Below are 57671 nucleotides of genomic sequence, written 5' to 3' on the forward strand. Positions count from 1 at the left end.
CAGCTCCGGTTCATCGCTGCCCACCGGCGTCGAGGCCGGCGGCGCCGGAGCGGCTGGCGGCGGGGCCGCTGGAGCGCCCGACACCGGCGGCGTGCCGGTCGAATCGCCCGAGGCGCCACCGCCACCGCCGCAACCGGCCAGGGTGCCGGCAGCGCTGAGCGCGACGACGGCGGTGAACACGAGGCCCCACGGGCTCGTGGGCGACGGGCAAGCCGACTTCGGGTCAGCCTCTGAAACGGGGTGGCGCATGACGCTCCTGCAGATCCGGAAAACGAAATACCGGGAGCGGAACCCCGGTGGACTTCGCCTGGTTCATGCAGAGAACGTGCCGGTTTCAGATGGTCACAATCGACACCCAAAACCACGTCCATCACCACGTTCCAACCAAAAAGTTAATTCGAAAGAGGTAATCGGCGCTGCGCGTGTGGGGCGGTTGGGGTCAGGTTTTGTCAGGCGGGGGGACAAATAGTGTCACCCCGTGCGACCGCCGCCCCACTCGACCCTCAATCGCACGGCTTCCTGGAAGGTCGACGAGCCGGCGGACCGGTCGGTCCGTGGCTCGGAGCAACCCAGGCGACACGAGCATCCGTCCAGCTGCCGGCCCCCCCGGGGTACGGAAGTTGCCCTGGCGACCGTTATGCTGCGGACCGCGTCGCCGCCCGAGGCGGCATGCCCTGCCCGTGCCGGCCGCCGCCGGACGTTCCAGCCGGAGTCGGTTCCATGGTCATCGAGAGGCACTGGTTGCGCTGGTCTGCCGCTGCGCTCGTCTTCGTCGCGGCGACCTGGCTCAACCTGCAGTTGCAGCCCTACCTCAATGGCCGCGGTCCGCTGCTGCCCTATTTCCCGTCCCTGGTCGTGGTGGGCCTGGCGTGCGGCCTCGGGCCGGCACTGGCCTTCCTGGCCGCCTCCGCGCTGGCCGTCCTCTACTTCTGGATCGATCCCGTCGGCCAGGTCTTCCCCGTCGACTCGCCGCCCGACGCGGCGCTTGTCGTGCTGTTCATGTTCGCCGGCGCGCTGGTAGCCTCGGTCTCCGCCTGGGCCGGCCGGCTGATGCAGAAGGAGCGCAACAGCCGGCGCCGCCTCAACCTCGCGCTGGCCGCCGGCCGCATGGTCACCTGGGACTGGGACACGGTCACCGGCTTCGCCAACACCGCGGGCGGCGCCAAGCAGCTCTTCGGCCGCAACTGGTCGACGATGGAGGACATGCTCGCCGGCATGTCCGCCGAGGACGCGGCGCGCTTCCGCGAGCGCTACCGCTATGCCACCGAGAGCGGCGGCCGCTTCAGCCTGGCCTGCCCGATCACCCGTCCCGACAACGGCGAGGTCGTCTGGACGCAGTTCGACGGCTACGTCAGCCTCGACGCCAAGGGCCGCGCGGTGCATGCCTACGGCGTCGCGGTCGACGTGACGAGCCAGCAGGAGGCGCTGCGCGCCAGCCAGGCCGCCGAGGAGCGTTTCCACCTGGCGTTGCAGAGCGGCAAGGTGATGGCGTGGGAATGCGACCTGCAGGGTCGCTACACCTGGGCCTTCAACACGCCGATGGGTTTCTCGCGCGAGGCGCTGATCGGTGCCGAGGTCGGCAGCCTGGTCGGCGAGCCGCAGTTCGCCGAGATCGTCCGCGAGGCGGTGGCCACGGCCCGGCCGATGAACCTGGCCCAGCAGGTGTCGCATGGCGGCAGGACCTACCAGTTGCTCACCTCGCTGCGCCCGGTGATGGCCCATGACGGCCAGGTGCAGCGCGTGATCGGCGCGACGGTCGACGTCTCGGAGCTGTCCGCCGCGCAGGAGGAGCTGCGCCGCGAAAGCCAGCGCAAGGACTCCTTCCTGGCCACCCTCGCGCACGAGCTGCGCAACCCGATGGCGCCGATCCGCTATGCGGTCGCGATGCTGCGGCAGTCCGGCACCGACGCCACGCGCGCCCATGCGACCGACATCATCGCGCGCCAGTCGGCCCACATGGCCCGGCTGCTGGACGACCTGCTCGACATGAGCCGCATCACCCGCAACGTGGTCGAACTCAAGCGCCAGCTCATCGACCTGCGCACCGTGGTGCGCCAGGCGCTGGAGGCGGTGGAGCCGCTGTACAGCGAGATGAAGCACCGCGTCTCGCTGTCGCTGCCGCCGCAGCCGGTGCTGGTCGACGGCGATCCGACGCGGCTGCAGCAGGTGCTGGGGAACCTGCTGGACAACGCCGCCAAGTACAGCCCCGAGCCCGGCGAGGTGACGGTGCATGTGGCCGCCGAGGGCGACCGGGCGCGCATCACCGTGACCGACCGCGGCATCGGCATCGCGATGGAGATGCAGCCGCGCGTCTTCGAGCTGTTCACCCGGATCGATGCGCGCGGCGCCGCGCCGTCGGGCCTGGGCATCGGGCTGGCCGTATCGAAGCAGCTGGTGCAGTTGCATGACGGGACCATCACCGTGGAGAGCGAAGGCGTCGGCCATGGCAGCCGCTTCATCGTCGAGCTGCCGCTCGCCCCCGATGGGCAGGCCCGCGCCGAGGATCCGGTCGCGCCCGTCGTGGCCGTGGCGCCGCTGGCCGCCGAGGCGCCCTGCGTGATGGTGGTCGACGACAACGTGGACGGCGCCAACACGCTGGCCGAGGTGCTGCGCGGCGCCCACTACCGCGCGTCGGTCGCTTACAGCGGCGAGGACGCGTTGCGGAACTTCGAGCGCCTGCGCCCCCGGGTGATGCTGCTGGACATCGGACTGCCGGGCATCTCCGGCACCGAGGTCGCGCGGCGCCTGCGCACGATGGCGCCGCGGGACGAGCTGGCGCTGATCGCGATCACCGGCTGGGGCCAGCGCTCCGACCGCGAGGCGACGGCGGCCGCGGGCTTCGACGCCCACCTGGTCAAGCCGGTGGAGTTCAACGAACTCGAGCGGGTGATGCAGCAGTTGCTGGGCGCGCCGCGAGCGGTCTCCTGACAGCGGTCGCTGAGGCGCGACGCCTGCCCCTTTGGTTCAGGTAGACGCCGGATCGCTGGCGCCCAAGGCCTGCTTCCATTCGCGCGGCGGGCGCCCGACGCGCTGCGTGAACACGCGCGACAGCGCCGACGCATTGGCGTACCCGAGCCGATCGGCGATCTGCTTGATCGGCCGCCCCAGCCGCAGCTGCTCCTGCGCCAGGCTCAGCCGCCAGTCGGCGAGGTATCCCGCCGGCGCCTGCCCCACCAGGTCGCGAAAGCGCGCCGCGAACGCGCTGCGCGACATGCCTGCGCGCTCGGCCATCCGCGCCAGCGACCAGGCCTGTCCGGGCGCTTCATGCACCGCGGCCAGCGCCAGCGCGATGCGCGGGTCCGACAGTCCCGACACCAGTCCAGGCTGCACCCCCGCCTCGGCCGGGTGGTCGATGAGCCAGCGCAGCAGCTGGATCAGCACCACCTCGAAGAGCCGGTCCGCCAGCAGGCGCTGCCCGCAGCGCGCGCGCCCGGTCTCCGAGAACAGCAGCTGCAGCGACAGTTCCAGGCCCTGCACCTTCGCCAGCGGCAACAGCACCAGCGGCGGCAAGGCGCGCACCAGCGGGTTGAGCGCGCCTCCGTCGAACTCGAGCTCGGCGCAGGTGAAGTCCGAGCCGTCGCGCGGCGGATTGCGGAACTCATGCGCGACCGGCCGCGGATAGAAGAGCAGCGAGGGCTCATCCACCCGGAGCTTGCGCGGCAGGCCCGCGCCGGCCGGGTGGCGCAGCTCCATCTCGCCGCGCTGCATCACATGCAGGAAGCCTCGGCCCGGCAGCGGCTCGAAGGGATTGACGCCGCACAACGGCCCGACATGGAACAGCCGCGCGCGCACCCGGAAGTGCTCGAGCAGCGAGGAGAGCCGATCGACCGGCGCGGCGGTCGCCTTGGCGGCGGTACGGGTGGTGGCCGTCATGGACGTTCAGGTATGTTTTTCAGATGAAACGCGTCCGATGCTACTCCACGCCCACCCACACTGACGTCCAGCGGCACACGCTGCGAGATCCCCGGAAGGGCCGGACCGATCTCGCCAACGACCGTCTCTCCTCTTTCTGAAAGGACGTTTCCATGACTGCCACCTCCACCGTTTCCCGCGTCGCGCTCGTCGATCCCCAGCAGGCCCAAGGCGAGGTCAAGGTCGTGCTCGACCAGATCCAGGGCGCCTTCGGCGCGACGCCGGCGATGTTCCGCGCGGTCGCCAATTCCTCCGCCGCCCTCCGCAGCCTGTGGGGCAGCTTCGGCGCGCTGGGCGGCGGCGTGATCCCGGCCAAGCTCGGCGAGCAGATCGCGGTGGCGGTGGCCGACCGCAACGCCTGCGAGTACTGCCTGGCCGCGCACACGATGCTGGGCCGCAAGGCCGGTGCCAGCGCCGACGAGATGGCCGCGGCGCAGAGCGGCGAGTCCGCCGATCCCAAGGCCGCCGCCGCGCTGCGCTTCGCGCTGAAGGTCGTCAATGACCGTGCTCAGCTCACCGATGCCGACGTCCAGGCGCTGCGCGACGCGGGCTTCGATGACGGTGCCATCGTGGAGATCCTCGCCCACGTCGCGCTGAACCTGTTCACGAACTATGTGAACGTCGCCTTCGCCGTGCCGGTCGACTTTCCGGCAGTGAAGCTGCGCCGCGGCTGATCGACGGATGCCGCGCGCCGCGCGCGGCTCAGCCGCGCAGCGCCATCAAGGCGTTGCGCACGCCCTCGCCATAGGCAGGGTCGGCCTGGGTGCAGTGGTCGATGTGGCGCAATTGCACCTCCGCGCTGGCCCCGTGGATGGCCCGGGCGGTGTTGTCGAACAGCGCCTGCCGCTGCGCCGCGTCCATGAGACGGAACAGCATCCCCGGCTGGGTGAAGTAGTCGTCGTCGAGCCGGTGATCCCAATGCGCGGCGGCCCCGTCGATGGCCAGCGGCGGTTCATGCAGCTGCGGATGGTCGGCCCAGTCGCCCCGGCTGTTGGGCACGATGGCCGGTGCCGCGCCGGCGTTGCCGTCCACCCGCATCGCGCCATCGCGGTGATACAGGTGGTACGGGCACTTCGGCGCGTTGACCGGGATCTGATGATGATTCACGCCCAGCCGGTAGCGGTGCGCGTCGCCGTAGCTGAACAGCCGCGCCTGCAGCATCTTGTCGGGCGAGAAGCCGATCCCCGGCACCACGTTGGCCGGCGAGAAGGCGGCCTGCTCCACCTCGGCGAAGTAGTTCTCGGGATTGCGGTTGAGCTCGAGTTCGCCCACCTCGATCAGCGGCGCATCGGCATGCAGCCAGACCTTGGTCAGGTCGAACGGGTTGTAGGGCAGCGCGCGCGCTGCCGCCTCGCTCAGCACCTGCACGTAGAGCGTCCAGCGCGGGAACTCGCCGCGCTCGATGGCATCGAAGAGATCGCGCTGGGCGCTCTCGCGATCGCCGGCGATGACCTGGCCGGCCGCCTCGTCGGTCAGGTTGCGGATGCCCTGCCGGGACTTGAAGGTGAACTTGACCCAGTGGCGCTCGTTGTCCGCGTTGAGGAAGCTGAAGGTGTGGCTGCCGAAGCCGTGCATGTGGCGATAGCCGTCCGGCAGGCCGCGGTCGCTCATCACGATGGTGACCTGGTGCAGCGCTTCGGGCAGCAGCGTCCAGAAGTCCCAGTTGTTCTGCGCGCTGCGCAGGTTGGTCCTGGGATCGCGCTTGACGGCATGGTTGAGATCGGGGAAGCGCAGCGGGTCGCGCATGAAGAACACTGGCGTGTTGTTGCCCACCAGGTCCCAGTTGCCTTCCTCGGTATAGAACTTGACGGCGAAGCCGCGGATGTCGCGCTCGGCATCGGCCGCGCCGCGCTCGCCTGCCACCGTGGAGAAGCGCAGGAAGACATCGGTCTGCTTGCCGACCTCGGAGAACAGCCTGGCCCGCGTGTAGCGCGTGATGTCGTGGGTGACGGTGAAGCGCCCATAGGCCCCGGAGCCCTTGGCATGCATGCGACGCTCGGGGATGACCTCGCGGTCGAAATGGGCGAGCTTTTCCAGCAGCCAGACGTCCTGCAGCAGCGCGGGGCCGCGCGGCCCGGCGGTCTGGATGTTGAGGTTGTCGACCACGGGCGCGCCGTGGGCATGGCTGATCGGTCGGTTCATGGGCGGGGACTCCCTGGCGTGAAAGCATCCGCGAGCGCGGACGAAGGCCCGACGATGCGCCCGCTGCCTCCCCCTGTCTTCCCCCAGGTGGCCGAGTCCGGATCCCCCTCAGGGACTGCCCGTGCGTCGCGACGCCGGCGCCGCGTTCACTCCGCCATCCACGCGCTGTTGGCCAGGGTGCCGAGTTCATCGACGAGGCGCTCGAAGTCGCGGGCCTTGTCGTAGAAGCCGTCCGCCCCGCAGGACAGCACCCGCGGCTCGTAGGCCGCCCGGTCCTGCGCGCTCAGCACCAGGATGCGGCCGCGGAAGCGCGCCGCGCGCAGGCGCTCGATGACGCCCAGGCCCGAGCCGCCGTCGATGCCCAGGTCCACCAGCACCACGTCGGGCGCGCACAGCGCGATGGTGCTCAGCGCGGCGTTCTCGCTGCTGGCCTGGCCCACCACGGTGATCGAGGCCTCGGCCTGCAGGCGCGTGACCATCAGCCGGCGCAACAGCGCGTTGTCTTCGATCAGTGCGACTTTCATGGTGATCTCCCTGTTTGAACGAATCATGGGAGATCGGTCACGGCCTGGCGAGACGGGCGCGACGCCAGTCCGGGTGAGCCCGCGCGCCGATCGGCCGTCGGTCGAAGGACTACAGGCGTGGGCGGATGACGCGGGCGCCTCAGGCGCTGCCGGCCGCGGCATCCTCAAGATGGATGAGGAATCCATCCGGCGTGCCGCGCTCGTCGCGGCGGGGCGTGACGCGGACCGTCACCGTCCGGTGCTGGCCGGCCAGCCGCAGGTCCGCCTCGAAGCTCACCGGCTCGCCGCCGATCGCGCGCTCGATCGACGCCTCGGTCGCGCGCCGGGCGCTGACGTCGCGCACGAAAGCCGTCGCGCCGGTGCCGCCGGCCATCCGCAGCGGCGCGACGAACAGCTCGATCGGCACCCGGTGTCCCAGCTTGTGGATCGCATCGACCTCGAATCGCCGTCCCAGCACCGGGCCGTCGCCGGTGCGTTGCAGGCGCGACATGCCGCGCAGGTGCGCGCTGCGCATCTCCGGCGGAATGATCAGCTCGTGCAGCGGACGTCGGATCGCTTCGGCGTAGCTCCAGCCCAGCGTGGCGACCGCCTGCGGATTCCATTCGGTGATGAGGCCATCGGGATCGATGCTGATGAAGGCGTCGGGACTGCTGGCCAGTGCGCTCTGGAAGGCCGCGTCGGCCTCGGCCCGCGAGCGCCCGGTCGGCGCGTCACCGGTTGCCGTCTCCGGCGTCGGTGGCGTGAGGTCGAGCTCGTGGTGCGCGAGCGTGTGCTGCGCATCCCACAGCGGCCGTTCGTTCACGAAGACGCTGCGGGTGCTCTTGACCAGCTTCTGGTCGTCCAGCGTCCCGGCGGCGACCTCGATCTCGTGCGGCGCGTCGTCCTCGAGGCAGAACAGCTGCGTCGCGCAATGCGGACAGAACTGCCGCGACGCATGGTCCGAGGAGCGCCAGGTCTGAAGCGCGCCATTGATCCGCAAGGTGGCGCGGTCCGCGGTGAGCCAGGCCATGCCGGCGCCGCCGGAGGACCGCCGGCAGGTGGCGCAGTAGCAGACCGCGGCTTCGAGCTGGGCGGCGTGCACGGCGTATTCGGCTCGGCCGCAGGCGCACCGCCCGCGAAGGACCAGGGGGGTCATCATCGGGCCATCCTATCGGAGGCGAATCCGGCGCGTCGACCCCTGCGACCCGGGGGAAGCCGGCCCCGCGTGGCATCCGCCACGCCCGGCCGCCAGCGTCCTCACTTCATCCGGACCTGTCCCGTCTCGCCCAGGTCCGTCGGCGGCCGGCCGGTCACCGCCGACTTCGCCATCGCATAGAGCTGCCGCAGCTTGGAGGCCTTCACGTCCCAATAGCTGGCGTGGTTGATGCGGACCCGCAGCAGCGCCAGATCGGGATCGTCCACGCCCTTCGGGAACCAGGCCTCGGCAGCCGGATTCCAGAGTGCCTGCTTGCGCGCCCGGTCCTCGTTGAGCTCGGCGGTGCCGGACACCGAAACATAGGTGTCGTTGTCGGCATCGGCGAAGGCCACGTTCACCTGCGCGGCGCCGACGATGTCCTCGTAGGCCTCGCCACCGCGTGACATGAAGAACCACAGCGAGTCGCCTTCGTCGACGCCGCGGTTCTGCAGCGTCATCGGACGCGCGTGCAGATGCCCGTTCGGATGCTGCGTCGTCAGCATGCCGAAGCGCATGTCCTTGATGAGGTGCCAGAGCTTCTCGCGTTGTTCGGTCTCGGTCAGCGCCTGATCGGTCATGTCGTGCTCCTGGGAATGTGTCTTCCTCACAGCAAGCGTCGCTCCCGGTCGCCGCCGCTGGCGGCCGGCCCATGCGTCGCGTCGCCCGGATCGGCGGCCTCGCGGTTCTTCCGCACGCCGCGCAGGTTGAGCAGGAACAGCCCGACCTGCAACACGATCAGCGCATACGCCTGGGTGTGCAGGCCCCAGGCGCTCCACAGCAGGTTGCTGAGGACGAAGACACCGAAGCCCCAGCGGCGGCGTGCGGCGCTTCGCGCGGCCACCAGCCAGGCGGCGAGCAAGGTCACGGCCATCGCGGGCCATTGCAGGGCATCCAGGAAGGCGTCCATCGGTCGGTTGCGGTGTCGGCGACGCGGGCGTCGATGACCGAGCAGGGCAAGCCGCTTGCCGACGGACGCTCATGTCGCGATCAAGGACCTTGCACATCGGCACCGCCGGCTGGAGCGTGCCCCGCGCCGTCGCGGCCGCCTTTCCGGCCGACGGCAGCCAGCTCAGCCGCTACGCCGGCGTGCTGAACGCGACCGAGATCAACACCACCTTCAGCCGCACCCACCGGCCGGACACCTTCGCGCGCTGGGCCGCGCAGACGCCGGCGGGCTTCCGCTTCTCGGTCAAGCTGCCGCGGGCGATGACGCACGACGCGCGCCTGAAGGTGCCACGGGCCGAGGTGCGCTCCTTCGTCGACTCGCTGGCCGGATTGGGCGAACGGCTGGCCGTGCTGCTGGTGCAGCTGCCGCCCTCCCTGCCGCTGGAAACTCGCACCGCGCGCGCGTTCTTCCGCTCGCTGCACGCGAGCTTCGACGGCGCGATCGTCTGCGAGCCGCGGCATGCCTCTTGGTTCACCGCGGCGGCGGACCGCCTGCTGGTGGAGGAACGCATCGGCCGCGTGGCCGCCGATCCCGCACGCCCCGTTGGAGCGGGCGAGCCGGGCGGCTGGCTCGGCGAGCGGGGCGACGGCCGCGGCGCCGTCGTCTACTACCGCTGGCATGGCTCGCCGCGGATGTACTGGTCGCGCTACGAGGACGATTTCCTCGAGGGCCAGGCCCAGGCGCTCGCGCGCTGGCCGGACGGCACCTCGATCTGGTGCGTCTTCGACAACACCGCCTCGGGCGCGGCGGCCGACGATGCGCTGCGGTTCAGCGCGCTGCTGCGATGAGGAAGGCGACCGGTCAGGCTCAGGCGCCGAAGTCCGCGAGGCCAATCACAGACGACATCGGTGAAATCGTCCGTCTCCGTGGCGCTGGCGTCGAGCCACGCGTGCGGCTCCTCGTGACCGGTCGATTGGCATTCGCCTCGCCTATGATCCGCCGCGACAAGCCGCGGGAGGTGGTGATTGAGCGCTTCGAAGGGACTGCCTGAACTGCCGCGCGCACCGGCCAGCCTCGCCCGCGCCCATGCTTTCGCCGACCGCGGCGACTGGACCGCCGCCGAGGCCGCGTACCGCGCGCTCGTGCAGGCGGGCGGCGCCAGCGCCGCGCTGCTCTACAACTGGGGCATCTCGCTGCGCGAGACCGGCCGACTCCACGACGCCATCGCGGCATTCGAGCGGGCGGCCTCGCTGGCCCCCACCTACGCACGCGCCTTCCACGGCTTGAGCCTGAGCTACCGCGATCTGGGCGCACGCGACGCGGCGTTGATGGCGATCGAGCTGGCCATCGACGCCGACCCGACCTGCGACGACTTCCGCTTCGAGCGCGCCGAACAGTGGATCGACGCCGGCCGCTGGCACGACGCGCTGCCAGTCCTGGAGGCCATCGGCCCCGAGGCGCCGGGCCATGCGATCGCACGCAATCTGATCGGCATGGCGCTGCGCCAGGGCGGCCGGACGGCGGAGGCGCTCGAAGCCTTCAGCGCCGCGATCCGCCAGGACCCGACCTTCGCCGCGCCGCTGCAGAACCGCGCCAATCTCCACCTGCGCGCGCGCCGGTTCGCGCTGGCGGTGGACGACTTCGACGCGGCCCTCCGGCTCACGCCAGAGGCCCCCTGGCTCGCAGGACTGCGGCTCTACGCCGCGATGCATGTCTTCGACTGGCGCGACTTCGACGCGCGCCGCGAAGAACTGCTCGCCCGTGTGGCGCGTGGCGAGGCGGTCGCGCAGCCGCTGGTCGTCCAGAACCTGACCGACGACCCGGCCCTGCAGCAGAGGGCGGCAAGAACCTGGGCCCGGCTGGCCGCGTCTCCTGTCGCGCCGGGTGCCGCCACACCGCCGATGCGGCCCGGCTTCCCGACTGGCCGAAAGATCCGCGTCGCCTATGTCTCCCGCGACTTCCATGCCCATCCGGTGGCCTTCCTGCTCGCGGAAATGCTGGAGTTGCACGACCGCGAAGTCTTCGACGTCGCGCTGATCCACCACGGCGAGATGAAGGACGAGCCGATGCAGCGGCGGCTGCGCGCGGCCGCCGATGCCTTCCTCGACGTGGGCGGCTGGAGCGACGAGCGCATCGCGGCGCTCTGCCGGGAACTGGCCATCGACATCGCCGTCGACCTGACCGGCTACACCGAAGGTGGCCGCGCTGCGCTCTTCGCCGGCCGCGTCGCGCCGGTGCAGGTCCTCTACCTCGGCTATCTCGGCACATCGGGCTCCGGCGCCTACGACTACTTGGTCGCGGACCCGCGCCTCATCGACGCCGACACCCGACCCTGTTTCGACGAACGCCTGCTGGTGCTGCCGTCCTACCAGGCCAACGACCGGCAGCGCCCACGACCCGCCGCGGCGGATCGAGACGCGCTCGGCCTGCCGGCGGACGCGATCGTCCTGTGCTGCTTCAACAACCCGGCCAAGCTGACCCCGGCCATGTTCCGCACCTGGGGCCGGATCTTGTTGCGCGTGCCGCGGGCGGTGCTGTGGCTGCTGGCCGAGGAGGATGAGGCCGTCGATCGCCTGCGTCGCGAAGCCGTCGCGATCGGCCTCGCGCCGGAGCGGCTGGTCTTCGCGCGACGCTGCGGGCGCGAGGACTACCTCGCCCGGCTCGCCGCCGCCGACCTGTTCCTGGACACCCTGCCCTACAACGCCGGCACGACCGCGAGCGATGCGCTCTGGATGGGCCTGCCGGTGCTGACGCAGCGGGGACGCTCCTTTGCCGGCCGCATGGCGGCCAGCCTGCTGCATGCGGTGGGCCTGCCGGACCTGATCGTCGAGACGACCGAGGGCTATGTCGAGACGGCCGTCGCGTTCGCGACCGCGCCGGACCGGCTCGCGGCGGTGCGTGGCCGCCTGCGCACGCAGCGTGACAGCGCGCCGCTGTTCGACACGCCAGCCTTCACGCGCAGCCTGGAGTTGGGCTACCTCGCCGCGCTGTCGGGCACGATCGACGGCGACATCGTCGTCGGCTAGCGGCGCAAGGCAGCGATCGGTGCCGCGCGCGAGCGCCCTGTCGCGGCGCGGCACCCCTTCGTGGAGAGCATCCAATGCGCGGCCGGAGCCGCTTGCCTGCCTGCGCGGCTAGCAGTTAGGCTGGCCGCACCATGTCATCACACCGTCACATTCATTCGACAGGCAGCCGCTGCGTGGATGCGCAGGTGCGCTCATGGTGCCAGGCGCTGCGCGCGCTGGCGGTGCTGAACATCGGCCTGTGGCTCGCCGTCGCGCTCGCCGGACCCGTCGTCGGCGTCCATGGGCGGCTGCAACTGGGGCTGTCCGGCGTCTACGTGCTGGTGTGTGCCTATCGCTCGCTGCTGCCACGAGTGGATCTGGAGCGGCTCGTGGTGGTGGACATCCGGCTGTCCAGCATCTTCCTGGGCCGCACGGCGGCCACGGTGGCGGAGATCTGCTTCGCGCTGCAACTGGGCCTGTTCGTCCATCAACTGGCCGCGCATGCCGGCCTGCCGCTGGTGCAGTCCGCCGCGTGGGCCGTTCCGATGTTCATGGTGGTGGCCCAAGGCTTCTGCTGGCACAGCGTGCTGACGCTCAACCACCTCACGCAGGCGGTCGAATCGGCGCTGTGGGCGGGAGGGTTCTCCTGGATGGCCGTGCTGCTCGGCGTCATCGCCTCGAACAGCGGCGGCTGGGTCCAGGCGCTCTCGTTGGTGGGCATCGTGGGCGCGATGAGCTTCGTCGCTTATGTCGTGACGGTCGACATGCCGATGTACTGGCGCCGCTACCGGCACGGACGCGCCAGCGGGCAGGTCTACCTGCGCCTGGACGCCGGCGCCCGCGACGCCTGGCATCGGCGCGTGCCCAGCGGCTCGTGGGACGCCTGGAAGGCGGATGCGCTCTGGCTGACGCCGTATTTCAGCGTCGGCGTGTGGGTGAGCATCGCGATGGCGTGCGTGCCGGGCGTCTGACCCCCATCCTGCGGATCCGGTGCGTCTCGATCGCCGATGGCGCCAACCCCGATCTCCCGCCGGCGCTGATCGATCGCGGCGTCGAACCGAGGTCGACGCCCCGAGCCGTCATTGCGGTGCGAAGGTCAGGTTCGCCAACACATAGCTGACCGGCATGAACACGCCGCCACCCACGTATTGCAGTTGCAGTGCATCGGCCTGCCCCCCGGACAGCGAGCCGCTCACGCCCAAGGTCGTGGACGTCCGCCGGGTCCCGGCGTACAGCGCGCCGCCGGACTTGCCACCGAGCAGGGTCAGGCCGTTCGCGCTGCTGGCAACCGCCGTCCAGGCGCCCGCATCGGCCGTCGCCCGCCAGGTTTGGCCGCCGTCCGGCGATTCGTAGAGCGTGCCGCCGCTCGTGGCGGCCACGACATAGCGGCCGTCCGCCGACGTGGCGATGCCCCGCCAGTCCCGACTCGTCGTCACCGTCTCCCAGGTGGTGCCGAAATCGTCGGACCGCCAGACCGCGCCCGTATCAACCGTCGCATACAAGCGCCGACCGTCGGCCGATGCGGCGGACCCCCACCAGAACTGGCCGGACGCCCGCGGGGTCCAGCTGACGCCGTAATCGGCCGACACATACAACTGCGCGCCATTGGTGCCCGCGACCAGAACGCGGCCGTCCGCCGACGAACTGACGGTCCGCCAGGCGCGATTGCTGTCGCGCGCCGTCCAGCTGCCGCCGCTGTCGGACGAGGTCCAGATCCGTCCGAGGTAATCCGTCGCCACCAGCCGCGTGCCGTCGGCCGAACTGGCAACCGCGGTCCAGGCTCGGCTGCTGCCGTCGTTGGACCAGTTGATGCCACCGTCCGTCGAGAGGTAGAGAGCGCCTCCATTGGACGCCGCCAGGATCTTCAATCCGTCGGAAGAGATCGCGACGCCGGACCAGGTCTGGCCAGTGAGTCTCGGCGTCCAGTGCGCGCCGGCATCCTCGGAGGTGTAGAGCTCGCCGGTGGACGCGGCGGCGACCTGCCGTGCGCCGTCAGCCGACATGGCCGTGGCGACCCAGGTGCCGGTCAGCGTCTGGGCTGCCCAGCCCACCGTGTTGCCACCGGGCAATCCGATCGTCGTGATCCGCTGGCCCGCGTTCTGGGCGATCGTCCAGCCGCCGGCCCCGACCCCTGTGACCTTGATCCAATCGCCGACGGCCGGCGACGCCGGCAGCGTGAGGACCACCGGGCCGGACGCATTGGCGAGATAGCCGGTATTCGATTCGGCCTGCGCGGTGGCGGCCGTCACATTCACCCACCGCGTTTCCGCCGGTGCCGCACTGCAGGCATAGGCCGTGGTCGTCACCTCCCCGGCGTCCAGGACACCGTTGCGATTGGCATCCTGGCCGGACTGCACGCGCTGGCCTCCATAGGCGCAGTTCGCGCCTGCCGGCTCCGCGACGACCGCGACCAGTGCGTCGAGGCCCGCCGCGCCAGTGGGCCCGGTCGGGCCGGTGGGCCCCGCAGGACCGGTGGAGCCCGGCGAGCCGTTTGATCCATTGGCTCCGTTCGCCCCGTCTGCGCCGTTCGCACCATTGCAGACGTAAGCGACGCTACTGACCTCGCCAGCATCCAAGGCGCCGTTGCCGTCGGCATCGAGGCCTGCCGTGACCGCCGAGCCACCGCGTGCGCAATTGGCGCCGATGGCTTCGGCTCGCACCCGGACCAGCATCGACCGGCCATCGGCGCCAGCGCCGCCGTTCAGGCCGTTGCAGATGTACTGGGTGTTGGACACTTCGACGTCGCCGAGCTGGCCATTGCCGTCGGCATCCGCGCCCGATTCGACGCGCGTGCCGCCGGCGGCGCAGTGGCTCCCGGCCGACTCAGAAGCGACGCGTACCAATGTCGTCGCGGCCCGCGGAGTGGGCTCCGGCGCTGCGTCGTCGTCCGACGAGCCTCCGCCGCAAGCCGTCAGCATGGCTGCGGCGACCGCGACTGCCGCCCGGCTCAAAGGCCGGGGGAAACAGAGGAGTGAAGTGCCAGGCGGGCGACGGTCGAGGAAAGATTGAAGCATGGCGAACGCTGTCGCCTCTCGCCACCGCACCGTGCAGCGGCTCCCTCGAGGCGCGAACCGCGGGAGTATCTCCAACCGCTGCCAAGCCGGGTGCACGCCCGCGGGCGCGCGGGGCGAAAAAGCCGGAACTGTCCGTCCGCCGCGACGGATTGGGCGAAGAGAGCACCGCCGCCACAGCATGCGTGCCCACACAGGCAAAACAAAAGCGCCTAAGTGATTGATTCACTTAGGCGCTTGACAGGTCATGAGGGGTCATGACCCGGATATATGGTGGAGCCGGCGGGAATTGAACCCGCGTCCGCAAGCCTTCATCGGGCAGTTCTACATGCTTAGCTCTCTGATTTGGTTCTCGCCAACCCCGTCGCGCAGGAGCACGCTGCCGGATCAGCCAGCACCCTAAATCTCGCCGTCACCCAAGGTGCACGAATGACAGCCAGCCAATGTGAATAACCTCTCTGTGTCAGGACTTGCGTCCCTTCACCCGGCCCATCGGCCAACCGGTGAGAGGTCCGCGGGGTTTAAGCCGCGAGAGCGTACGTGTTATCGTTCGCAGTTGGTTTTTTCCAGATGGATTTACGAGGTGCCTGGCCCTCGGCATGCCCTACTCCGAATCCGTACCCACGTCGAAACCAGGTCGGCCCCAGAGAGAGAAGTCGTAGATTATGCCAGTCGTGCCGACTTCAAGCCCAGGGCGGCGCAATCTTTCTGCTGTTCGATGCGCGCCGCGTCCAACGCTTGAGCCGCGAATTCATCGCGCGGCTCTCAGCCACTCGACGACCTGCCCCGGCGTGTCGAGCACCACATCCGCGCCCCAGGCCTCGATCGGCTCGCCGTCTCCCAGGTAACCCCAGCGCACGGCAATCGTCGGCATGCCAGCGGCACGCCCAGCCAATACATCCCGCGCGTCATCGCCGACATACACGCACTCGCCAGGCGCGACGCCAGCCCGACGCGCAGCCTCCAACAGCGGCTCCGGGTGCGGCTTGCTGTGCGGCGTCGTGTCGCCCCCGACCACCGCCGCGCATTCGGACCAACCTAGCCCACGTGCCAGCGGCAGCGCGAAGCGCTCCGACTTGTTGGTCACGATGCCCCAGCTCAAGCCGTCGTCCAACAGCGCCTGCAGCATCGCGACGACGCCGTCGAACGGGCGTGTTGCGCGGAGCAGGCGCCGCTCGTAACGGTCGAAGAACTCGTCCCGCAGCGCCGGAAACGTCATCTCCTTCGGCGACACGCCGAAAGCGACCCCCATCATTCCGCGCGCCCCAGCACCGACCATCGGACGCAAGCGTTCGAAGGGCACTTCGGGCAGCCCCCGGGCGACGAGCATTTCATTGGTCGCACCGGCCAGGTCCGGAGCGCTGTCCACCAGGGTGCCGTCCAGATCGAACAACACCGTTCTGATCGCAGCGCGCGTCTGCACGCCAGCAGGCGAGTTCAGCATCGCCGTGCTCATGCGGGACGGCGGCAAGCCAACAGGTAGTTGACGTCGGTGTCCGCGTTCAGCGCATAGCGCTGGGTAAGCGGGTTGAAGGTCAGGCCCTTCGCCCCTTGCACTTCCAATCCGGCGTCCCGGCACATCTGCGCCAGCTCCGACGGGCGGATGAAGCGCGCGTACTCATGCGTTCCGGCGGGCAGCATGCGCAAGACGTACTCCGCGCCGACGATCGCGAAAAGGAACGACTTGGCATTGCGATTCAGCGTCGACAGAAACACCCACCCGCCAGGCTTCACCAGCTGGCCTAGCGCGGCGACCACCGACGCCGGATCCGGGACGTGCTCCAGCATCTCCATGCAGGTCACCACATCGAAGGAAGCGGGGCGCTCCCGCGCCAGATCCTCGACGGCAATCTCGCGGTAGGCGACGTTCTCGGTCCCCGCCTCCATCGCATGCAATTCCGCCACACGCAGCGATTTCGTCGCCAAGTCGATGCCCAGCACGTTCGCCCCCTTGCGGGCCATCGCATCGGCCAGGATGCCGCCGCCGCAACCGACGTCCAGCGCCGTCTTGCCCGCCAAGCCGCAGAGGCCGTCGATCCAGTTCAATCGCAACGGATTGATCTGGTGAAGCGGCTTGAATTCACTTTCGGTATCCCACCAGCGGTGGGCCAGCTCGCTGAACTTCTCGAGCTCTTTTGCATCGACATTCGCCATGGGGCGCAATGGTAGCCGAGCCCACCGACGACAAGCCCGATTCCTCACGCTCCGCGCGAATGACACGCCCATGAAAAAACCCCGCGAGCCTGAGGGCTGGCGGGGTTTGCCGGATGGCGACCGAAGTCGCCGCCGTACCGTTTACTTGACGGCGCGGGTACCGACCACTTCGATCTCGACGCGGCGGTTCTTGGCGCGGCCTTCCGCGGTCTTGTTGTCGGCGATGGGCTGCTTCTTGCCCTTGCCTTCGGTGTAGACGCGGTTCTTTTCCAGACCCTTCGACACCAGGTAGGCCTTCACGGCTTCAGCGCGGCGAACCGACAGCTTCTGGTTGTAGGCATCGGTGCCGACGCTGTCGGTGTGGCCGACGGCGATGATCACTTCCAGGTTGATGCCGCCGGTCTTCGAAACCAGGTCATCCAGCTTGGCCTTGGCTTCAGGCTTCAGGACCGACTTGTCGAAGTCGAAGAAGGCGTCAGCGGCGTAGGTGACCTTTTCGCTGGTCGGAGCCACCACCGGCTTGGGCGCCGGGGCCGGGGTCACCGCCGGGGCGGGAGCCGGAGCGGCCGGAGTGGCTGCGGGAGCAGCCACCGGCTTCAGGGCGCCGTCGCAGTCCTTGGCGGCCGTGGCCGGGGTCCAGAATGCATCGCGCCAGCACAGCTCGTTGGTGCCGTTCTTCCAAACGGTGCCATCCGTTGCGCGCCAGTTGTCCACGGTTTGGGCCATGACGCCCGAGGTGGCCACAGCGGCGACAGCAAAGAGCGCTGCCACGCGGTTCAGTTTCTTCATGATTCTCCTCTCAAGGAAAGCCGCAGTTGCCCTGCGAAACGTCCAATGTCGGAACTAAAACCTCAGGAGTTCCCTGACCAAGGGTTTCTCCTAGGGACGAACCGATTGTGCCATAGGGCAACAGGACGCCTCCATTCTCGCGGCACGCGCTGCAACTGTTCATGAACGTGTTGCGCAAGCACGACAAGCGCGCGCAATTAGAATCACCGACTTCCGATCTCTCCAGAGGCTGCGCACGCGTGCGCGCGGCCCCCAGCGCATGACCCAGTTCGCCAAGGAAACCCTGCCGATCAGCCTCGAAGAGGAGATGCGCCGCTCCTACTTGGATTACGCGATGAGCGTGATCGTCGGCCGTGCGCTGCCCGACGCGCGCGACGGCCTCAAGCCGGTGCATCGGCGCGTGCTCTTCGCGATGCACGAACTGAACAACGACTGGAACCGGCCGTACAAGAAGTCGGCCCGTATCGTCGGCGACGTCATCGGTAAATACCACCCGCACGGCGACAGCGCCGTGTACGACACCATCGTCCGGATGGCGCAGGACTTCTCGCTGCGCCACATGCTGGTGGACGGTCAGGGGAATTTCGGCTCGGTCGACGGCGACAACGCCGCGGCCATGCGATACACCGAAATCCGCTTGTCGAAAATCGCCCATGAAATGCTGGCCGATATCGACAAGGAAACCGTCGACTATGGCCCGAACTACGACGGCAGCGAAAAGGAACCGCTGGTTTTGCCAGCACGCCTTCCGAATCTGCTGATCAACGGCGCCGCCGGTATCGCGGTCGGCATGGCGACGAATATCCCGCCGCACAACCTCAACGAGGTCGTCGACGCCTGCCTGCATGCGCTGAAGAATCCGGACTGCTCGATCGACGAGCTGATGGAGATCATCCCGGCGCCGGACTTCCCCACCTCCGGGATCATCTACGGCCTGAGCGGCGTGCGCGAGGGCTACCGCACCGGCCGCGGCAAGGTCGTGATGCGGGCGAAGGTCCATTTCGAGGACATCGACCGCGGCCAGCGCCAGGCGATCATCGTCGACGAGATCCCGTATCAGGTGAACAAGAAGACCCTGCTCGAGCGCATCGCCGAGCTGGTCCAGGAAAAGAAGATCGAGGGCATCAGCCACATCCAGGACGAGTCCGACAAGTCCGGGATGCGCGTCGTGATCGAGCTCAAGCGCGGCGAAGTCCCGGAAGTCGTCCTGAACAACCTGTACAAGCAGACCCAGCTGCAGGACAGCTTCGGCATGAACATGGTGGCGCTGGTCGACGGCCAGCCCAAGCTGTGCAACCTGAAGGACCTGATCACGGTCTTCCTGGAGCATCGCCGCGAGGTCGTCACCCGTCGCACCGTGTTCGAGCTGCGCAAGGCCCGCGAGCGCGGCCATGTGCTGGAAGGCCTGGCCGTGGCGCTGGCCAACATCGACGACTTCATCGAGATCATCAAGCGCAGCCCCACCCCGCCGGTCGCGAAGGCCGAGCTGATGGCCCGCGCCTGGGACTCCTCGCTGGTGCGCGAGATGCTGTCCCGCGCCGAGGGCGAAACCGCCGGCGGTCGCAACGCCTATCGTCCGGAAGGCCTGCCGGCCCAATACGGGATGCAGGAGGACGGCCTCTACAAGCTGTCCGACGACCAGGCGGGCGAGATCCTGCAGATGCGCCTGCAGCGCCTGACCGGGCTGGAGCAGGACAAGATCGTCGGCGAGTACCGCGACGCGATGGCGCAGATCGCCGACCTGCTGGACATCCTGGCCACGCCCGCCCGCGTGACGACGATCATCGGCGACGAACTGGCCTCGGTGCGCCAGGAATTCGGCCAGACCAAGCTGGGCGCACGCCGCAGCGTGATCGAGCACAACGCGCAGGAACTCGGCACCGAGGACCTGATCACGCCGACCGACATGGTCGTGACCCTGTCCCACACCGGCTACATCAAGAGCCAGGCGCTGAGCGAGTACCGCGCCCAGCGCCGCGGCGGCCGCGGCAAGCAGGCCACCGCCACGAAGGACGACGACTGGATCGACCAGCTCTTCATCGCCAACACGCACGACTGGATGCTGTGCTTCAGCAACCGCGGCCGCGTCTACTGGCTGAAGGTCTGGGAAGTGCCGCAGGGCTCGCGCAACGCGCGCGGCAAGCCGATCGTCAACATGTTCCCGCTGCAGCCGGAAGAAAAGATCAACGTCGTGCTGCCGCTGACGGGCGAGTTCCGCTCGTTCCCGGAAGACCACTTCATCTTCTTCGCCACCGCGCTGGGCACCGTCAAGAAGACCTCGCTGAAGGACTTCAGCAACCCGCGCAAGGCCGGCATCATCGCCGTCGACCTGGACGAGGGCGACTACCTGATCGGTGCCGCACTGACAGACGGCCAGCATGACGTGATGCTGTTCTCCGACGGCGGCAAGGCGGTGCGCTTCGACGAGGACGACGTCCGGCCGATGGGCCGCCAGGCGCGCGGCGTGCGCGGCATGATGCTCGAACCCGACCAGCGCCTGATCGCGATGCTCGTGGCCGAGGACGAGACGCAGAGCGTGCTGACCGCCACCGAGAACGGCTATGGCAAACGCACCAGCATCGTCGAGTACACCCGCCATGGCCGCGGAACGAAGGGCATGATCGCGATCCAGCAGAGCGAACGCAACGGCAAGGTCGTCGCGGCGACGCTGGTTCGCCCTGAGGACGAGATCATGCTGATCACCGACACCGGCGTGCTGGTGCGCACGCGGGTTGCCGAGATCCGCGAGCTGGGCCGCGCCACGCAAGGCGTGACGCTGATCTCGCTGGACGAGGGCGCCAAGCTCTCCGGGCTGCAGCGCATCGTCGAGAACGACGCGAACGAAACGACAGAATCGACCGACGACGCCATGGGCGGCGCCGGTTCCGATGCCGGCGACGCCACGGGCGCCGCGGGCGACTCCACCCCCGACGTGAAGGAATGACCTTGTTGCTGAAGTCCATCCAAGCCGGCGCCATCGCCGCCTCGCTGCTGGCGAGCCCCGTCGTCTTCGCGCAGAAGGCCGACAGCCCGCAGTCCAAGAAGGACGTCATCGCGAAGATCCTGAAGATCCAGCAGCCCGCGATCGAGGCCCTGACCATGGGCGTGCTGAGCCGCCCGGTCAACGAGCTGGCCGCCAAGGCCGCGCCGGCGCTGCGCAACGTGCCCGAGGCCAAGCGCGAGGCCACCGCCAAGCAGATCGACGCCGACCTGCGCAAGTTCCTCGAGGACAACGCCAAGCCGCTGGTCGACAAGGGCCTGAAGCTGGCGCCGTCGACGATGGGCGTGGCGCTGGACGAGAAGTTCACCGAGGACGAACTCAAGCAGCTCCTCGCCTGGCTCGAGTCGCCGGTGAGCAAGAAGTTCGCCGAGTCCTCGCAGGAACTGCAGAGCCTCTACACGAAGAAGCTGATCGACGACAACGGCAAGCAGCTGGACGAGAAGTTCACCGCGTTGCAGCAGAACGTCGCCAAGCAGCTCGGCCTGGAAGCCGGTCCGGCGCCGGCGGCCTCCGCGCCCAAGCCCGCCGCCAAGCCCGCGCCGACTCCGAAGAAGTAAGTCCGCCATCGCGGTCCGGCGCCGGCCCCCAGGCCGGCGTCGCTCCGCCCGGGACGCCCCGCCGCGTCGATCGGTCGACCGGCGTCCGGCGTCCCGGTTGTCGTCCCGTTCTCACCGCGCCTTCCCATGCAAGCCGTCCGCCCCTTCAACTTTTCCGCCGGTCCCGCCGCCCTCCCCCACGAGGTCCTGAGCCAGGTGGCCGAGGAGATGCTGGACTGGCACGGCTCCGGCATGAGCGTGATGGAAATGAGCCACCGCGGTCGCGAGTTCATCTCGATCTATGAGACCGCCGAGGCCGACCTGCGGGAGCTGCTGCAGGTGCCCGAGCACTTCCGCATCCTGTTCATGCAGGGGGGCGGGCTCGGCGAGAACGCGATCCTGCCGCTGAACCTGTCGCGTGGCGGCGCGGTCGACGTCGTCGTCACCGGCTCCTGGTCGAAGAAGAGCGCCGCCGAGGCCAAGCGCTACGCCGACGTCCGCATCGCCGCCAACGCCGCCGAGCTTCCCGGCGCCAACGGCCGCTACCTCGACATTCCCGCGCCCTCGACCTGGCAGCTGCGCCGGGGCGCCTCGTATGTGCACGTCTGCACCAACGAGACCATCGACGGCATCGAGTTCCAGGCCCTGCCCGACCTCAAGGCGCTGGGCCACGACGCGCCGCTGGCGATCGACTTCTCCTCGCACGTGGCGTCGCGCCCGGTCGACTGGTCCAGGGTCGGCCTGGCCTTCGCCGGTGCGCAGAAGAACATCGGTCCGGCCGGCCTGACGCTGGTGATCGTCCGCGAGGACCTGCTGGGCCACGCGCTGCCGATCTGCCCCTCCGCCTTCGACTACAAGATCGTGGCCGAGGCGCAGTCGATGTACAACACGCCACCGACCTTCGGCATCTACGTCGCCGGCCTGGTGTTCCAGTGGCTCAAGCGCTTCGCCTACGGCGGCAAGACCGGCCTGGCCGCGATCGAGCAGCGCAACATCGACAAGGCCGCCCTGCTCTATGCGGCGCTGGACGGCTCCTCCCTGTATGAGAACCGCGTGGCGGCGTCGTGCCGCTCGCGGATGAACGTCCCATTCTTCCTCCGCGACGAGCGTCTGAACGACGCCTTCCTGGCTGGCGCCAAGGAGCGGGGGCTGCTGCAACTCAAAGGCCACAAGTCGGTGGGCGGCATGCGGGCATCGATCTACAACGCGATGCCGCTGGAGGGCGTCCAGGCCCTGGTGAGCTACCTGAAAGACTTCGAGACCCGACATGGCTGACACGCCGAACACGCCCGCCCCCGACGATCCGGCCGCGCCCCCGATGCCGCCGGCGCCGGTGGCCGACCCCGAACTGCTTGCCCTGCGCGACCAGATCGACGCACTCGACAGCCAGCTGCTGACGCTGCTGAACCAGCGCGCCCATGTGGCCGAGCAGGTCGGCGAAATCAAGCGCCGCGACGGCACGCCCTTCTTCCGCCCCGACCGCGTCGCGCAGGTCATCGCCAAGATCAAGGCGGCCAACCAGGGCCCGCTCAAGGGCGAGCACGTCGCCGCGATCTGGCGCGAGATCATGTCCGCCTGCCTTGCGCTGGAGTCGCCGCAGCGGGTCGCGGTGCTGGGTCCCTTCGGCACTTTCTGCGAGCAGGCCGCGATCGAGTACTTCGGCGGCGCCGCCGACCTGATCTACTGCAACAGCTTCGACGAGGTCTTCCACGCCACCGCCTCCGGCAGCGCGCAGTACGGCGTCGTCGGCGTCGAGAACATGACCGAGGGCGTGGTGACGCGCTCGCTCGACCTGTTCCTGCATACCCCCACGCATGTGGTGGGCGAGGTCAGCCTGCTGATCCGCCACAACCTGCTGCGCAAGGAGAACTCGCTGGAAGGCGTCGAGGCGGTGCTGGCCCATCCCCAGGCGCTGGCGCAGTGCCAGAACTGGCTGTCCAAGCACCTGCCCAACGCCGAGCGCCGCGCCGTGTCCAGCAATGCCGAAGGCGCGCGGCTGGCGGCCCAGAACCCGGCCTATGCCGCGATCGCCAGCGAGCGCGCGGCGACCTTGTTCGGCCTGCACATCACCGCGCACGCGGTGCAGGACGAGGCCTACAACCGCACCCGTTTCGCCGTGATCTGCCTGCCGCAGACCATGGCCACCCCCCCGGCCACGGGGCGCGACTGCACCAGCCTCATCGTCTCCGTGGCGAACCGGCCGGGCGCGATGCATGATCTGCTGGTGCCGTTGAAGACGCACGGCGTGTCCATGACCCGCCTGGAGTCGCGTCCGGCCCGCACCGGTCAGTGGGAGTACTACTTCTACATCGACCTGGATGGCCACCCGTCGCAGCCGCACGTCGCGTCGGCGCTGGCGGAGCTGCGGGAGCTGTGCGCGTTCTACAAGGTCATCGGCGCCTACCCGCTGAAGTCCTGACGCTGACGTCTTGAGCGAAAGAGGTTCCTCGCGATGTACAACCAACTCGGCGTGATCGGTTGCGGCCTGATGGGCGGCTCGTTCGCGCTGGCCATGAAGAAAGCCGGCCTGGTGCGCCGGGTGGTGGGCTACAGCAAGAGCCCGTCGACGACCGACACTGCCCGCCGCATGGGCGTGATCGACATCGCCGCCGAATCGGCGCTGCTGGCCGTGTCCGGTTCGGACATCGTGCTGGTGGCGGTGCCGGTCGCCGCGACCGAGTCCACGTTCAAGGCCATCCGCCACCTCGTGCGGGCCGACGTGCTGCTGATGGACGTGGGCTCGACCAAGAGCGACGTCGTCGACGCGGCCAAGCGCGCGCTGGGCAAGCAGTTCCCCAGCTTCGTGCCCGCGCACCCGATCGCCGGCAAGGAGAGCGCTGGCGTGCAGCATGCCGATGCCTCGCTGTACCAGGGCCGCCAGGTCATCCTGACGCCCCTGGAGCAGACCCGGCCGGAGATGGTGCAGAAGGCCACCGACGTCTGGTCGGCGCTGGGGTCGCAGGTGCTCAAGATGGCGCCTCACCACCATGACGAGGCTTTCGCCGCCGTCAGCCACCTGCCGCACCTGCTGGCCTACGCCTACTTCAGCTCGGTCGCCAGACAGCCCTCGGGTCGTGATTTCCTCAGCCTGGCCGGGCCGGGCTTCCGCGACTTCACCCGGATCGCCGCCAGCGATCCGACGATCTGGCGCGACATCCTGATGGCCAACAAGCAGGACCTGTTGACGCAGTCGCAGCGCTTCCGCGAGGTGCTGGACCAGATGGAGCAGGCGATCCGCCAGGGCGACGCGCACGCGCTCGAGACGATGATCCGGCAGGCCTCCGAAGGCCGCGCCCAATGGCAGGCCGGCGCCCCGGCCGCGCCGCCGTCGAAGTCCAAATAACCTCCCCCTTCCCCGTGCGCGGCGCGCCGCGCGCCCACCGCGCCATGTACAAGATTCCCTTCCTGGACCTGCCCCCGCTGCGCGGCGCGGCGGGCACCGTCTCCCTGCCCGGCTCCAAGAGCATCTCCAACCGGGTGCTGCTGCTGGCAGGCCTGTCCGAGGGCGTGACCCGGGTGCACGACCTGCTGGCCTCGGACGACACCAAGGTCATGCTGGCCGCATTGCGCGAGCTGGGCTGCCAGCTCGAGACCGGCGCGGACGGCGTGCTGTCGGTGACCGGCATCGGCGGCCGGCTGCAGGCCCGGCAGACCAAGCTCTTCCTGGGCAACGCCGGCACGGCGATGCGGCCGCTGACCGCGGCGCTGGCGCTGCTGGCGGCGACGCAGGGCGGCGAGTTCGAACTCTCCGGCGTGCCCCGCATGCATGAGCGCCCGATCGGCGACCTGGTCGACGCGCTGCGCGCGCTGGGCTGTCCGATCGACTGCCTCGGCCAGGAGGGCTATCCGCCGCTGCGGCTCAACGGGCCGGCGACGCTGACGCTGGACGCGCCGGTCCGCGTGCGCGGCGATGTGTCGAGCCAGTTCCTGACCGCGCTGCTGCTCGCCCTGCCCCTGGTCGCGGAGCGGGACCTCGTCATCGAGGTCACCGGCGAGCTGATCTCCAAGCCCTATGTCCACATCACGCTGGAGCTGCTGGCCCGCTTCGGCGTCCACGTCCAGCGCGACGACGACTGGCAGCGTTTCGTGATTCCTGCCGGCAGCCGCTACCGCTCGCCGGGCGAGGTGCATGTCGAGGGCGACGCGTCGTCGGCGTCCTATTTCGTCGCGCTCGGCGCGATCGCCGCCACCGACGCGCCGGTGCGCATCGAAGGCGTCGGATCGAGCTCGGTGCAGGGCGACGTCCGTTTCGTCGAGGCGGCGCAGGCGATGGGCGCGCAGGTCGACATCGGCCCGAACTGGCTGGAGGTCCGCCGCGGCGCCTGGCCGCTGAAGGCGCTGGACCTGGACTGCAACCACATCCCCGACGCCGCGATGACGCTGGCGGTGATGGCCCTGTACGCCGACGGCCCGACGACGCTGCGCAACATCGCCTCCTGGCGCGTGAAGGAGACCGACCGCATCGCCGCGATGGCGACCGAGCTGCGCAAGCTCGGCGCGCAGGTCGAGGAAGGCCCGGACTGGCTGCGCGTGCATCCGCTCAAGGCCTGGAACCCGGCGGCCATCCACACCTACGACGACCACCGCGTCGCGATGTGCTTCTCGCTGGCGGCCTTCAACGGCTTGCAGGACGACCGCCAGGGTCCCGCCGTGCCGGTGCGCATCCTGGATCCGCAATGCGTCGCCAAGACCTTCCCGGACTATTTCGAGACGCTGTTCGGCGTGGTACGCGCCAACGTCGAGGACATCCCCGTCATCACGATCGACGGCCCCACCGCCTCGGGCAAGGGCACGCTGACCGACGAGGTCGCCCAGGCGCTGGGCTATGACGTGCTCGACTCGGGCGCGCTGTACCGGGTGACCGGGCTGGCCGCCTCCCGCCACCATGTGGACCTCGACGACGGCGAGGCGGTCGCGGCGCTGGTGCCGACGCTGGACCTGAAGTTCGAATCGGGCCGGGTGCTGCTGGACGAGGAGGACGTCTCGGCCGACCTGCGCCAGGAAGCGACCGGGCTGATGGCCTCGCAGGTCGGCGCCCATCCGGAGGTGCGTCGCGCGCTGCACCAGCTGCAGCTGAACTTCCGCCGCCTGCCCGGCCTGGTGGCCGACGGACGCGACATGGGCACGGCGATCTTCCCGGCCGCGCCGCTGAAGGTCTTCCTGACCGCGAGCGCCGCCACGCGCGCCGAGCGGCGCTACAAGCAATTGATTTCCAAGGGCATTTCGGCTAATATCGACAGCTTGCGCGCTGATCTGGAAGCGCGGGACGCACGCGACAAGGGTCGCAGCGCGTCTCCGCTGCAGGCTGCCGCGGACGCGATCGAGCTGGACAACTCGCAGCAGACCATTGGGGAATCCCGTGATCTGGTGCTGAGCTGGTGGCAGGAGCGCCGTCCGTTCAAGGCCTGAGGCCCAGCGCGCGAACACAGGAGCGTCACCCCTCCCTCCGGACGCCAGTCCACTGGGGGTGACGCATTCGACAACCTAACCCGCAAGTCCGCTTGCAACACAAGCCTTCGCACCTCTCGGATCAGGCCGCTTGACGCATCAAGCCGCCGGACGCTCTGTGCCTGGCAAGGAAATCTCACATGTCCCAAATGGAATCTTTCGCCGCCCTCTTCGAGGAATCGCTGCAGAAGTCGAACATGCGCGCCGGCGAGGTCATCTCGGCTGAAGTCGTCCGCATCGAGCACAACTTCGTGGTCGTCAACGCCGGCCTGAAGTCCGAAGCCTACGTGCCCGTCGACGAATTCAAGAACGACCAGGGCGAAGTCGAAGTCCAGGTCGGCGATTTCATCTCGGTGGCGATCGACGCGATCGAGAACGGCTACGGCGACACCATCCTGTCGCGCGACAAGGCCAAGCGCCTGGCCTCGTGGCTGTCGCTGGAAACCGCCCTGGAGTCGGGCGATTTCGTGACCGGCACCGTCTCCGGCAAGGTCAAGGGCGGCCTGACCGTCCTGGTCAACGGCATCCGCGCCTTCCTGCCCGGTTCGCTGCTGGACACCCGCCCGGTGAAGGACATGAGCCCGTTCGAGGGCAAGACCATGGAATTCAAGGTCATCAAGCTGGACCGCAAGCGCAACAACGTTGTGCTGTCGCGTCGCGCGGTGGTCGAGGCCTCCATGGGTGAAGAGCGCGCCAAGCTGCTCGAGACGCTGACCGAAGGCGCCATCGTCAACGGCGTGGTCAAGAACATCACCGAGTACGGTGCGTTCGTGGACCTGGGCGGCATCGACGGCCTGCTGCACATCACCGACATGGCCTGGCGCCGTGTCCGTCACCCGAGCGAAGTGGTGACGGTCGGCCAGGAACTGACCGCCAAGGTCCTGAAGTTCGACGCCGAGAAGAACCGCGTCTCGCTGGGCCTGAAGCAGCTGGGCGACGACCCGTGGTTCGGTGTGTCGCGCCGCTACCCGGCCAACACCCGCCTGTTCGGCAAGGTCACCAACATCGCCGACTACGGCGCGTTCGTCGAGATCGAGCCGGGCATCGAAGGCCTGGTGCACGTCTCCGAAATGGACTGGACCAACAAGAACGTGGCGCCTTCCAAGGTCGTCTCGCTGGGCGACGAAGTGGAAGTCATGGTCCTGGAGATCGACGAAGACAAGCGTCGCATCTCGCTGGGCATGAAGCAGTGCCGCGCCAACCCGTGGGAAGAGTTCGCCGAGAACGTCAAGCGTGGCGACCGCGTCAAGGGCCCGATCAAGTCGATCACCGACTTCGGCGTGTTCGTGGGCCTGGCCCAGGGCATCGACGGCCTGGTGCACCTGTCCGACCTGTCGTGGAACGAGCCGGGTGAAACCGCCGTCCGCAACTACAAGAAGGGCCAGGAAGTCGACGCCATCGTGCTGGCGGTGGACGTCGAGCGTGAGCGCATCTCGCTGGGCATCAAGCAGCTGGACGGCGATCCGTTCTCGACCTTCGTGTCGGTGAACGACCGTGGCATGACCGTGACCGGCAAGGTCAAGACCGTCGACGCGCGTGGCGCGGAGATCGATCTGGGCGAGGACGTCACCGGCTACCTGCGCGCTTCGGAAATCGCCCGCGACCGCGTGGAAGATGCCCGCAACGTGCTGAAGGAAGGCGACGAAGTCTCGGCCGTGATCATCAACGTCGACCGCAAGTCGCGCAGCATCCAGCTGTCGATCAAGGCGAAGGACAACGCCGACGAACAGCAAGCCATGCAGCGCCTGTCGCAGTCGAACGAGCGTGAGAACGCCGGCACGACGAGCCTGGGCGCCCTGCTGCGCGCCAAGCTGGACAACCAGAACAACGGCTGATCCTCGCGGGACCTGGGCGCCACGCGCAGCGTGGTGTCCGGGCTCAAGAGAATCCCTTGTTCTGGTCGGCGGCGGGCTGAGTTAGCCTGACCGCCGCAGACACGCCAAACCGACGCTCAAGCGCTTCGACAGGCTCGCTCCGCAGCGAGCCTGTTTTTCTTCAGATGCTGACGACCATGACCCGATCCGACCTGGTGGCCCACTTGTCCGAGCGCTTCGGCCAACTCACGCAGCGAGACACCGAGTTCGCGGTCAAGACCATCCTGGACGCGATGTCCGATGCGCTGGCCCGCGGCCACCGCATCGAGATTCGCGGCTTCGGCAGCTTCTCGATCAACCGTCGCCCGCCGCGCATGGGCCGCAATCCGCGCAGCGGCGAGCAGGTGCTGATTCCCGAGAAGCTGGTGCCGCACTTCAAGCCGGGCAAGGCCCTGCGCGAAGCCGTCGACGCGCAACTGCCCGTCACGGACGAGGACCAGCAGGCCGCCTGAGCCTCTCCCCCCTGGCAGGAGCGCCGCGCATCGCGGCGCTTTTTTTTCGTCCCTCCGACGCGGGCCGCCCCGGGCGGTCCACTCGCCCTGCCGAACGTCATGCACTGGGCTTGGCGCAGCGCGCACGCGCCTAGAATCGCCCCCCATGCGAATCCTGGTCTGGCTCTTCCGCGCCTTCCTGTTCTTCTGCCTGTTCGCCTTCGCGCTGAACAACAGCCAGGAGATCGTCGTGCACTGGTTCTTCGGCCAGGCATGGCGCGCTCCCCTGGTGATCGTGGTGCTGCTGACCTTCGGGTTGGGCTGCGCCTTCGGCGTGCTGGCGATGATCCCGGCCTGGTGGCGCCACAAGCGCGCCGCCGCGCGCTCGCTCCCTCCGGCGGACGACCTGCCGCCTTCCGCGGCGACCGCCTCCGCCAACGACCCCAAGATCCCCGATGGAATTTGATCTGAGCTGGCTGCTGATCGGCGTCCCCCTGGTCTTCGGCCTGGGCTGGCTCGCCTCCAAGCTGGACTCGCGCCAGTGGAAGCGTGAACAGCGCGACGCCCCCCGCGCCTACTTCAAGGGCTTGAACCTCCTGCTCAACGAGCAGCAGGACAAGGCCATCGACGCCTTCATCGAGGCGGTGCAGGCCGATCCCGACACCTCCGAGCTGCACTTCGCGCTGGGCAACCTGTTCCGGCGCCGTGGCGAGTACGAGCGCGCGGTGCGGGTGCACCAGCACCTGCTCTCGCGCGGCGACCTGCCCAAGTCCGAACGCGACCGCGCGCAGTACGCGCTCGCGCAGGACTTCTTCAAGGCCGGGCTGTTCGACCGCGCCGAGACGGCCTACGAGGCGCTCAAGGGCACCGCGTTCGACCATGAGGCGGCGCTGGCGCTGCTGTCGCTGTACGAGCGCTCGCGCGAATGGGCCAAGGCGGCGGAGGTCTCCGAGCAGCTCGAGGCCGCCGGCACCGGCAGCTTCGCCAGCCGCATCGCCAACTACTGGTGCGAACTGGCCCTGGAGGCGCAGGCCCGCCAGGATGTGGCCCAGGCCCGCCGCTGGCTGGACCAGGCCCGCGCCCGCGCCCCGCAGTCCGCGCGCGCCTATGTGCTGCTGGGACAGATGCTCGCGCGCCAAGGCGATCAGGCGGGTGCGATGGCCCTGTATGCCGAGCTGCTGAGAGCCAATCCGGACGCCTTCAATCTGGTCGCGCGCGACTATGCCCAGGCGGCGCAAGCGACCGGCACCTCGGTGCAGGCGCTGGCGCTGATCGAGGCCCAGTACCGCCGCCATCCGAGCATGGCCCTGCTGCAGGCGATCGCGCTGCTCGAGCCGGCGCCCGAGGCCCAGCGCCGGCGACTGGCCGAGCACCTGCGGGTCGAGCCGGCGCTGTCCGCCGCGACGCAGCTGCTGCAGCAGAGCCAGGCGCGCCAGCAGCCGTTGGACGACGACGAGGCCCAGCTCGTCGGCACCGCGCTGCAACGCGCGGTCCGACCGCTGCAGCGCTACCGCTGCGCCGCCTGCGGCTTCGAGTCGCAGCACTATTTCTGGCAATGCCCCGGCTGCCTCAGCTGGGACAGCTACCCGCCCCGTCACGTCGAAGAGCTCTGAGCCGATGACCACACCGATGAGCTCCCCCGCGACCACCCCGCCGCCCGCCGCGGCCTCGGGCGGCGACCGCGTCATCCTCTGCATGAAGTGGGGCACCAAGTACGGCCCCGAGTACGTCAATCGCCTGTACGCGATGGTGCGCCGGCACCTGCGCGGCGACTTCCGCTTTGTCTGCCTGACCGACCGCACCGACGGCATACGGCCGGAGGTCGAATGCCGGCCGATCCCGCCACTGGACCTGCCGCCCGGCAGTCCGGAACGCGGCTGGACCAAGCTGACCACCTTCAGCGACGACCTGGTCACCCAGTACGGCCTGAGCGGCACCGCGCTCTTCCTCGATCTGGACGTGGTGATCGTCGACGACATCACCCCCTTCTTCGAGGTGCCGGGCGAATTCCTGATCATTCACGACTGGAAGCGCCCCTGGCGCATCACCGGCAACTCCTCGGTCTACCGCTTCACGTTGGGCGCCCACCCGGATGTGCTGGCCACCTTCCGCCGTGATTTCGACGCCATCCGCGCGAAGTTCCGCAACGAACAGGCCTACCTCTCCGACGAGATGCACAAGAAGGGGCTGTTGAGCTACTGGGACGCGCGCTGGTGCGCGAGCTTCAAGTACCACAGCATCCCGCGCTGGCCGATGAACTACTTCAAGGCGCCGTTCATCCCGGACGGCGCGCGGATCCTGATCTTCCACGGCGTCATGAATCCGCCCGACGCGCTGGCCGGCCGCAGCAACGGCAACTGGCGCCGCCCGAAACCCGCGGCGTGGATCGCCGACCACTGGCATGAGTGAGGCGCCGATGAGCAGCCCTTCCGATCTCCCGTCCCCGGGCATGACCGAGGATGCCGGCGCGCCGCCGCCCTGGCTGTCGGTGCTGATTCCGGTCCACAACGTCAAGGACTACCTGCGCGAGTGCCTGGACTCGGTGCTCGCGCAAGCCGACGACGGGATCGAGGTCCTGATGGTCGACGACTGCTCCACCGACGGCTCCGACGCGCTGGTGCGTGAACTGGTGGCCGCGCATGCGTCCGGGCCGGTGCGTGTGTGGGGGCTGTTCCATGCGCAGAACCAGGGGCTTTCCGGCGCGCGCAACACGATGCTGCAGGCGGCGCGCGGCGACTACGTCTGGTTCCTCGATTCCGACGATTACCTGATGCCCGGCGCCATCCCGCGCCTGCGCGCGGTGATCCGGGAGCACGCGCCTTCGCTGGTGCTGTGCGACTTCTTCATGCTGCGCGAGCGCGTCAAGCTCAAGCACAAGCTGCGGGGCGAGATGCACCGGCGCACCTTCTTCGGCCCGGAGCGCCAGTTGCTTCGCGCCCCGTCGCGGCTGCTGCGCGGGCTCTTCGAGGCCGGGCAGATGCACAGCTGGTCCAAGATCGCTCGACGCAGCCTGTGGGGCGAGCAGTTGCGCTTCCCGGTCGGCCGCTACTTCGAGGACATGGCCACCACGCCCTTCCTGGCGCTGCTGGCCGACACCGCGTGGTACGAGCCGGCGGTCTGGGTGGCCTACCGCCAGCGTCAGGGCTCGATCCTGGCCACGCCCAACCTCACCAAGGCCGAGCACCTGGCCCATGCGCTCGCGAACCTGCGCGACGCGGCCGCCGGCAAGGGGCTCGACGACGACGCCCTGTTCGCCTGGGCCCACTTCGCCGCGCGCAACTTCATCGGCGCCTCGCGCATGGCGGACAAGGCGCTGCCCGAGGGCTGCACCAGCGCGGTCGCGATGTTCCGTCAGGCCTTCGAGGAGGCCTCGCCGATCGCGCTGCGCGAGCTCGATCGGGCCTACAAGCGGCGCGGCTGGTTCGTCCGCGCGCTGCGCCTGCGCTACTGGCTGCGCCGCGCCGAAGGGCCGCGCGCGGCGGCGGCGGCCTGAACCGCCAAGCCGGGAAGCGCGTCGCTCGAAGGCCTCGCGGACCGGCTCACAGCGACAGCAGCAGGTCCTCGTAGCGACGCATCATCAGATCGACGCCATGCTCCTCGATGGCGCGCGCCCGTGCCGCCGTGCCCAGACGGCCGGCCAGTTCCGGGTCCCGCAGCAGGCGCTCCAGCGCGTCGGCGAGCGCAACCGGGTCGGCCTCCGGCACCAGCAGCCCGGTGCGCCCTTCCTCCAGCACGCCTTCCACGCCGGGCACCAGCGAGGCCACGCAGGCGCAGCCCGCCGCCATCGCTTCCAGCAGGGCCAGCGGCATGCCTTCCCAGTGCGTCGACAGCACGAAGATCCGCTGGCTCATCAACAGGCCCGGCACATCGCCGTGATGCCCGAGGAAGCGGACCTGCCCGTCCAGGCCCAGCTGGCGGGTCAGCCGCTCGGTGGCGCGGCGATACGACGCCTTGCCGCCGCCGGCGAGTTGAAGCACCGGCCGCAGACCGCGCTCGCGCAGCACCGCGAGCGCGCGGATCAGCGTCTGCGGATCCTTCTGGCGCGCGAAGCGGGCTGACATCACGATGCCGGGCTCGCGCATGCTCGCCGGCAGCGCGTCCGCGGCGGCGAAGCGGTCGAGGCGGATGCCATTCGGGATGGCAGTGGTCTTCTCTTCCGGCATGCCCAGGTCGACCAGGCGTCGTCGCACGCCTTCCGACACGCCGACCAGCCGGGCGCTCACGGCGCTGAGGCGGCGTGCCTGCGCGCGTGCGCACGGGGTGTAGCGCTCGCGCGAGTTGTGCTCGACCTGCACCAGGGCCGGCACGCCGGCCAGACGCCCGGCGCGGCGACCGAGCAGGTGCTCGGGGAATCCATGCGCCACCACCACGTCGGGCCGCAGGCGTTCGCACAGGCGGCGCAGCGCCCAGACGGTGATCAGATGCGCCCAGCCCGGTACGACATGAACCGGCAGCCCCTGATCGCGGAGCGCCTGGATGCGGGCGAGCTTGGTGGCGTTCTCGGTGCGCTGCTTGCGACGCAGCACGAGGATGGGCTCGATGCGGGCGCTGTGCAGCTGGGCCAGGCACAGGTCGACGGCCACCTGCGTGGCGCCCGAGAAGCCGCCGGTGACGAAGTGCAGCACGCGGCGGCGCGGGGGCGCCGACGTCGCGCTCGGGGAGGATGGGAGCATCGCGGCAGTGTATCGGCGCACGTTCGGTTACCGACCGCTCGTGCCCACAGCCCACAGCCCACAGCCCACGGCCCGATGGACCGATGGACCGATGGACCGATGGACCGATGGACCGATGGACCGATGGACCGATGGACGGATGGACGGATGGACGGATGGACGGATGGACGGAGGACGGAGGACGGAGGACGATCGTGATGGATGGCGAGGGTGGCGGGCACGGCGTCTGCTGGAGCCTGGCGGCGGAGCCGGTGCCCCTTGGAGCGAATTCCGAGCTGCGCGCAGGAGATTGAGCGAGAAGGGGCACCGGCTCCGCCGCCAGGCGGGGCGGTCCTCGGTCTCCGGTCTCCGGCGCCAGGTCCACCCAAAGCTCCACGAGAATCCGCCCCAAAACTGGGTTCTTTCCGAGACCCCTTCCCGCCCGGCGCGGCCACAATCCGCCCCATATCCAGAAGCAGGAGACGGCCGCGAGGCCGAACCATGAAGACTGATTACCTGATTGTCGGCGCCGGCTTCGCCGGTTCGGTCTGTGCGCGCGTGCTGGCCGATGCGGGCAAGACCGTCCACGTGATCGACAAGCGGCCGCACATCGGTGGCAATGCCTACGACGAGCGCGATGCGCATGGCGTGCTGATCCACCCCTATGGTCCGCATATCTTCCACACGAATGCAAAGAAGGTCTTCGAGTTTCTGTCGCGCTTCACCACCTGGCGCTTCTACGAGCACCGGGTGCTGGCCAAGGTCGGCGAGCAGCTGCTCCCGATCCCGATCAACCGCACGACGATCAACCAGCTCTACGGCCTGTCGCTGACCGAGGACGAGGTGCAGGGCTACCTGGAGACGGTGCGCGAGCCCCGGGACCCGATCCAGACCAGCGAGGACGTGGTGCTGAACAGTGTCGGCCGCGACCTGTGCGACAAGTTTTTCCGCGGCTACACGAAGAAGCAGTGGGGGCTGGACCTGTCGCAGCTCTCGGCCGGTGTGGCGGCTCGAATCCCGACGCGCAGCAACGACGACGACCGCTACTTCGGCGACACCTTCCAGTTCATGCCGGCGGACGGGTACACCGCGATGTTCGAGCGGCTGCTGGACCATCCGGCCATCACGGTCCGCACCGGCGTGGACTTCCAGGACGTGCGCGGCGACTTCCCCGGCGCGCACATCATCTACACCGGCCCGATCGATGCGTTCTTCGGTCACTGCCACGGCCCGCTGCCCTACCGCAGCCTGCGCTTCGACCATGAGCACCTGCCCACCACGACGCAGGTGCAGCCGGTGGGCACGGTCAACTATCCCAACGACCACGATTACACCCGCATCACCGAGTTCAAGCACCTGACCGGCGAGACGCATGCCGGCACGTCGATCGTGCGCGAGTACCCGCAGGCCGAAGGCGATCCCTATTACCCGGTGCCGCGGCCCGAGAACGAGGCGCTCTACAAGCGCTATGCCGAGATGGCGGAGAAGGCCGAGGGCGTCACCTTCGTCGGCCGCCTGGCGCAGTATCGCTACTACAACATGGACCAGATCGTCGCCGCCGCCCTGAAGACGGCGCAGGACCTGCTGGAAGCGCCGCAGGCCTGAACACCGATGAGCTTGTATTCCGAAGACCGGCCGCGCGATGCGGTCCGGCGCCCGCTCGTCCTGGTCTCCTGGGATGGCGTCAGCCTGCCGCTGGGCCTGGTCCACCTGGACGCCACACCCGAATTCGACTGGATCCTGTTCGACTACACCGGCCGCCAGGCGCCCGGCCGGCGCGAGCTGCGCGGCCAGGCGGTCACCGTGCTGGCCGCGGCGACCGAGTGCAAGGGCGAGATCTACAGGCACCTCGCCGACCACCTGGCCGCGACCGCCGCGGACCCCGCGACCGGGCCGTGGCCCGAGTACGTGGGCGTGATCGACGACGACATCCTGCTCTCCGTCACGCAGATCAACACCGCGCTGCACCTGGGCCGGTGCGAGCGGCTGGACGTGTTCTCGCCCTCGCTGAGCCACGACAGCCCGTACTCCCATCACTGGATGCGGCATCAGCCGCACCGCATCTACCGGGAGGTGGATTGGGTCGAGGTGATGATGCCGTTCTACCGGGGCGAGCTGTTCATGGCCGCCCGCGCGCATTACCAGGACAACATCTCGTCCTGGGGTCTGGACCGCTTCATGATCCCGACGCTCCAGCAGTTGCGTGGCCAGACGCGCACCGCGCTGCTGGACGCGGTGATGGCCAGCCATCGCCGCCCGGTGACCAGCGGCGGGAAGGTCTACCGCAACGGTCGCACCGCCTGGCAGGAACGGCAGATCCTGCGCCAGGCCAGCCTGGACCTGATCGCCCGTGAAGCGCCCCAACTGCTGACCAGCGCCTGGTATCACCGCACCTTCGTGCGTCGGGAGACCCCCAACAAGTGGGTGCGGTGGAAGCGACGCGTCGCCCGGGTGGTGGCGGACTGGCTCGACGACTGCCGCTGAGCCCCCCATCGCGCCCGCGCCCGCCTGATCCAGGGCGGTCCGGGACTCCGGCACAATCGCCGCTTCCTCCTTCGATCCCCTGGCCGGAGCCGGCATCTCGCGCCCGGCGCCGGCCTGCGCCATGACCGATCAAGCTTCCGCCAAAGACACCGAACCGCTCGGCCCCACCGCGAGCCGCCTCTGGCGCTTCATGAAGCCCCACCGCTGGGGCCTGCTGCTGTCGGTCATCGCCTTCGTCCTGGTGGCCTCGACCGAGCCGCTGATCCCCAAGCTGCTGGGCTACGCGCTCGGCGAGGGCTTCAATGCCAAGCCCACGAATGTCGCCGGCTTCGCGGTCCCGGGCGCCGCGCCGGCCACCTCGGCCGCAGCGGTGACGCCTGCCGCTTCAGCGATGTCACCGGCAGCGGCCACGTCGATCGCATCGGCGGCATCGGCCACGGCCGTCGCGCCACCCGCGTCCGCGGCCTCCTCGCCGTCCCGGCCCTCGATGGCCGAGGTCAACCTGAACTACAGCTTCCCGATCTGGATGGTGCCGATCGTCCTGATCGGCCTGTTCGCCGCGCGCGGGTTGTTCACCTTCTGCGGCCAGTACATGCTGAACTGGACGATCTCCCGCACGGTGATGGACATCCGCACCGCGCTGCTGCAGGTGCTGCTGCGCGCGGATGCCCGCGTCTACACCAGCCTGCAGCCGGCCACCGCGGTCACCAAGGTCGTCAACGATCCGCAGCATGTCGTCACGCTGATCGCCGGCGCGCTGATCACCATCCTGCGCGACGGCCTGCCGGCACTGGCGCTGATGGGCTACCTGTTCTTCATCAACTGGAAGCTGACGCTGCTGTCGCTGATCACCGTGCCGGGGCTGGCCTTCGTCGTGCGCAAGGTCAACCGGCGGGTGCGGCGCATGGGCAGCTGGGCCTATGACGCGCAGCTGCGGCTGGTCTCGGTGATCGAGGACGTCACCCGCGCCTGGCGCGTGGTGCGCAGCTTCGACGCCGCCGACTACGAGCGCCGCCGCTTCGCCGAGCGGGCCCGCGAGGTGCAGCGCAGCACGCTGAAGACGGCCGCCTCCAATGCGATGGCGCAGCCGCTGTCGCAGTTGATGGCCAGCGTCGGCATCTCGATCATCGTCAGCCTGGCGCTGTACCAGTCGCGGGTGAACGGGACCGGCGTCGGCGAGTTCGCCTCCTTCGTCGCCGCGCTGCTCTTCATGAGCTCGCGCCTGCGCCACCTCAGCGACGTGATGCAGCCCATCACCAACGCGCTGGTCGTGGCGCGCGGCTGCATGGGCCTGCTGGACACGCCGCCCGAGCCCGACACCGGCACCCGCGAACTGCGCGACGTGCGCGGCGACATCGCCCTGCAGCAGGTCACCCTGCGTTATCCCGGCGCCAACCGCGATGCGCTCGCGGCCATGGACCTGCACATCCCGGCGGGCCGCACGACGGCGCTGGTCGGCAGTTCGGGCGCGGGCAAGACCTCGGTGGTGAACCTGCTGCTCGGCTTCGAGCGGCCGGACAGCGGGCGCATCCTGCTGGACGGCGTGCCGATCGACGAGCTGACCAAGGCCAACCTGCGGCGCCAGTTCGCGGTGGTGTCGCAGGATATCGTGCTCTTCGACCTCTCGATCGCCGACAACATCGCCTACGCGCAGGAACGCGACGATGCCAAGCTCGAGCAGGTGCTGCGGGCGGCGGCGCTGTGGGACTTCGTCCAGTCGCTGCCCGAGGGGCTGGACACGACGGTGGGCGCCAACGGCAGCAAGCTGTCGGGCGGCCAGCGGCAGCGCCTGGCGATCGCCCGGGCGCTGTACAAGGACGCGCCGGTCTGGATCTTCGACGAGGCGACCTCCGCGCTCGACACCGAGAGCGAGCGCGCCGTGCAGCAGGCGCTGGAGCAGTGGCAGGGTCGCAAGACGCTGATCGTGATCGCGCACCGGCTGTCGACGATCCGCCGCGCCGACTGCATCCAGGTGCTGGCCGACGGCCAGGTCGTCGAGTCCGGCGACCACGACGCGCTGATGGCGCGGGACGGTGTCTACGCCGGCATGGTGAAGGTCCAGCACTGAGGACGCTTGCCGTCAGGTGCTTCGCTGGCGGCAAACACATCGGACACGCCGCGCCGCCGCCGGCCCGGCCTGTTTCACTGCTTGTCGGCCTTGACACAAAGACGATAAGCGCAGGACAAAGCCGCTCGTTCCAATGCGGGACATCCCCTTCAGGAGTCCCGCATGCAGCCTCACCGCCACACCCCCGGTTCCCACGAGCCAGCGCACCACGACGGCCACGACCATGACGGTGGCCTTGCGCACGACCTCGCCGTGCTGCAGCAGCGCCGCCGTGCCCTGGGCCTGCTGGCCGGCATCGCGGGCATCGGCGGCCTGTCGCTGATCGGCTGCGGCGGAGGCGGCTCGGACGCCGGGACCAGCACCGTGAGCACGGGCTCCACCGGATCCACCGGCTCGACCGGCTCGACGGGTTCGACGGGATCCACCGGCTCGACGGGCACCACGAGCAGTTGCTCGGTCATCCCGGAGGAGACCGCCGGCCCCTATCCCGGCGACGGCTCCAACAGCAACGGCAGCGGCGTGACCAACGCATTGGCGCTCAGCGGCATTCTGCGCAGCGACATCCGCAGCAGCATCGGCACCGCCAGCGGCACGGCCGGCGGCGTGCCGCTGACGCTGACCATCGACCTGGTCAACACCAACAGCAGCTGCGCCGACCTGTCGGGCTACGCGATCTACCTGTGGCACTGCGACCGCGAGGGCCGCTACTCGCTGTACAGCTCGAGCATCGTCAACGAGAACTACCTGCGCGGCGTGCAAAGCACCGGCAGCGACGGCACGGTCACCTTCACCACCATCTTCCCGGGCTGCTACGACGGCCGCATGCCCCACATGCATTTCGAGGTCTATCCGAGCGCCAGCGCGGCCACCTCCTACGCCAACAAGATCAAGACCTCGCAGATCGCGTTCCCGACCGACGTCTGCACGACGGTCTACAGCACCGCATCGGGCTACAGCAGCAGCCTGACCAACTTCAACCGGATCAGCTTCTCGACCGACAACGTCTTCAGCGACGGCTACACGACGCAGCTCGCCACGCTCAGCGGCGACGTCACCAACGGCTACACCGCGACGCTGACGGTGGGCATCTCTGCGTGAGAGCCCTGCCCATGCTGCCCCCTGCCGACGACGGAATGCGCGGTGTATCGTCCGTGGCTCGGGCCGGCATGCCGCCGGCCGCGGTCGTGGAGGCGCGCATGACGCGGTGTCTGGTGGTCGACGACGATGCGGAGATCCGCCGGTCGCTCGATGCGTACTTGCAAAAGTTCAGCGTGACGGTGAGCGCCGCGGCCGACGGCCGCGAGATGCGCCGGCTGATGGCGATGCAGGTCTTCGACGTCGTCGTGCTGGACCTGATGCTGCCGGACGAGAACGGCCTGACGCTGTGCCAATGGATCCAGCAGCACCATCCGTCGGTGCCGGTGATCATGCTGACGGCGCATGGCGATCCCATCAGCCGGGTGCTCGGGCTGGAGATGGGCGCGGACGACTACCTGGCCAAGCCCTTCGAGCCCCGTGAGCTGGTGGCGCGCATCCATGCGATCCGGCGCCGTGCGCGCCGCGGCGAGAACGAGGTGCAGACGCGCCGCGAGTTCCGCTTCGAAGGCTGGGCCTTCGACCGGCTGCTGCGCCAGCTGGTGTCGCCGCAGCAAGTGGTGGTGCCGCTGTCCAGCGCCGAGTTCCGCATGCTGAGCGCGCTGGTCGAGCGCCCCGGCCGCGTGCTCAGCCGTGAGCAGCTGATCGAGCTGACGCGCGCGCCAGGCGTGGAGGTGAACGACCGCAGCGTGGATCTGACGATCTCCCGCCTGCGCCAGAAGTTGGGCGACTCGTCCAAGGAGCCGCGCCTGATCCGCACGATGCGCGGCGAGGGTTATCTCTTCGACGCCCAGGTGCAGGCTTGAGCGGGCCGACGCGCGGGAAGCGGTGGTTCGCCGCGTGGCGCGAGCGGCTGGGACGCGCCTTCGGCGACACGCTGGCGCGGCGGATCTTCCTGCTGCTGTGGGTCACGCTGGTGGCGGCACAGGCGCTGGCCATCGGCGTGGTGACCTGGTCGCGCGGCGAGTTCGCCGCCGCCCGCGTGCCTGGCGCCCCCTCGCTGCCGCCACTCCCCGGGCTGATGCGCGAGCCGCGGCAACCGGAGCCGCCGCACGCGCCGCCGCAAGGGCGGCTCGATCCGCACGCCGAGCCACCGCCGGACGCGGGGCACGACGTGCCGCTGCCCGGCGACCTCCCGATGCCGCCGCGCGAGGAGTTCCATGGATTTCCGCCCCCACCCGCGCAGACGCAGACGCCAGGACAAGGGCCGCAGTGGCATGGCCCGTTTCGTGCGCTGACCGGCTGGGAGTTGACGCTGGACTACGGCATCCGCCTGCTGGTCACCGGCCTGGCGGCGTGGATCGCGTCACGCTGGCTGTCCCGGCCGATGCGGGAGCTGGCGAAGGCCTCGCAGGCGCTGGGACAGTCGCTGCACCAGCAGGAGCGGCTGCCGCTGCTCGACGAGCGGCAAGGCACGATCGAGATGCGCGAGGCGGCGCAGGTCTTCAACGCGATGGCACGGCAGCTGCGACGCCAGTTCAACGAGCGCGGCCTGATGGTGGCGGCGATCTCGCACGACCTGCGCACGCCGCTGACGCGGCTGCGGATGCGCCTGGAGACGCTGGACATCGAGGAACTGCAGCGCCAGCGCTCGGTCGAGGACATCCGGGAGATGAATGCGCTGGTGGACGCGGTGATGGAGCTGTTCCGCGGCGATGGTCCCGGCGCGGCCGAGCCGCTGCAGGACGTCGACCTGGTTGCGCTGGCGCAGGCGCTGACGGACGACTTGATCGAGCAGGCGATGCCGGTGAGCTTCGAGGGCGGTGACGCGCAGGTGCTGGCCAAGGGCCAGCCGATGGCGCTGCGGCGGGTGCTGGGCAACCTGATCGGCAATGCGGTGCGCTACGGCGGTCGCGCCGAGGTCCGGGTGGGACGCGACGCGCAAGGCCCGTGGCTGCGCGTGACGGATGCCGGACCGGGCATCCCGGCCGACCAGCTCGACGCGGTGTTCGAGCCCTTCTACCGATTGGAGGACTCGCGCAACCGCCACACGGGCGGGGCCGGCCTGGGACTCTACATCGCTCGGGAATTGACGCTGCGCCAGCGCGGCTCGCTGGTGCTGAGCAACCGGCCCGAGGGCGGGTTGATGGCGGAGCTGCGGTTGACGCAGTGAGACGCAGCGAGCCAGGCCCGCCTCGGGCGCGGACAAGCTCGTCCCCCCGGCCATCCTCAAGTCTGCGGACGGATTGGCGTGATTACCGATGGCACGGCACCCGCGCGGCGGGACATTGGCGGGAAGAGCCAATGGGAGGGCCAAATGAGCCAGGACGCCGAGAGGAACCGAGGACACATGCCGGCCGGAACGGGCGGGGTTCACGCGTCCGTTCCGCCAGTTCCACCGGGCGGGCTCGATGGGCGCGACCACTCCGACCTCCCGCCGGCCGCCGCGCGCGACGACGAAGTCCTGATCCGCGAGGCCCGGGAGCTGTTCCCCGTCCTTCGCCTGGAACTCGCCGCGCTGCTGGCGGAGCTACCTGTTCCCCCCCGATGGGCGGACAAGGGAGAAGCCCAGGCCACGCTGGAGGCCTGGTTCGAGCGGCATCCGACGCTGAACCGCCCCACCACCGAGCCCGCCCATGAGGCGTTCCGGGCGCAACGCATCAAGGACCGCCTGACACGGCTGCGCGGACTGCTGCACCTGCTCGAGGGCGACGACACGCCGAGCGCGTTGTGCCTGTCCGGCGGCGGCATCCGCAGTGCCACCTTCAGCCTGGGCGTGATCCAGGGTCTGGCCTCCAAGGAGGTCATGCAGGACTTCCACTATGTGTCGACGGTCTCCGGCGGTGGCTACAGCGGCTGCATGCTGTCAGCCTGGATCCGCAACGAGGCGCTGGAGGTGCGCGCGGAGCCTTCAACCGGCGCCGCAGGCCCCAGGCAGGACATTGCAGCCCTCACGGCCTCCGGCGAGGCGCGCCCGCAGCCCGTCCCGATGACGCCGGAGGAACATGAAGAGGCGCGGGGCCGGGTGCTGCAGCAACTGGCCAAGGTCGGACGGGGCCAGGCCGAGGAGCCGCAACCGCTCCGGCGGCTGCGCGCGTTCAGCAACTATCTGACGCCGATGCGTGGAATCTCGGCCGACGCGCTGACGCTGCTGGCCATCTACGCGCGCAACCTGACCCTCAACTGGCTGGTGCTCATTCCGGCCATCCTCGTCGTGCTGGCGCTTCCGCGGCTCTACCTGGCCGTCCTGCTGGCACCCATGCCGCCGCCCTGGTTCTGCGCGGTGCTGGGAGCGTTGGCGGCGCTGCTGGTCACCTGGACCATCGCCTTCATGGCCTCCGACCTACCGGCCCCTCCGACAACGGGGGCCAGCGAACGGTACGAGGCGGAGCGGCTGACCAGCCTTCCCCCGGAGCGGCCGGCCGGCATGTTCCTTCCGATGGTGCTTCCGCTGCTCGTCGCCGCCGCGCTGGTCAGTTGTCTCGTGGCCTGGGGGGTGAGAGCGCCGGCCGAGCACTGGGTCCAAGCCTTCCGACGGGCTTCGCCGGAACTGATGACGGGTGTCTGCTTCGGGCTTGGCTTCTTCATCCAGGGCCTGGGTTCGATGCTGGGCGGCGGTCTGCTCAGACGTCGTCGCCATCGCGAGGCCGGGGTTCGCCCCGCCGACAAGGAAGCCCTGATCGCAGTCGTCTTCGCTGGTGGGTTGACCGGCGTCGGCCTGTACTGGCTGGTCGTCTGGATCGCCGGCTTCTCTCCCCTGCCGACGGCCTCATCGTGGCGCCTGGAAACTCCACCCGCGCTGCATCACGACATTCGGGCCTTCGCTTGGTCAAGCGTGCCGCTGCTGATGACGCTCTTCTGGCTGGGCGTCACCCTGTACGCGGGCTGGCGCCGCCCCAAGGGCCTGGAGGACGAACGCGAGTGGTGGGCCCGGGCGGCGGGACTGTGGATCGGCTGGTCCCTGGTCTGGACCGTCGGCTGCGGCGTCGTGTTCTACCTGCCCGGCGGGCTGTTGACCGCCACGCCGCTGAAGTCGTTCACCAGCCCGGAGTCCCTGGGCGCGGGCACCGGCGCGCTCGGCGCGCTCGTGGCGATCGTCGGTTTTCTGAGCAAGCACGGGCCGGCCTGGCGCGAGAAGGTCGAAAGCGTCGCCGCGACCACCGGCATGCGGCTGTTCGACCTGCTCGCCCTGGTGTTCATCGTGCTGTTCCTGGCCGGCATGTCGTACGCGATCACCGCCACGATGCGGTTCTCCGACGAACTGACGAGGCGCCAGGACCAACGCCTGGCTTTGGACGTCAGGGCGCCGGCATTCGCCAAGGTGATCTGTACCTCGCTGAAGATGCCGGGTGGCGCCTCCGCGCCGACGCTGGGCACCACCTGCCGGCCGCTGCCCTGCGGCCACGAGGAGAATTCCTGCGCCCATTGGGCCGACATCGCGGAGCACCGCTACACGGCCTCCCTGCTAACGTTGAAGGAGCCCTGCTGGCTGCTGCTGGCGATGGTGCTGGCTGGCGGTCTCTCATGGCTGGCCTCGCGCCAGTTCGGGGTCAACGCGTTCTCGCTGCACAGCTTGTATGGCAATCGCCTGGTGCGGGCATACCTGGCCGCGAGCCGCCAGGACCGTGATCGGCGTCCGCACTGGTTCACCGGCTTCGACCCCAAGGACGATCTGCCCGTCCACGAGACCTGGCCGAAGCTTCCGCCGCACGCCGGAGGACGGGCCTCGGCATCGGAATCGGAGCCGGGCGCGCCATCGGCTCTCCCCCGGCCACGCCTGATGCAGGTGGTCAACATCGCGCTCAACCTGGTGAAACCCTCCGGCAAGCGGCTGGAGTGGCAGGATCGCAAGGCCGCCGCTTTCACCGTCACGCCGCTGTTCGCGGGCAGCGCCGCCACCGGCTACATCCCCTCCTGGGCCTACCTGCGATCGCCCTACCTCCAGGGGATCAGCCTGGGCGGCGCGATGACCCTTTCGGGCGCGGCCGCCTCGCCCAACATGGGGTATCACAGCTCCGCACCGCTCGCGATCGTGATGACGCTGTTCAACGTGCGCCTGGGCAAGTGGCTGCCCAACCCACGCTGGTTGAGCAAGGCCGGCTGGCCGCCCGAGCGGGACGAGCCCTCGGTGGGACTTCGCGCGCTGTACGACGAGGCGGTCGGATCGACCTCGGATGACACCCGCCACGTCTACCTGTCCGACGGCGGGCACTTCGACAACACCGGGCTGTACGAGATGGTGCGGCGCCGGGTCCGGCGAATCGTCTTCGTCGACGCGGTGGCGGATCCGGACTACCAGTTCGACGACCTGCTCTCCACAGTGCGGCGCATCCGCATCGACATGGGCATCACCATCGAATTCATCTCCGAACTGCCCGGGCCCAAGGACAAGGGGCGGTCGGGAGCCGCCGTCGGTCTCGCGCACATCCTGTACGCGCAGGCGGACCCCGGCGCCCCCGTCGGCGAGCTGGTACTGATCAAGCCGGTGCTCGTCCCGGACGACCCCGCCGGGCCGTGGTTGCCACTGGACGTGCGTCGGTACGCGAAGGAAAGCGCCAGGGGCAGGAGCGTGTTTCCGCAGCAGCCGACCTCCGACCAGTTCTTCGACGAGGCGCAGTTCGAAAGCTACCGCATGCTGGGCCTGCACACCGTGCGCGACGTATACGACCGGCCGAGGAAGCCGCACGACGACGGCGGTCCGCCGCCGCCAAAGAGACCGCTGAGGGGTTTCGCGGACCTGGTCACGGCGGTGATCGAGGAAAAAGCGGCGGTGCCCCCGTCGCCCGAAGTCCCGCCACTCGCTCGCACCGAGGACCGACACCCGTCGAGAGGCGCCGCGGGCGGCTTCAAGTCGCTCCTGCCGGATAGCGCCGGCACGATCGCCGCGACGGCGCTGGTCAGCGCGGTCACAGTCACGGGCGCCGTGGCCTTGGTCGCGCCGTCGGAGCCGGTCAGGCCCGGCGACAAGTCGACCGTGCCTGTTATCAGCGATCCGGCATCGCCGCCGCCGGGTGCGGCATCGACGGCGCTTGACACCTTCGTGAAGCAGGTGGGCAGCGCGGCCAGCGCGGCCGAATCGCTCTCCGGGGCCGCGACCGAAGCGGCCAGTGCGGCCAGAGCCGCATCCGACGCCCTGCAAGGCGTGGTCTTGATCAGGACGAAGGACGGCACGGTGAACGTGAAGCTGGAGGGTCCTCAACTCGGCCAGTTGGCGCAGGCAGTCTCGGACAGCAAGCTGACGGCAGAGAAAGCAGCCTCCGCGGCGGAGGCGGCCGCCACATCCGCGAGTCATTCATCCACCGCTGCCCAGAAGGCGGCCGAGATGGCGACAGCGCTCGGCGGAGCCACGGGTCAGGTCGCCCGCGTCAACCAGACTCTCAAGCAATCGTCCCGCGGCGGCGTGCGCAGCGGCGAAGGGGCTGCGCCATGAGGGCGGGATGCTGCGCCCATCGCCTCCTCGCCCTCTCGGTGGTTCTCAGCTTGGCCGCCTGCGCACCGATGCCGCGCCTGAGCGCGAGGTGGTACGCGACCATCGACGAGGAGCGCATCCCCGACCTGCGGCCACCCGACGATGCGAAGCCTTACCAGCGCCTGGTGCTCGGCATCCTGAATCGCGATCACACGCCGATCACCATCAGCGACCTGCGATTGAATCCAGCTTGGCCCGGCGGAGAAGTCCCGAAGGATGCCAGTTGGCCCGTGCCTATTGGCGGCGAGGTGAAGCTGGCGCCCGGCGAGATGCTGTTGGTCGAAGTCGAGAAGAAGCCGCTTCCGCCGGCCATCGACCCGGACGCACGCTCCGTGTGGCAGTGCAGGTTCCCGACGCGGGCGACGATGAACGTGGCCTATCGGCAGCAGATCGTGGGCCAGCAGGGCATGCAGATGAACGACGCGTTCACGCTCGAGATTCCGGATCCCATGCCCTCGGCGCTCGCCTACGGTTGGACCCTGTGCTCGGCATTGAGGTCCAGGGAGGGCCCGGCCACGCCGTGATCGGCGCCTTCACGCCACCAGCCGCGGCGGCCCCGGCGGATTCGGCGGCATCTGCAGCGCGAAGCCGCCGGCGCGCTTGCGCATCGTCGCCGGATCGACCTGCGGCGCCTGCGCCGGCCAGTCGAAGAACTTCTGGATCTCGCTGCGCCGCGCCAGCGTGTCGGCCATGCCCAGCGTGATCAGCTCGCTGGTGTACTCGGGCTCGAAGAGCAGGTAGCTGACCAGCGCCGAGCCGCTGGCCGAAGCGCCCTCGCCCGACACGCCGATGCCTCGCAGCAACCCTCGGATCGGCGGCGGCAATGCGCCCTGGTGCTCGGCCGCCAGGCTGTCCAGCGGCCGGCTCGGCGCGATGACCAGGGCCTCGATCGGCTTGAGCGGCGTATTGCGCAACGCTTCTTCCGGCAGCAGCGCCAGCGTGCTGTTGATGCGCTTGAGCCGTTCGATGTCCACGGCCAGCGCGTCCAGGAAGATGTTGGACAGCGCATGCCCGGCGATCTGCGCCAGGCTCGGATGCCCGGTCGGCGTCGGGCCATGCTGCCCCTCGCCACCGGCCTCGTGCATGCGGCCGGCCCCGATCACCAGCACCTTCTCCGCGCCCAGATGCACGGCCGGCGAGATCGGCGCCGTCTGCCGCATCGAGCCGTCGCCGAACCACTCGACCGCGCCGCCCAGGTCGAGCGGCTCGGCCGGGAAGATGAACGGGATGGCCGACGACGCGACCAGGTGCTCGATCGACAGGCGCGGGATGCGTGTGGCGATGCGCTGGGTGCGCACCCAGGGCTCCCGCTGCTGGTGGGTCTGATAGAAGGTGACGTGGTGGCCCGAGGTGTAGCTGGACCCGGTCACGGCCAGCGCGTCGATGTAGCCCTTGGCCAGCATGTCGTCCAGCCGGTCCATCTTGATCCACTGGGCGAGCAGGCCGCGCAGCGGCGTGTTGTCGAGCAGGCTGCGCGGGCGGGTGCGGCGCCAGCGGTTCAGCGCCCAGCCCAGCGACACCATCGTCAGCCACTTTGCGCCGGAGCGGATCACTCCCAGCGAATCGGCGGCATAGACCTGGTTGACGTGGATGTTCTGCCAGATGTACATCAGCCCGTCGACCGCGGAGCAGAAGTCGTCGGCCTGGCAGGCCAGCGTGGCAGCGTTGATCGCGCCGGCGGAGGTGCCGGCAATCACCTGGAAGGGGTTGTCGCCGGTGGTGCAGGCGTCGCGCCGGAGCTGCGCGATGGCCGCGAGCACGCCGACCTGATAGGCCGCGCGAGCCCCCCCTCCGGTAAGGATGAGGCCTGTCTTGGGCTTGGCATCCTGCATGGATGCCAGCTTACGCCCGCCGTCCGGAATTGATGTCGCTCAAAGACCCGTCAAATGGGGGATGGCGTGCAGGTCAGCGACGACGCGCGCCACGGCGCTCTGGCGCACCGGGCGGGCGCTCGATGTCCATCCAGGCGGGTGACTGGAAGGGCAGCACGTCCTCGGTGAAGCCCGCCGCCTCCACCTGCTGAGCCCACAGGTCTGGCGCGCGCCGACGGGCCTGTGCGATGTACTCGCGCGCCTCCTCCTCGTCGTAGCCGTAATCCCGGCAGGCCTCGAGCAGGTTGAAGACCGCGCCCAACGCGGCGTAGGTCTTCGACCGGGAAATGTCCATCGACTGGTTGCCCGCGAATCCGATGCCGTACGGCGCGATGTCGAAGGCCGGCGACAGGGTCCATGCCGAGCCGTCGAAAACGACCCCGGTGTTGCGCGGGTGGTCATCGCCGTTGCCCAGCACCGTGTTCACCACGATGCGACGGAACAACTCGCGCTTCGCCTCGGCGACCTGGTCGGCCGCAGCTCGCCCCCCCCATCGCTGCAGTTCATGGGAGAGCGCGACATAGGACCGCTCACGACTGCCCCGCAACTGCTTGTCCAGACCCAGCACCGTATGCGCGCTGGCGTAGAGGCGGCGCGTCACCCTTCCGTCTGGCAGCACGTCACGATCGAATCGCCGCACGAGGATCACCTCCCGGTCTTCGACGCGCCGGAACTGCGTCTGCGCCACGTTCACTCCGAGCCCGGCTGCGACCCGCATGGCCACGAACTCCCGCAGCGGCGAATGCGGACGGTCGCCGCGATCCTGCAGCTTGGCGAGCCACTGCTGCCCCTCATGAAGCACCGTCAGCTTGGGGCGCTCGCCGCCGGCACTCGTGCCAACGATGCCCTTGACCTCACGCACGGCATCGCTGGCCGGCCGCGTGTCCGGCACCGCCGCGAGGACCGACAACAGGTCTTTGGACGATGGGCATTGGAAGTCCTGCTTGCGTGACACGTCCTCGCAAACCGCTATGGCGCCGACGGCGTCGCCTTCGGACTCTTCCAGCACGGCCAGGTGGTCGTCGACGCCGACCCGACGCACATTGACCAGCAGATCCAGCCCGTAGCCTTCCGGCTTGGCATCGCGGATGACACCAAAGAGTCCGTCCTGCTTCACCTCCCGGATCGCCCTGCTCCGTGCGCCGACCGGCAGATGGATCGGATCCAGCGCGAGATCCTGCGCGTCGAGATAGTGCTGCCGGTATTCAAAGGTGCCGATGGTTCCCGTCAGTGAGAACAGACCGCACTCGGTCGGCTCCGGGTCTCCCGGCAGCCAGACCCAGACCGGCTTGCTGCTGCCGCTCATCGAGCGCTCCGCCTCGGTCGCACAGCCCGTGGGACCGAATCCGCCATCAGCTCGGTCAATTCCTTGTCGGAACCGAGCCGCGCCAGGGTATCGAAGGTGTCTTCAAGTCCCAGCGCCCACAGGACCATGAGCACGGACCCGATCTGCACTGTCGGCGCGCCCTTCTCGATCGCCAGCAAAGTGCTGAGCCCGATGCCTGCCTTGGCTGCCAAGTCCGGCTGGGTGACGCGACGTGCCCGGCGCACCAGCGATATCCGCTGACCAAGGTCGATCAGCGCGTCTTCAACAACGAAGGGGTGTCCTTTTACAGTCTTCATATAGCAAGATTTATAGGCTCAAAATCTTGCCAAAGCAACATTAAATCATTCATGCGGCGGATAGACAGACGACTCAACCTCCTTCGGAATACACGATCTCCGCCGGCTTGAGTTGCTCCAGCGCCTCGTCGCTGGGCCAGAACTTGCCCGCGCCGCCCAGGCCGAGCTCCGCCGTCGCGCCCGCGCGCTTGATCGGAATGCGCAGTTCCAGCCCCTGGCTCAGCACGCCCTGCTCGGTCTCCACCCGCTTGGCCGGCCAGCTCTTGATCAGCTCCAGCACCGTCGCGGCCGGCAGGTTGGGCGCCGTGCGCAGGTAACGTCCGAAGCGCGCCCGCGCCGCCGCCAGGCTGAACACCTGCTGCACGTTCATCCGCAGCCCGCCGGAGAAGCGGTCGTTCTGCACCTTGCCCACCGCGATGATCAACTCGTCTTCGGTCAACAGCTCCTTGTTGGCATTGAGCAGTTCCTCGTTGGCCACCGCCTCGATCGCGTCGGTCTTGTCGTCGATCTTGAAGATCGCCACCCGACCGCGGGAACCATTGATCACCCGCATGTCGGACACGATGCCCGCCACCGTCGTCGGCTCGCGGCTGTCCTGCAGGTCGACGATCCGGCGCTTGACCATCTTGCGCAGCTCCGTCTCCGCCTGGTCGAACAGGTGGCCCGACAGGTAGAAGCCGATCGCCGTCTTCTCCAGGCTCAGCCGCTCCTTGATGCCCCACGGCGGCACGTCGACGAAATCGGGCTCGGCCGTCGACGAACCATGGGTGCCGTCGAAATCGAACAGGCCGCCCTGGTTGGCGTTCTGCGCCAGGTTGTCCGCGTAGGTATAGCCCAGCGACACGCTGGCCAGCAGCCGTGCGCGGTCAGGATGCAGCGCATCGAAGGCGCCGGCCTTGATCAGCGCCTCCACCACCCGCTTGTTGACCGCCTTGCGGTCGACCCGCGCGCAGAAGTCGAAGAAGCTGGTGAACGGGCCGCCCTCGGTGCGGGCACGCACGATGGCCTCGATGGCGCCGGCGCCGGTGCCCTTGATTGCGCCCAGGCTGTAGTTGATCTTGCGCGCGCGCGGCGTGACACCCGGCTTCGCGCCCTCCTTCGGCGCCGTGCGCGTCGTGCCTTCGTCCGCGCCCATGGGCTCGAAGCGGCCCACGCCCAGGTTGATGTTGGGCGGCTCGAACTCGATGCCGAACAGCTTGGCGTCGTTCATGAGCACCTTGAGCTTGTCCGTGTCGTCCGATTCGATCGTCATGTTCGCGGCGAAGAACTCCGCCGTGAAATGGACCTTCAGCCAGCCGGTGTGATACGCCAGCAGCGAGTAGGCGGCCGCGTGCGACTTGTTGAAGCCATAGCCCGCGAACTTCTCCATCAGGTCGAAGACCTCGTCGGCCTTGTCCTGGTCGATGCCCTTCTCGGCCGCGCCCTTGCGGAACAGGTCGCGGTGCATGGCCATCTCTTCGGCCTTCTTCTTGCCCATCGCCCGGCGCAGCATGTCCGCGCCGCCGAGCGAGTAGCCGCCCAGCACCTGGGCGGTCTGCATCACCTGCTCCTGGTAGACCATGATCCCGTAGGTCTCGGCCAGCACCGGCTCCACCAGCGGATGCGGGTACTCCACCACCTCCTTGCCGTGCTTGCGCGCGACGAAGCTGGGGATCAGGTCCATCGGGCCCGGCCGGTACAGCGCGTTCAGCGCGATCAGGTCCTCCAGCCGCGAGGGCTTGGCGTCCTTGAGCATGCGCTGCATGCCGCTGGATTCGAACTGGAACACCGACTCGGTCAGGCCGTCGGAGAACAGCTTGTAGGTCCGCTTGTCGTCCAGCGGGATGGTTTCGAAGGCGAAGTCGGCATGCTCGGGATAGCGGGCGACGATGAAGTCCTTGGCCAGCTCGAGGATGGTCAGCGTCGCCAGTCCCAGGAAGTCGAACTTCACCAGGCCGATGGCCTCGACGTCGTCCTTGTCGTACTGGCTGACCGCCGAGGTCGAGCCCGGCTGCTGGTACTGCGGGCAGAAGTCGGTGATCTTGCCCGGCGCGATCAGCACGCCACCGGCGTGCATGCCGATCGAGCGCACCGTGCCCTCGACCCGGGCTGCCATCTCGAGCAGGCCGGCGACCTCCTCGTCCTGCGCCTCACGCTCCTCGATCTCGGGCGACTCGTGGCGCGCGTAGACCATCTTGGCCTTGTCCGGATCGAAGTCCGGCGGCAGCTTGGCCAGCGTCACCGTCTTGCCCGGGGGCGCCGGCACCAGCTTGGCGATCGAGTCGACATGGCCGAAGCCCATGCCCAGCACCCGCCCGATGTCGCGCAGCGCGCCCTTGGCCGCCATCGTGCCGAAGGTCGCGATCTGGCTGACCGCCGGCCGGCCGTACTTGTCCTTGACGTACTCGATCACCCGGTCGCGGTTGCCCTGGCAGAAGTCGATGTCGAAGTCGGGCATCGAGACCCGCTCGGGGTTCAGGAAGCGCTCGAACAGCAGGTTGTACTGCAGCGGGTCCAGGTCGGTGATCAGCAGCACGTACGCGACCAGCGAGCCCGCGCCCGAGCCCCGGCCCGGCCCCACCGGGCAGCCGTTGTTCTTGGCCCAGCGGATGAAGTCACCCACGATGAGGAAGTAGCCGGGGAAGCCCATCTTGATGATGGTCTCGAGCTCGAACTCCAGCCGGTCCACATAGCGCTGGCGCACCGCCTCGCGCTTCGCGGGATCGGGGTACAGCAGGTTCAGCCGGTCCTCCAGGCCCTCGTAGGAGAGCATGCGGAAGTACTGCTCCATCGGCATCGGCGTGCCGTCGGCCTGGATCGGCGTCGGGAAGTTGGGCAGTTGCGGCTTGCCCAGCACCAGCGTCAGGCTGCAGCGCCGGGCGATCTCCACCGTGTTGGCGATCGCGCTGGGCAGGTCGGCGAAGAGCTTCTCCATCTCCGCCTGCGACTTGAAGTGCTGGCTCGGCAGGAAGCGCTTGACCCGCTTGGGATTGGCCAGCGTTTCGCCGTCGGCGATGCAGATGCGGGCCTCGTGCGCCTCGAAGTCGTCCTCGTTCAGGAACTGGATCGGATGCGTCGCCACGACCGGCAGCTTCGCCTTGGCGGCCAGCGGCACCAGCTGGCGCAGCAGCGCCTCCTGCCCGGGCAGGCCGGCGCGCTGCAGCTCGATGTAGAAGCGCCCCGGATAGATCGCGGACAAACGCCGCGCCCAGTCCAGGGCCTTGGCCTCGTCGCCGGCGATCAGCGCCTGGCCGACCGGTCCGAACTGCATGCCGCCCAGGCAGATCAGGCCCTCGTTCAGTTCCTGCATCCACTCCAGCTTCAGCAGCGCCTGGTTGCGCTGCACGTTCTGGATCCACGCCCGCGACAGCAGCTCGCTCAGGTTGAGGTAGCCCTGGAAGTTCTGCACCAGCAGCAGCACGCGGCTGGGCGGCTTGTCGCTGGCGTCCGGCTCCAGCCAGACCTCGGCGCCGAGGACCGGCTTGACGCCCTTCTTGCGGCAGGCGTTGTAGAACTTCACGCCGCCGAACATGTTCGCGAGGTCGGTCAGCCCCAGGGCGACCTGACCGTCCTTGGCCGCCGCGCTGGCGGCGTCGTCGATGCGCAGGGTGCCGTCGACGACGGAATACTCGGTATGGGTGCGGAGGTGAACGAAAGCCATCGGCGGATTGTAAGAAGGCTATGCTCGCCCCCCATCGAACACACCCCGCGGAGCGCCCGCACCACGAGCATGACGATGAGCCTCTCGACGATGCCCCGGTCCCTGTTCCGCGCGACGGCCCTGGCCGCGCTGGCGCTGTGCGCGCCGCTGATGGCGCTGGCCGCCGCAGCCGACGCGCCGGCCCAGCCGTCCAAGCCGCCCCGCAGCAGCGCGGACATCCTCGCCACCGCGCCGGCCGCCGTCTGGCGCGATGTCGACCCGGACAACCTGCTCGTGATGACGCTGCCGCAGGGCCAGGTGCTCATCGAGCTGGCGCCGCGCTTCGCCCCCGCGCATGTGGCCAACATCCGGGCGCTGGCCCGCGGCGGCTACTACGACGGCCTGGCGATCGTCCGCGTCCAGGACAACTTCGTCACCCAATGGGGCGACCCCAATGCGGACGACGAGGACACCGGCATGAAGGGCAAGGGCAAGCCCTTCCCCGAGGGGGCGAAGCCCCACCTGCCGGCCGAGTTCTCGATCCCGCTCAAGGGGGTGCCGATGACGGTGCTGCCGGATGTCGACGGATGGGCACCGCGGGTCGGGCAAGTCGATGGCTTCGCCGCGGCGGCGGATCCGAAGACCGGCAAGGCCTGGCTGGCGCACTGCTACGGCAGCGTCGGCGCCGGTCGCGGCAACGCGGTCGACTCCAGCACCGGCGCCGAGCTCTACGCCGTCATCGGTCAGGCGCCGCGCGGGCTGGACCTCAACATCACCGTGGTGGGCCGCGTGCTCAAGGGCATGGAATTCCTGTCCTCGCTGCCCCGCGGCGGCGCGGCGATGGGCTTCTACGACAAGCCCGAGCAGCGGCTGGGCATCGAGCGGGTGGCGCTGGCCGCCGCGTTGCCGGCCGAGCAGCGGCCGGCGCTGCAGGTGCTGCGCACCGACACGCCGACCTGGCAGGAACTGCTCGACGCCCGCCGCCGCCGGGGGGGCTGGTTCGTGCACAGCCCGGGCTACACCGACCTGTGCAGCGCCGCGGTCCCGGTGCGTGTCAAGCCGGCGGCCGGGCCGGAAGTGAAGCTCAACGAGCCCCGCTCGCCCGAAAGCCGTCGCTGATCGCCACCTTACAATCGCGCGCTTTGCTGATCCTGCGCGGCCTCGCGCCGCCGCACCGGCATGAACGCTGCTGTCCCGCTTGAATCCCTGCCCGTCCTGAACATCTCCTGCTACCTGTTCGTCGCCATCGAGGCGCCGGACGCGTTGCGGGACACGCTGCACGAGCGCGCTCGCGCGCTCGACCTGAAGGGCACGGTGCTGATCGCCGAGGAAGGCATCAACCTGTTCCTGGCCGGACCGGCCGAGGCGGTGCGGGCCTGGGTGGATGCGCTGCGCGCGGACCCGCGCTTCGCCGCGCTCGCGCCGAAGGAAAGCTGGAGCGACGCGGTGCCGTTCCGCAAGCTGCTGGTGAAGGTCAAGCCGGAGATCATCCGGATGAACCACCCGACGATCCGTCCCGACCAGGCGCCGCGCGCGCCCGCGCTGCCGGCCGCCACGCTGCGCCGCTGGCTGGACCAGGGGCATGACGACGATGGTCGCCCGGTGGTGACGCTGGACACGCGCAATGCCTTCGAGGTCGACGTCGGCGCCTTCGACGGCGCGATCGACTGGCGCATCGCCAAGTTCAGCGAGTTCCCCGCGGCGGTCCAGGCCCATCGCGCCGAACTGGCCGGCAAGACCGTCGTCAGCTACTGCACCGGCGGCATCCGCTGCGAGAAGGCCGCGCTCTACCTCGAGCAGGAGGCGCGCGCGCACGGCGTGGACGCGCGGATCTACCAGCTCGAGGGCGGCATCCTGAAGTACTTCGAGGAGGTCGGCGGCGCCCATTACCACGGCGACTGCTTCGTCTTCGACGAGCGCCGCGCCGTCGATCCCGAGCTCGCGGCCTCGCCGGAATCCGTCATCGAATGAGCGATCGCCCGACCTTCGGCGCCCGGCTGATGAAGCTGCTGGGATTCGCCGTGCTGGCGACGGCGCTGCTCGCGATGGCCTTCCGTGCGCCGGACCGGCCGCTGGAAAGCCTGATCGCGCGCTGGGCACCGCCGCCCTCGGATTTCATCGAACTCAAGCTGCCGGGCGGTCAGGTCCAGCTCGTTCATTTCCGCGACCAGGGGCCGCGCTCCGACACCACCCCCATCGTGCTGCTGCACGGCACCGCCGCGAGCCTGCACACCTGGGAGGGGTGGGTGAAGTCCCTGAGCGCGACCCGCCGCGTGATCACGCTCGACTTGCCCGGCTTCGGCCTGACCGGTCCGTCCCCTCTAGGCGACTACAGCGACGACGCCTATGGCTCGTTCCTGTGGTCTTTCTTCCAGCAGTTGCAGATCAGCCGCATGGTGCTTGGCGGCAACTCGATGGGCGGCGGACTGGCCTGGCAGTACGCGGCCCGGCATCCGGAGCAGGTCGCGGCGCTGGTGCTGGTCGACGCGGCCGGGCTGGATCTGCCCAGCGCCGCGGTACCGGCCGGCTTCAGGCTGCCGGACTCGCGCCTGCTGCACTGGCTGGCCGGCGTCTTCCTGCCTCGGCCGCTGGTGGACCGCAGCGTGCGCGAGGTCTACGGCGATCCTTCCCGGGTCGACGCGGCGCTGGTGGACCGCTACTTCGAGCTGACGCTGCGGGAAGGCAACCGCGAGGCGCTGACGCAACGCCTCGCCCAGCGCACGCCGGGCCGCAATGTCGGCCTGCTGTCGCGCATCCAGGCGCCGACGCTGATCCTGTGGGGCGGCCAGGACCGCCTGATCCCGCCGGTGGCGGCGACGCGCCTGCATGAGGCCATCGCGCACAGCACCGTGCAGGTCTTCCCCGGACTGGGGCATGTCCCCCAGGAGGAGGACCCGGCGTCCACCGTCCAGGCCGTTCACACGTTTTTGCACTCTCCTTAACCCTGATGGCCGCGACACCTGCGGCATTGCAACAATCCCCCCCATTCCGGACCCGCCTCCCCCGACGCGGGATCGAACCGCCCAAGAGGCGGCACCGGAAGTCCATTCCACGATTCCTGCTCAATCACAAGGAGCCTTCATGCAACGACGACAACTGATCGCCCGCGCCGCCCTGACCGCCTGCGCCCTGCTGGCCACCGCCGGTGCCGTGCACGCTCAGGCCCCTGACTGGAAGAAGATCCGCATCGGCGTCGAGGGCGCCTACCCCCCGTTCTCCGAAGTCGGCGCCGACGGCAAGCTCAAGGGCTTCGAGATCGACCTGGCCTACGCGCTGTGCGCCGAGATGAAGGCCGAATGCACGCTGGTGCAGCAGGACTTCGACGGCCTGATCCCGGCGCTGCAGGCCCGCAAGGTCGACGCGATCATCGCCTCGGTGTCGATCACCGACGAACGCAAGAAGGTCATCGCCTTCTCCAATCCGTACTACAACACCCCGGCCCGCTTCACCGCCAAGGCCGACGCCAAGTTCGACTTCTCGCCCGCCGGCCTGAAAGGCAAGAAGATCGGCGTGCAGCGCGCGACCATCCACGAGAAGTTCGCGACCGACACCTTCAAGCAGAGCGAGATCGTCCGCTACGCCACGCAGGACCAGGCCTTCCTGGACCTGAAGTCGGGCCGCGTGGACCTGACGCTGGCCGACCTGGTCGCCGCCGACGTCGGCTTCCTGAAGACGCCCGCGGGCAAGGGCTACGCCTTCGTGGGCCCGAGCTACGACGACGTGAAGTACTTCGGCGTCGGCTCCGGCGTGGGCCTGCGCAAGGCCGACGAGAAGGTGCTGGGCAAGAAGTTCAACGACGCGATCGCCGCGGTGAAGGCCAACGGCACCTTCAAGAAGCTGAACGACAAGTACTTCGAGTACGACATCTCCGGCAAGACGGCCAAGTAAGCGGCCGATCCGCCCCGGGGAGGGCCCGCCCGCGCGGCCCCTCCCCGAGCGCCGGGACCCGGCCGCGCCGGGTCCCCGCCCCTCTCCCCGCGAACGATAGCGATCCCCACGAATGAACCTGCACGGTTACCTGCCCAGCCTGCTCGAGGGCGCCTTGCTGACCCTGGGCGTGGCCCTGAGCTCGATGGCGCTGGCCATGGTGCTGGGGCTGCTCGGCGCGATGGCCAAGCTGTCGAAGTACCGCGTCGCCAAGGGCGTCGCGACCGTCTACACCACGCTGATCCGCGGCGTGCCCGACCTGGTGCTGATGCTGCTGATCTTCTTCGGCGGACAGGTCGCGGTGAACGCGATCGCGCTGCAGCTCGGGCATGAGGAGTACATCGACATCAACCCGTTCGTGGCCGGCGTGGCGACGATCGCGTTCATCTTCGGCGCCTACCTGACCGAGGCCTTCCGGGGCGCCTTCCTCGCCGTGCCGCCGGGACAGCGCGAGGCCGGCCTGGCCTTCGGCATGAGCCCGGCGCAGGTCGCCTGGCGCATCACCTTCCCGCAGATGTTCCGGCATGCGCTGCCGGGCCTGTCCAACAACTGGCTGGTGCTGATCAAGAGCACCGCCATCGTGTCGGTCATCGGGCTGCACGACCTCATGATGCGGGGCTCGCAGGCGGCCGCCGGCACCCGCGAACCCTTCGTGTTCTACCTCGCGGTGGCGCTGATCTACCTGCTCTTCACCTCGGTGTCCGAGCTGGTCTTCGACCAGCTGCAGAAGCGCCTGTCCACCGGCGTGCGCCGCCATTCGCTGTAAGCGCGACCCGCCGCACGCGCCGTCCCGCCCCGACCCGATCCGACCGAACGATTCCCCATGAACCTGGACGCCATCGTCGAGAACCTCCCGCGCTATTTCGAGGGCGCGGTCGTCACCTTCGAGCTGCTGATCGTGTCGCTGCTGATCGGCCTGGCCCTGGCCATTCCGCTGGCGGTGCTGCGCACCCTGCCGATCAAGTGGCTGTCGCGCACGGTCTGGGCCTACACCTACGTGTTCCGCGGCACGCCGATGCTGGTGCAGCTGTTCCTG

The 57671-nt window shown here is 69.2% G+C and carries 46 protein-coding genes, 1 other RNA gene and 1 pseudogene (1 of these 48 running past the window's edge); 31 read left to right on the top strand and 17 right to left on the bottom strand.

Annotation, left to right across the window (positions count from 1 at the left end):
- Positions 1 to 180: pseudogene (locus CS062_RS06985) on the bottom strand (hypothetical protein); the annotation flags it as partial.
- A 540-nt stretch (positions 181 to 720) separates the two neighbouring features.
- On the opposite strand from CS062_RS06985, the gene CS062_RS06990 reads away from it, so the two are divergent.
- Complete coding sequence (locus CS062_RS06990) at positions 721 to 2928, top strand: hybrid sensor histidine kinase/response regulator (protein ID WP_158238693.1); 2208 nt, start codon at positions 721 to 723, stop codon at positions 2926 to 2928.
- A 36-nt stretch (positions 2929 to 2964) separates the two neighbouring features.
- Here the strand turns inward: CS062_RS06990 and CS062_RS06995 are convergent, their stop codons facing one another.
- Entirely contained in the window at positions 2965 to 3873 is a 909-nt protein-coding gene (locus CS062_RS06995) for an AraC family transcriptional regulator (protein WP_099860745.1), read from the bottom strand.
- A 152-nt stretch (positions 3874 to 4025) separates the two neighbouring features.
- On the opposite strand from CS062_RS06995, the gene CS062_RS07000 reads away from it, so the two are divergent.
- Positions 4026 to 4586, top strand: coding sequence for a carboxymuconolactone decarboxylase family protein (locus CS062_RS07000; RefSeq protein WP_099860747.1), 561 nt, complete (start codon positions 4026 to 4028; stop codon positions 4584 to 4586).
- 28 nt (positions 4587 to 4614) lie between these two features.
- On the opposite strand, the gene CS062_RS07005 is transcribed toward CS062_RS07000, so the two are convergent.
- The 5 genes from CS062_RS07005 to CS062_RS07025 form a co-directional block, all read right to left on the bottom strand.
- Positions 4615 to 6054, bottom strand: coding sequence for a catalase (locus tag CS062_RS07005; protein ID WP_099860748.1), 1440 nt, complete (start codon positions 6052 to 6054; stop codon positions 4615 to 4617).
- Positions 6055 to 6200: 146 nt separating this feature from the next.
- Complete coding sequence (locus tag CS062_RS07010) at positions 6201 to 6578, bottom strand: response regulator (protein ID WP_158238694.1); 378 nt, start codon at positions 6576 to 6578, stop codon at positions 6201 to 6203.
- A gap of 139 nt (positions 6579 to 6717) precedes the next feature.
- The gene (locus CS062_RS07015) at positions 6718 to 7716 is read right to left on the bottom strand and encodes a PAS domain S-box protein (RefSeq protein ID WP_099860751.1); all 999 of its coding nucleotides are present in this window, start codon (positions 7714 to 7716) and stop codon (positions 6718 to 6720) included.
- Positions 7717 to 7814: 98 nt separating this feature from the next.
- Positions 7815 to 8330: a pyridoxamine 5'-phosphate oxidase family protein gene (locus tag CS062_RS07020; RefSeq protein WP_099860753.1), complete on the bottom strand. Its 516-nt coding sequence runs from the start codon at positions 8328 to 8330 to the stop codon at positions 7815 to 7817.
- Between the two features lie 26 nt (positions 8331 to 8356).
- A complete protein-coding gene (locus CS062_RS07025; RefSeq protein ID WP_233217954.1) occupies positions 8357 to 8659 on the bottom strand; it encodes a hypothetical protein in 303 nt (100 codons plus the stop codon).
- 71 nt (positions 8660 to 8730) lie between these two features.
- Here CS062_RS07025 and CS062_RS07030 point away from each other — a divergent pair, with 71 nt between their 5' ends.
- From CS062_RS07030 to CS062_RS07040, 3 genes are all read left to right on the top strand, one after another.
- Positions 8731 to 9486, top strand: coding sequence for a DUF72 domain-containing protein (locus tag CS062_RS07030; RefSeq protein WP_099860754.1), 756 nt, complete (start codon positions 8731 to 8733; stop codon positions 9484 to 9486).
- A gap of 177 nt (positions 9487 to 9663) precedes the next feature.
- Positions 9664 to 11664, top strand: coding sequence for an O-linked N-acetylglucosamine transferase, SPINDLY family protein (locus CS062_RS07035; protein WP_099860756.1), 2001 nt, complete (start codon positions 9664 to 9666; stop codon positions 11662 to 11664).
- 131 nt (positions 11665 to 11795) lie between these two features.
- Positions 11796 to 12614, top strand: a complete 819-nt coding sequence (locus CS062_RS07040) for a hypothetical protein (RefSeq protein WP_143742273.1) — start codon at positions 11796 to 11798, stop codon at positions 12612 to 12614.
- Between the two features lie 108 nt (positions 12615 to 12722).
- Here the strand turns inward: CS062_RS07040 and CS062_RS07045 are convergent, their stop codons facing one another.
- The 5 genes from CS062_RS07045 to ompA form a co-directional block, all read right to left on the bottom strand.
- Positions 12723 to 14561 (bottom strand): DUF7151 family protein, encoded by a 1839-nt coding sequence (locus CS062_RS07045; RefSeq protein ID WP_143742274.1) that lies wholly within the window; start codon positions 14559 to 14561, stop codon positions 12723 to 12725.
- A gap of 364 nt (positions 14562 to 14925) precedes the next feature.
- Positions 14926 to 15299: a transfer-messenger RNA gene (ssrA, locus tag CS062_RS07050) on the bottom strand.
- A 106-nt stretch (positions 15300 to 15405) separates the two neighbouring features.
- Positions 15406 to 16098, bottom strand: a complete 693-nt coding sequence (gene gph / locus CS062_RS07055) for a phosphoglycolate phosphatase (RefSeq protein ID WP_099860845.1) — start codon at positions 16096 to 16098, stop codon at positions 15406 to 15408.
- 8 nt (positions 16099 to 16106) lie between these two features.
- The gene (ubiG, locus tag CS062_RS07060) at positions 16107 to 16808 is read right to left on the bottom strand and encodes a bifunctional 2-polyprenyl-6-hydroxyphenol methylase/3-demethylubiquinol 3-O-methyltransferase UbiG (RefSeq protein WP_099860761.1); all 702 of its coding nucleotides are present in this window, start codon (positions 16806 to 16808) and stop codon (positions 16107 to 16109) included.
- 141 nt (positions 16809 to 16949) lie between these two features.
- The gene (ompA, locus tag CS062_RS07065) at positions 16950 to 17597 is read right to left on the bottom strand and encodes an outer membrane protein OmpA (protein ID WP_099860762.1); all 648 of its coding nucleotides are present in this window, start codon (positions 17595 to 17597) and stop codon (positions 16950 to 16952) included.
- A gap of 259 nt (positions 17598 to 17856) precedes the next feature.
- Between ompA and gyrA the strand changes: the two genes are divergently transcribed.
- The 12 genes from gyrA to CS062_RS07125 all read left to right on the top strand — a co-directional run bounded on the left by gyrA (position 17857) and on the right by CS062_RS07125 (position 32380).
- Complete coding sequence (gene gyrA / locus CS062_RS07070) at positions 17857 to 20541, top strand: DNA gyrase subunit A (RefSeq protein WP_099860763.1); 2685 nt, start codon at positions 17857 to 17859, stop codon at positions 20539 to 20541.
- 5 nt (positions 20542 to 20546) lie between these two features.
- On the top strand, positions 20547 to 21155 hold the full coding sequence (locus CS062_RS07075) for a DUF2059 domain-containing protein (protein ID WP_158238695.1): 609 nt from the start codon (positions 20547 to 20549) through the stop codon (positions 21153 to 21155).
- Positions 21156 to 21281: 126 nt separating this feature from the next.
- The gene (serC, locus tag CS062_RS07080; protein WP_099860766.1) at positions 21282 to 22409 is read left to right on the top strand and encodes a 3-phosphoserine/phosphohydroxythreonine transaminase; all 1128 of its coding nucleotides are present in this window, start codon (positions 21282 to 21284) and stop codon (positions 22407 to 22409) included.
- Positions 22410 to 22452: 43 nt separating this feature from the next.
- Entirely contained in the window at positions 22453 to 23553 is a 1101-nt protein-coding gene (gene pheA, locus CS062_RS07085; RefSeq protein ID WP_099860846.1) for a prephenate dehydratase, read from the top strand.
- A gap of 33 nt (positions 23554 to 23586) precedes the next feature.
- Complete coding sequence (locus CS062_RS07090) at positions 23587 to 24477, top strand: prephenate dehydrogenase (RefSeq protein ID WP_099860767.1); 891 nt, start codon at positions 23587 to 23589, stop codon at positions 24475 to 24477.
- Positions 24478 to 24521: 44 nt separating this feature from the next.
- Positions 24522 to 26543 carry a bifunctional 3-phosphoshikimate 1-carboxyvinyltransferase/cytidylate kinase gene (locus tag CS062_RS07095; RefSeq protein ID WP_099860848.1) on the top strand — a complete coding sequence of 674 codons (2022 nt, stop codon included), beginning with the start codon at positions 24522 to 24524 and terminating at the stop codon, positions 26541 to 26543.
- A gap of 188 nt (positions 26544 to 26731) precedes the next feature.
- Positions 26732 to 28417 carry a 30S ribosomal protein S1 gene (gene rpsA / locus CS062_RS07100; RefSeq protein ID WP_099860769.1) on the top strand — a complete coding sequence of 562 codons (1686 nt, stop codon included), beginning with the start codon at positions 26732 to 26734 and terminating at the stop codon, positions 28415 to 28417.
- A gap of 176 nt (positions 28418 to 28593) precedes the next feature.
- Complete coding sequence (locus tag CS062_RS07105) at positions 28594 to 28908, top strand: integration host factor subunit beta (protein WP_088403971.1); 315 nt, start codon at positions 28594 to 28596, stop codon at positions 28906 to 28908.
- A 145-nt stretch (positions 28909 to 29053) separates the two neighbouring features.
- Entirely contained in the window at positions 29054 to 29353 is a 300-nt protein-coding gene (locus CS062_RS07110) for a LapA family protein (RefSeq protein ID WP_091733220.1), read from the top strand.
- Positions 29343 to 30500: a lipopolysaccharide assembly protein LapB gene (gene lapB / locus CS062_RS07115; RefSeq protein ID WP_099860770.1), complete on the top strand. Its 1158-nt coding sequence runs from the start codon at positions 29343 to 29345 to the stop codon at positions 30498 to 30500. The genes CS062_RS07110 and lapB overlap by 11 nt, the downstream gene beginning before the upstream one ends.
- Positions 30501 to 30516: 16 nt before the next feature.
- Positions 30517 to 31296: a glycosyltransferase gene (locus CS062_RS07120; protein ID WP_099860772.1), complete on the top strand. Its 780-nt coding sequence runs from the start codon at positions 30517 to 30519 to the stop codon at positions 31294 to 31296.
- 7 nt (positions 31297 to 31303) lie between these two features.
- A complete protein-coding gene (locus CS062_RS07125) occupies positions 31304 to 32380 on the top strand; it encodes a glycosyltransferase family 2 protein (RefSeq protein WP_233217955.1) in 1077 nt (358 codons plus the stop codon).
- A 46-nt stretch (positions 32381 to 32426) separates the two neighbouring features.
- On the opposite strand, the gene CS062_RS07130 is transcribed toward CS062_RS07125, so the two are convergent.
- A complete protein-coding gene (locus CS062_RS07130) occupies positions 32427 to 33560 on the bottom strand; it encodes a glycosyltransferase (protein WP_099860774.1) in 1134 nt (377 codons plus the stop codon).
- Positions 33561 to 34040: 480 nt separating this feature from the next.
- Between CS062_RS07130 and glf the strand changes: the two genes are divergently transcribed.
- The 8 genes from glf (at position 34041) to CS062_RS07170 (ending at position 46119) form a co-directional block, all read left to right on the top strand.
- On the top strand, positions 34041 to 35144 hold the full coding sequence (gene glf / locus CS062_RS07135) for a UDP-galactopyranose mutase (RefSeq protein WP_099860775.1): 1104 nt from the start codon (positions 34041 to 34043) through the stop codon (positions 35142 to 35144).
- A gap of 6 nt (positions 35145 to 35150) precedes the next feature.
- Positions 35151 to 36023, top strand: a complete 873-nt coding sequence (locus CS062_RS07140; protein WP_099860777.1) for a hypothetical protein — start codon at positions 35151 to 35153, stop codon at positions 36021 to 36023.
- Positions 36024 to 36144: 121 nt separating this feature from the next.
- On the top strand, positions 36145 to 38091 hold the full coding sequence (gene msbA / locus CS062_RS07145) for a lipid A export permease/ATP-binding protein MsbA (protein WP_099860778.1): 1947 nt from the start codon (positions 36145 to 36147) through the stop codon (positions 38089 to 38091).
- Between the two features lie 162 nt (positions 38092 to 38253).
- Positions 38254 to 39189 (top strand): dioxygenase family protein, encoded by a 936-nt coding sequence (locus CS062_RS07150; protein ID WP_099860779.1) that lies wholly within the window; start codon positions 38254 to 38256, stop codon positions 39187 to 39189.
- A 98-nt stretch (positions 39190 to 39287) separates the two neighbouring features.
- On the top strand, positions 39288 to 39992 hold the full coding sequence (locus CS062_RS07155; protein WP_199174188.1) for a response regulator: 705 nt from the start codon (positions 39288 to 39290) through the stop codon (positions 39990 to 39992).
- Positions 39989 to 41299: an ATP-binding protein gene (locus tag CS062_RS07160; RefSeq protein ID WP_099860780.1), complete on the top strand. Its 1311-nt coding sequence runs from the start codon at positions 39989 to 39991 to the stop codon at positions 41297 to 41299. The genes CS062_RS07155 and CS062_RS07160 overlap by 4 nt, the downstream gene beginning before the upstream one ends.
- 144 nt (positions 41300 to 41443) lie before the next feature.
- Positions 41444 to 45556, top strand: coding sequence for a patatin-like phospholipase family protein (locus tag CS062_RS26790; RefSeq protein WP_233217956.1), 4113 nt, complete (start codon positions 41444 to 41446; stop codon positions 45554 to 45556).
- A 68-nt stretch (positions 45557 to 45624) separates the two neighbouring features.
- The gene (locus tag CS062_RS07170; RefSeq protein ID WP_143742276.1) at positions 45625 to 46119 is read left to right on the top strand and encodes a hypothetical protein; all 495 of its coding nucleotides are present in this window, start codon (positions 45625 to 45627) and stop codon (positions 46117 to 46119) included.
- A gap of 9 nt (positions 46120 to 46128) precedes the next feature.
- On the opposite strand, the gene CS062_RS07175 is transcribed toward CS062_RS07170, so the two are convergent.
- The 4 genes from CS062_RS07175 to dnaE form a co-directional block, all read right to left on the bottom strand.
- Positions 46129 to 47427 carry a patatin-like phospholipase family protein gene (locus CS062_RS07175; RefSeq protein WP_099860784.1) on the bottom strand — a complete coding sequence of 433 codons (1299 nt, stop codon included), beginning with the start codon at positions 47425 to 47427 and terminating at the stop codon, positions 46129 to 46131.
- 73 nt (positions 47428 to 47500) lie between these two features.
- Positions 47501 to 48772, bottom strand: coding sequence for a type II toxin-antitoxin system HipA family toxin (locus CS062_RS07180; RefSeq protein ID WP_099860785.1), 1272 nt, complete (start codon positions 48770 to 48772; stop codon positions 47501 to 47503).
- Positions 48769 to 49089: a helix-turn-helix domain-containing protein gene (locus CS062_RS07185; RefSeq protein WP_099860787.1), complete on the bottom strand. Its 321-nt coding sequence runs from the start codon at positions 49087 to 49089 to the stop codon at positions 48769 to 48771. The genes CS062_RS07180 and CS062_RS07185 overlap by 4 nt, the downstream gene beginning before the upstream one ends.
- Positions 49090 to 49162: 73 nt before the next feature.
- On the bottom strand, positions 49163 to 52729 hold the full coding sequence (gene dnaE / locus CS062_RS07190; RefSeq protein ID WP_099860788.1) for a DNA polymerase III subunit alpha: 3567 nt from the start codon (positions 52727 to 52729) through the stop codon (positions 49163 to 49165).
- Positions 52730 to 52804: 75 nt separating this feature from the next.
- On the opposite strand from dnaE, the gene CS062_RS07195 reads away from it, so the two are divergent.
- From CS062_RS07195 to CS062_RS07220, 6 genes are all read left to right on the top strand, one after another.
- Positions 52805 to 53827 carry a peptidylprolyl isomerase gene (locus tag CS062_RS07195; RefSeq protein WP_233217957.1) on the top strand — a complete coding sequence of 341 codons (1023 nt, stop codon included), beginning with the start codon at positions 52805 to 52807 and terminating at the stop codon, positions 53825 to 53827.
- Positions 53828 to 53887: 60 nt separating this feature from the next.
- The gene (locus tag CS062_RS07200; RefSeq protein WP_199174190.1) at positions 53888 to 54679 is read left to right on the top strand and encodes a sulfurtransferase; all 792 of its coding nucleotides are present in this window, start codon (positions 53888 to 53890) and stop codon (positions 54677 to 54679) included.
- Complete coding sequence (locus tag CS062_RS07205; protein ID WP_099860790.1) at positions 54676 to 55650, top strand: alpha/beta fold hydrolase; 975 nt, start codon at positions 54676 to 54678, stop codon at positions 55648 to 55650. Before CS062_RS07200 ends, CS062_RS07205 begins: the two co-directional genes overlap by 4 nt.
- 139 nt (positions 55651 to 55789) lie before the next feature.
- Complete coding sequence (locus CS062_RS07210; RefSeq protein WP_091733175.1) at positions 55790 to 56596, top strand: ABC transporter substrate-binding protein; 807 nt, start codon at positions 55790 to 55792, stop codon at positions 56594 to 56596.
- Between the two features lie 112 nt (positions 56597 to 56708).
- A complete protein-coding gene (locus CS062_RS07215) occupies positions 56709 to 57401 on the top strand; it encodes an ABC transporter permease (RefSeq protein WP_091733171.1) in 693 nt (230 codons plus the stop codon).
- Positions 57402 to 57458: 57 nt separating this feature from the next.
- Positions 57459 to 57671, top strand: partial view of an ABC transporter permease gene (locus CS062_RS07220; RefSeq protein WP_099860791.1) — the 5' portion only. Its footprint extends 474 nt past the window's final position; only the first 213 of its 687 coding nucleotides appear in the window; the start codon lies at positions 57459 to 57461; its stop codon lies off the right edge, out of view.

Origin of the sequence: Roseateles chitinivorans, assembly GCF_002761755.1 — a bacterium.
Taxonomy (GTDB): Bacteria; Pseudomonadota; Gammaproteobacteria; order Burkholderiales; family Burkholderiaceae_C; genus Roseateles; species Roseateles chitinivorans.

Bases quoted from the DNA above. Each gene is read 5' to 3' on its own strand.
- CS062_RS07095 (WP_099860848.1), top strand. From the start codon at position 24,522: ATGTACAAGATTCCCTTCCTGGACCTGCCCCCGCTGCGCGGCGCGGCG.
- CS062_RS07140 (WP_099860777.1), top strand. From the start codon at position 35,151: ATGAGCTTGTATTCCGAAGACCGGCCGCGCGATGCGGTCCGGCGCCCG.
- glf (WP_099860775.1), top strand. From the start codon at position 34,041: ATGAAGACTGATTACCTGATTGTCGGCGCCGGCTTCGCCGGTTCGGTC.
- CS062_RS07205 (WP_099860790.1), top strand. From the start codon at position 54,676: ATGAGCGATCGCCCGACCTTCGGCGCCCGGCTGATGAAGCTGCTGGGA.
- CS062_RS07215 (WP_091733171.1), top strand. From the start codon at position 56,709: ATGAACCTGCACGGTTACCTGCCCAGCCTGCTCGAGGGCGCCTTGCTG.
- CS062_RS07090 (WP_099860767.1), top strand. From the start codon at position 23,587: ATGTACAACCAACTCGGCGTGATCGGTTGCGGCCTGATGGGCGGCTCG.
- CS062_RS07040 (WP_143742273.1), top strand. From the start codon at position 11,796: ATGTCATCACACCGTCACATTCATTCGACAGGCAGCCGCTGCGTGGAT.
- CS062_RS07175 (WP_099860784.1), bottom strand. From the start codon at position 47,427: ATGCAGGATGCCAAGCCCAAGACAGGCCTCATCCTTACCGGAGGGGGG.
- CS062_RS07200 (WP_199174190.1), top strand. From the start codon at position 53,888: ATGAACGCTGCTGTCCCGCTTGAATCCCTGCCCGTCCTGAACATCTCC.
- ubiG (WP_099860761.1), bottom strand. From the start codon at position 16,808: ATGGCGAATGTCGATGCAAAAGAGCTCGAGAAGTTCAGCGAGCTGGCC.
- CS062_RS07020 (WP_099860753.1), bottom strand. From the start codon at position 8,330: ATGACCGATCAGGCGCTGACCGAGACCGAACAACGCGAGAAGCTCTGG.
- CS062_RS07130 (WP_099860774.1), bottom strand. From the start codon at position 33,560: ATGCTCCCATCCTCCCCGAGCGCGACGTCGGCGCCCCCGCGCCGCCGC.
- CS062_RS07155 (WP_199174188.1), top strand. From the start codon at position 39,288: ATGACGCGGTGTCTGGTGGTCGACGACGATGCGGAGATCCGCCGGTCG.
- gph (WP_099860845.1), bottom strand. From the start codon at position 16,098: ATGCTGAACTCGCCTGCTGGCGTGCAGACGCGCGCTGCGATCAGAACG.
- CS062_RS07105 (WP_088403971.1), top strand. From the start codon at position 28,594: ATGACCCGATCCGACCTGGTGGCCCACTTGTCCGAGCGCTTCGGCCAA.
- gyrA (WP_099860763.1), top strand. From the start codon at position 17,857: ATGACCCAGTTCGCCAAGGAAACCCTGCCGATCAGCCTCGAAGAGGAG.
- CS062_RS07150 (WP_099860779.1), top strand. From the start codon at position 38,254: ATGCAGCCTCACCGCCACACCCCCGGTTCCCACGAGCCAGCGCACCAC.
- CS062_RS07185 (WP_099860787.1), bottom strand. From the start codon at position 49,089: ATGAAGACTGTAAAAGGACACCCCTTCGTTGTTGAAGACGCGCTGATC.
- CS062_RS07005 (WP_099860748.1), bottom strand. From the start codon at position 6,054: ATGAACCGACCGATCAGCCATGCCCACGGCGCGCCCGTGGTCGACAAC.
- CS062_RS07010 (WP_158238694.1), bottom strand. From the start codon at position 6,578: ATGAAAGTCGCACTGATCGAAGACAACGCGCTGTTGCGCCGGCTGATG.
- serC (WP_099860766.1), top strand. From the start codon at position 21,282: ATGCAAGCCGTCCGCCCCTTCAACTTTTCCGCCGGTCCCGCCGCCCTC.
- ompA (WP_099860762.1), bottom strand. From the start codon at position 17,597: ATGAAGAAACTGAACCGCGTGGCAGCGCTCTTTGCTGTCGCCGCTGTG.
- CS062_RS26790 (WP_233217956.1), top strand. From the start codon at position 41,444: ATGAGCCAGGACGCCGAGAGGAACCGAGGACACATGCCGGCCGGAACG.
- CS062_RS07180 (WP_099860785.1), bottom strand. From the start codon at position 48,772: ATGAGCGGCAGCAGCAAGCCGGTCTGGGTCTGGCTGCCGGGAGACCCG.
- CS062_RS07000 (WP_099860747.1), top strand. From the start codon at position 4,026: ATGACTGCCACCTCCACCGTTTCCCGCGTCGCGCTCGTCGATCCCCAG.
- CS062_RS07125 (WP_233217955.1), top strand. From the start codon at position 31,304: ATGAGCAGCCCTTCCGATCTCCCGTCCCCGGGCATGACCGAGGATGCC.
- CS062_RS07025 (WP_233217954.1), bottom strand. From the start codon at position 8,659: ATGGACGCCTTCCTGGATGCCCTGCAATGGCCCGCGATGGCCGTGACC.
- CS062_RS07210 (WP_091733175.1), top strand. From the start codon at position 55,790: ATGCAACGACGACAACTGATCGCCCGCGCCGCCCTGACCGCCTGCGCC.
- CS062_RS07195 (WP_233217957.1), top strand. From the start codon at position 52,805: ATGAGCCTCTCGACGATGCCCCGGTCCCTGTTCCGCGCGACGGCCCTG.
- lapB (WP_099860770.1), top strand. From the start codon at position 29,343: ATGGAATTTGATCTGAGCTGGCTGCTGATCGGCGTCCCCCTGGTCTTC.
- msbA (WP_099860778.1), top strand. From the start codon at position 36,145: ATGACCGATCAAGCTTCCGCCAAAGACACCGAACCGCTCGGCCCCACC.
- CS062_RS07030 (WP_099860754.1), top strand. From the start codon at position 8,731: ATGTCGCGATCAAGGACCTTGCACATCGGCACCGCCGGCTGGAGCGTG.
- CS062_RS07120 (WP_099860772.1), top strand. From the start codon at position 30,517: ATGAGCTCCCCCGCGACCACCCCGCCGCCCGCCGCGGCCTCGGGCGGC.
- CS062_RS07110 (WP_091733220.1), top strand. From the start codon at position 29,054: ATGCGAATCCTGGTCTGGCTCTTCCGCGCCTTCCTGTTCTTCTGCCTG.
- rpsA (WP_099860769.1), top strand. From the start codon at position 26,732: ATGGAATCTTTCGCCGCCCTCTTCGAGGAATCGCTGCAGAAGTCGAAC.
- CS062_RS06990 (WP_158238693.1), top strand. From the start codon at position 721: ATGGTCATCGAGAGGCACTGGTTGCGCTGGTCTGCCGCTGCGCTCGTC.
- CS062_RS06995 (WP_099860745.1), bottom strand. From the start codon at position 3,873: ATGACGGCCACCACCCGTACCGCCGCCAAGGCGACCGCCGCGCCGGTC.
- CS062_RS07170 (WP_143742276.1), top strand. From the start codon at position 45,625: ATGCCGCGCCTGAGCGCGAGGTGGTACGCGACCATCGACGAGGAGCGC.
- CS062_RS07015 (WP_099860751.1), bottom strand. From the start codon at position 7,716: ATGATGACCCCCCTGGTCCTTCGCGGGCGGTGCGCCTGCGGCCGAGCC.
- CS062_RS07045 (WP_143742274.1), bottom strand. From the start codon at position 14,561: ATGCTGACGGCTTGCGGCGGAGGCTCGTCGGACGACGACGCAGCGCCG.
- dnaE (WP_099860788.1), bottom strand. From the start codon at position 52,729: ATGGCTTTCGTTCACCTCCGCACCCATACCGAGTATTCCGTCGTCGAC.
- pheA (WP_099860846.1), top strand. From the start codon at position 22,453: ATGCCGCCGGCGCCGGTGGCCGACCCCGAACTGCTTGCCCTGCGCGAC.